This window comes from Streptomyces sp. NPDC056061, from assembly GCF_042266885.1.
Lineage (GTDB): Bacteria > Actinomycetota > Actinomycetes > Streptomycetales > Streptomycetaceae > Streptomyces.
Window position 1 is genome coordinate 1 of record NZ_JBHJWQ010000033.1, and the last position, 57333, is coordinate 57333.

Genomic DNA, 57333 nt, shown 5'->3' on the forward strand with positions numbered 1-57333 from the left:
ACTGTCCGCCAGTACATCGAACAGCAGAATCGTCCGCTGTGACCTGCGGGTCAGAGCAGTCTTGAGAATCGCTTCACCTCCCCCGTGAACGGGGGGAGCACTGCGATTAGCCCCGGTAGCAGATGAGAGTGCAGCCGATGGCGGCGAGGAAGCATCCGGAGGTTTCGCTCGATCAGATATCGCGCGCAGCCATGGGTGAACTGATATTGATCAGGCATGGCCAGACCGAATGGAGCCTGTCGGGCCAACACTCCGGCCGCACCGACATCCCGCTGACTGACGCGGGCGAGGCCGCGGCCGAGTCGCTCGCTCCGAGGCTTGCCCGACGCCATCTGGTCGCCGTGTTCAGCAGCCCGCTGAGCCGCGCCATGCGGACGGCCGAGTTGGCCGGCCTGACCGGCGTCCAGCCCGATCCCGACCTGATGGAGTGGGACTACGGAGGGTATGAGGGTCTGACCGCGGCGCAGATCCAGGAGACAACGCCAGGTTGGGACCTGTGGCGGGACGGCGTGATTCCCGGCGAGGAGCTCCAACAGGTGGCTGCGCGCACGGACGCGGTGCTGGACCGGATCCGGCCACTGTTGGCCGATGGCGACGTCGCCGTCGTCGCCCACGGTCATCTGGCGCGCGTGCTCACCGTGCGCTGGCTCGGCCTGGACGCGTCCGCCGGCCGACTGCTCGGCCACCCGCATCCAGGCACGCTCAGCTTCCTGGCCGCCGAGGACGAGCAGCCCTTCATCGCCGCCTGGAACGTTCCGTAGCGGCAGACCGCTGCCCCACCCCTGCCGCGAGAAGCGCCGGAGGCAGATGAGCGCCGCGGCGATCCCGGCGAAGGCCAGGAAGTGTTTCCGCCTTGCGCTCGTAGCGGCGGTGGAGGCGGTGGCAACCAGCCGGCCACCGTCCGCCCCGGCGTTCCGCGGACGACCCCCACAGGCCTGATGCCGTGCCGGGCAAGGAGTTCCGCCAGGTGCCCGCCGATGGCCGACGTGGCTGCCGTGACCACCACATTCCGCATGCCGGGCCGGCAGAACCGTTCGACCATCAACGTGGCCGTCAGCGGATTGATGTAGGCGAAGCAGGCGACCTCGTCGGGCAGTTCGTCCGGCACCGGAACGCACCAGGAGTGGCCGAGCCGCTTGTACTGCTGCCAGTTGCCCGCCGTCCCGAGCGGCAGCACCCGTCGGCCCACTGCTCCGGCAGGCACCCCCGGCCCGGCGGATGCGATCACACCGATGCCCTCGAACCCGGGGACCATGGGAAAGGAGATCCGTGACGCATACGCGCCCGAGACGGTGACCGCGTCGGAGGGATTGACCGTCGAGGCGAGCATGCGCACCAGGACCTCGCCCGCGCCGGGAACGGGGGGATCGCCCACGTCCCGGACGGTCAGGACATCGGCGATCCGGCCGGGAGAGCCGGCGACGGCGGCCGGCATCGGCAGTCTCCTTCCCAGGGCTGTCCCGCCAATCCGTGCCTGCGCGAGAACGTCTCATCCTACGAGCAGTGGAGGACACCCCCGCCTCCGGCGTGCGCCCGGACCCGGCCATCTGCCGGGCGGCGGCTGTCGGCAGTACTCGCACGACGGCGGGATCGTCGGCGATCTGCCGGCGGACGGCACCGGCCGGCCCTTCCCGCCGGTCGGTGCCGTCCCGGGTTGCCGGGAGTCCGGTCCGCTCAGGACGGCACGGCCGGGCACCTGGTGTCGCGTGGTGGCACGGTGAGGTCGGTCAGGTAGCCGTCGACGGTGTGCTCCATGCAGGGGCCTCTGGTGACGCTGCCGTGGCCCCGGCCCTCGTAGGTGAGGAGGACGCCGCTGCGGCCGAGTTGCCGGGCCACCGAGACCGCCCAGGGGTAGCCGGTGGCGGGGTCGTGGAGTGCGTTGGACACCAGGATCGGCGGGGCGCCGTGGGCCGTCAGGCGGTGCTGCGGGTTGGCGGTCGGCGCGCCCAGGCACGCCGTTGTCATCTGGATCGGCAGCAGGGAGGGCAGGTCGGGTGCGGTCCTGTTCATCACGCCGACGAGTGAGGCGTATTCCTGGTGGTCGCGCACCGGCAGGCGCCAGTCCGCGCAGAAGACGGGGGTCGTCGGCGGCAGCGGCGACACCGAGGTGGGTGAGGCGGGGATCGGGCTGCTCGACGCCATCGCGGCGATGGCCTCCGCCAGGCCCGCATGGTCGACCGTGTAGAACTTCTTGAAGGCGATCACGTTGACCAGATCCGCCGACGAGAGGGGAGTTCCCGGCTCTGCGGGGTTCTCCAGCTCGCCGAGCCGGGCCCGGGTCAGCAGCCCCTGCCAGACCGTGCGGACGTCGCGACCGTGCAGTGCGCAGGCCGGGTTGCCGTCGCACCATTTCACGAACTCGTCGAAGGAGTCCTGGGCGGCGGTCGCCTCGGACCGCAGGAACTCCCGGGTGGTGGACACGCTGTGGTCCATCACGCTCTCCAGCACCATCGCCCGGACCCGGCGCGGATGGGCCTCGGCGTACTGTGCCCCGAGCAGTGTGCCGTACGAGCTGCCGTGGAAGGTCAGTCGGGCCTCGCCGAGGGCGGCCCGCAGGGCGTCCAGGTCCTGGACCGTCTGGGCGGTGTCGAGATGGTCGAACACCGGGCCTGTGCGGGCCCGGCAGTCGGCGCGGAGCCGCTTGTTGTAGGCCAGGGTGGCGTCGAAGTCCGCCTGGCTTGCGAGCTCCGGTGACGGCCGCTGGGCGAGCAGGTCGCCGGAGCAGGTCACGGGGTTGCTGCGGCCCACGCCACGCGGGTCGAAGCTGACGATGTCGAATCTGCGGCGGACCTCGGGACTGAACCGGCCGATGTTGCTCACCACCTGCTTCACGCCGGAGTCGCCCGGGCCTCCGGGACCGAACACCATCGAGCCGACGCGTGCACCGGGTTCGGTGGCCTGGCGGCGGGCCACGGCCAGGCCGAACGTCGGCCCGTCCGGGTGGGCCCAGTCGACCGGCACCGTGAGGGTGGCGCAGTCGGCGCCCGGGCGGTCCGGGTGGTCGCACGGGGCCCATCGCAGGGCTCCGGTGGTCACCGGCGCCGCGTTCACGAGGGGTGCGGCGGCAAAACCGGCGACGGCGGCAATGGTGGCTCCCGCGACCATGGCCGTGCTGCGTACGGCGGCGCGCCGTAATGCGGACCTGCCTCTGAACGGCATGATTCGTCCTCCTGACGAGACTGGGCGTGCGAGCCGGGCTCACGAAGGACGCAGGCCCGGATGGGACTCCTTGGGACTCCCTTGGGACTCCTTGAGCACGCTAGGTGCGCCGTCGGCCGCCCGGTGCCGTTGTCAGGGGCAGTTCCGGGGCGGGTCAGGGATGAACCAGGGCCGCCGTGGAACCGCCGAACGGCGGAACCTGCGGAATGTGCGGGTGGTCCGGGGGCACTCGTCGTCGGCCCGTGGGCCGCCACGTCGCTGCTCCTCGGCAGTTCCTCGACACCCCGGTCCGAGGCCGACGGAGTTCATCGACGACCGGCGCCCCGGGCCGCTCCCCCGGCGGCCCGGCAGGCCCCTTCGCGGCGACGAGGACGGCGCGGCCGAGGCGTCTCCCGTCGGGGCTCGGCCGAGGTGTCTCCTGTCGGAAACCGGTTCCCGCGTCGGGTGAAGGCCGTAGAAGCATTGAGGGCCGGGCGGAAGGCCGCGATACTGACGACCGGCCCACGTGATCAAGGGAGGACACATGAGCCAGGTCGTCACGGGGACCATGGTGCGCGTCGAGAACGTCCACAAGTCGTATGGCCGGGGAGCCGCCACGGTCCACGCCCTGCGCGGTGTCTCCTTCGAGATCCCCCGGGGTGAGCTCGTTGCGCTCAAGGGGCGCTCGGGCTCCGGGAAAACCACGCTGTTGAACGTCGTCGGGGGGCTCGATGCACCGGACGGGGGCCGGGTCACCGTGGACGGCCTCGACCTGTCGGAGCTCGGCGAGGACGGCCTGCTGGCGCTGCGCCGGGACCGGGTCGGCTTCGTCTTCCAGTCCTTCGGCCTCATCCCGATCCTGACGGCCGCGGAGAACGTGGGCGTGCCGATGCGCATGCGCCGGGCGGACGTGCGGGAGCGCGAGGAGCGGGTCGAACTGCTGCTGTCCCTGGTGGGCCTCGCCGACCATGCGGCCCAGCGGCCCGGCGAACTCTCCGGCGGCCAGCAGCAGCGGGTCGCCATCGCCCGTGCCCTGGCGAACAACCCCTCGTTGCTCATCGCCGACGAGCCCACCGGGCAGTTGGACGCGGAGACCGGTCATGCCGTGATGGAACTGCTGCGGGCGGTCGTGCGCAGCGAACAGGTCACCGCCCTGGTGGCCACGCATGACGCGACGCTGCTCGGCCTTGCCGACCGGGTGCTGGAACTGCGCGACGGGGAGATACGGGACGCGACGGAGAGGTAGGCCGGGCCACCGCCCGGGTGGCGGCGCCGGGCGCGGGCGTCGGCAACCACGTCACCGAGCCGTTCGGCATGGACGAGTTGCCGGGCCGCCTCCGGGCGGCCGTGCGCGCCGACCGGCAGCGGAGAGGGAGGCGGTGCCGGTCGACAGCGACGGGTTCGCCGTCGGCCGGGCCCGCCCAGGCGCGTCGTCGGGGCGAGCGGCCCGCGCACCCGCACCTGTGGTCCGGTCGTGGCCGGTGGTCAGCTGTGCTCGCTCTCCGATCACGGCCGACGGTCAGCCGCGCTCGCTGTCGTCCGGCCATACGGTGATGTGGTCCTGCTCCAGATCCAGCGCCACCCGGTCGCGCATGCCGAGCGCGCTCGTGTACTCGGCGGGCAGTTGGAGGCGGCCGGCCCGGTCGAGCATCGCGTACTCGCGGGCCACCAGCGTCTCGTGGCCGGTGGTCTCGTCGACCTCGCTGCGGCGCAGGACCTCCGTGGAGGTGCGGCCGTCGCGGATGGCGACCGTGCGGCGGACCTCGGTGGCCACGGCGCGGTCATGGGTGACGATGACGATGGTGGTGCCCAGCTCCTCGTTCGCCGTGCGGAAGGCGGCGAAGATCTGCTCGGCGGTGTGGGAGTCGAGTTCGCCGGTGGGTTCGTCGGCGAACAGCACCGCCGGGTCGCAGGCGAGGGCCACGGCGATCGCGACCCGCTGCTGCTGGCCGCCGGACATCTCGTGCGGGCGGCGGCCCCGGCAGTCGGCGACCTGGAGCAACTCCAGCAGTTCCAGGGCACGTTCGGTGCGGGCCCGGGAGCGGCGCCACCCGCCCGCCAACTGGAGGGGCAGGGCGACGTTCTGGGCCGCGGTGAGATACGGCAGCAGGTTGCGGGAGGTCTGCTGCCAGATGAAACCGACCACCTTGCGCCGGTAGTTCAGGCGGTCCTTCGCGGTCATGGTCAGCAGGTTGTGGCCGGCCACCTGGGCCGCCCCGGCGGTGGGGGTGTCCAGGCCGGCCAGGATGTTCATCAGGGTGGACTTGCCGCTGCCCGACGCGCCCACCAGGGCCATGAGTTCGCCCTGGCGGACGAGCAGGTCGAGGCCCTGGAGGGCCTGCACCTCCACGCCGTCCGTCGAGAAGACACGGACGAGTCGGTCGCAGGTGATGAGGGCGTCGTGGCCGTAGGCGGGCCGGGTGCGGGTGGCGGTCGCCTTGTCGGCCAGGTCGGCGAGGGTGGGATTCGTCGTCATCGGTCTCCTTGGTCCATGGGGGGCCGCGGCCGGGCGAGGATGCGCCGGGACTGTCGCGTGCGGACGAGGCCGTCGGGGCGGAGGCCGGGACCGCCGGGTCCGCCGCGGTCCGGGGCCGGGGCCGCCGGTTCCGCCGGGGCCGGGGGCCGGAGTCGCCGAAACCCCCGGGGTCCGTCGCCGGAGCCGCCGGGGACGGGGTGTGCCGCCCTTCTCACCTCGTGTCACCCGCTCTCAACTCCCGCACCGCACCTCGCCTGACCGCCCACCACGCCTGTACGCCGGCGATTCCCACCGTCACCGCCACCACGGACAGCGCGGGCACCATCAGCGACCAGGCGTCGGCGTGCAACGGGGTCTGCTCCGGGGCGGCGACCGAGGCCGGCAGGGCCACCGCCGTCAGGTCCATGCCGGGGGACAGCAGGCGGATCGCGACCCAGCCGGTCAGGATGCCGCCCGCCGCTGCGAGCACGGCCTGCGGCAGGGACTCCAGGACGAGCATGCGGCGGCCCTGCCGACGGGTGAGGCCCATGGTGCGGAGGCGGGCGAGCAGGGCGATGCGCTCGGGCGCGGCGCGCAGGAGTGACAGGAGCAGCGCCAGCACGGCGTAACCGGCGCCCGCGGCCACCGCCGCCATGTAGAGGTGCTCCACGCCGGACTGGAGGGGCGAGTCGACGTACCGGGCTCTCTCGTCGGCGCGGAGGCGGACCGACACCGTGTCTCCGGCCGCCTCGCGCAGGGCGCGGCCGTCCGCTTCCGGGCCCGTCACCAGCAGCGTCGTCGGGTTGGCCGCCGCAGCACCGAGGCCGGCGCGGTCCACCACCAGGAAGTCGGCGCCCGTCACGGCCGGAGTGGTGTCCCGGACGAGGACTATGCGAACGGTGACACTGCTGCCGTCCTCCGTGGTGAGGGGGAACGGGGCCGAGCCGTGGGCGTCGGCCATGCCCGGTGAGGCCACGGCGGGCAGCACGGCGCCGTCCTCCCGGTCCTTCTTCAACACGTCCCCGAAGAAGGCACCGAGCCCCGTTCGCCTCGTCAGCTCCGCGTAGCCACCGGGATCCACGCCCACCACCGGCATCGCCTGACGCCCGTCGCCGGGCCTCTTCTCGTGTGCGACGCTCACCGCCGTCGCCTCCCGCACGCCGGAGACCCGGCGCACCCGGTCGGTCAGCCCCGCGGGCAGGGTGCCCACCGTCGAATCCAGTCGGGCGTCGGCCCCGACGGCGAGGAGCGCCGCGTGGTCCCGGCTCTCGCCGATGCCCGCCAGGACCGAGCCGCCGAACGAGGCAGTGGTGAGGGCGGTCAGCAGGGCGAGCAGCGGCAGCACCGCGGACGCCGAACTGCGGCCCGCCCGGGCCAGGGACAGATGGCCCACCACACCGCGCAGCCGCCCGGCCGGGCCGACCGAGGCACGCAGGGGAAGGGGGTAGAGGCGGACCAGCAGCAGCGCGGCGATCATCCCCACCAGCACGGGGGCCGCCGCGATCAGCTGATCGCCGGACCCGCCGGACGTGCCCTGTCGGCGCAGGGTCACCACCGCGCCCACGGCCACCGTCACGAGCGTCAACTCCGCGACCGTACGCCGCCGGGACGGCCGTACGGATGTCACGTCGTGGCGGAGCGCGGGGATGCGGATGTGCCGGTGGGCGGCCACCGCGCGCAGCGGGAGGGCGGCGCAGGCGACGACCGTGACGGCGAGGGCGGCCAGTGCCGCGGGCAGGGTCCGGGCGCCGGGCAGGGCCCACACCGCGACGGCCAGGCCGAGCGCCCCGGCCGGGACGGCGACCACCGTCGTCTCCGCGAGCAGGCGGGCGGCGAGACCCGGCAACGAGGCGCCGCGGGCGCGCAGCAGGGCCAGTTCGGTGCGGCGGCGGTCGGCGGCCAGGCCGCCCGCCATGGCCAGGACGACGACGGCGACCGCACCGCTGCCGAACGCCGCGATCGAGATCAGCGTGGAAAGGCCGGAGCGCAAACGGGAGTAGGAGGCGAGCACGTCGTCGAGGTCGGTGGAGGACTCCATGAGGAGGTCGGCGGCCTCGCGCACCTGCTGGAGACTGGGGCCCGACTCCAGGGAGGCGACCGCGGATTCGAGCTCGCCCAGGTCACGGAGGTGCAGGGTGTGCGGGGCGGGGGCCAGCCGCCAGTAGCGCTTGGGCAGCTCCTCGACGCGCAGGAGCACGGGGGCTGCCTCGGGTGCCAGCAGCAGGGCGCCGAGCCAGTACCGGGGCGAGTCCGGGTCGGCGGGCACCACCCGCGTCAGCGCGGGCGTGCGCAGCAGGGGTTCCGCCGTCCAGTAGGCGCCGTCCCGGTCGCGCGGGGCGACGATGCCGGTGACCCGGACGGTGAGCGTCCCCTGGCTCGCGTCGGGGACGTGCAGGACCGACCCGGCCCTGATGTGCAGGCTCTTGGCGGTGTCCGCGCTGACCGCCGCCTCCACCTCGGGCGTCGTCGCGGTGAGCGTGCCGGACGCGCGTGGCAGACGGCCCTCGCGCAGCCGGGCGTGGTCGGCCAGGCCCGCCTGCGCGACGAGGGCGAACCGGGCGGGCTGCCCGCTCGGCCGGGGCAGCCAGGGGTCGGACACCTCGTGGTTCACGGAAGTGGTCACGCCGTACGACGACTGGCCGAGGTCGGGGACGAAGGGGCGCCGGAGCGTGCCGAGGATGCTTTCGTAGTCGTGCTTCACGGTGGCGGGGCGCAGTAGTTCCTCGCGCTGGTCCTGCGGCATTTCCACCGTCAGGGGTGCCGGGGCGGACAGCTGGACGACGCTCTGGGAGGCGGGCGTCCGTTCGACGGAGCGGCGCAGGCCCGCGTCCTCGTACCGCTCCAGCGCGCGCGGGAACGCGGCGGCCAGGCAGGCGGTCACCGCCACCAGCAGCGCGAGGGCGAGAGCCGCACCGGGGGCCGACCGCAGACGGGTGCGGACCCATGGTGCGGTGGCACGTTCCCCACGCCTGAACGGGATCACCACGTCACTCACCCTCCCGCAGCACCTGCACCGGATCGGACTGTCGCACCGCCAGCAGCGCCACGACGACGGCCGGGACGGCGGCCACGGCCGCCAGCAGGGCGGCCACCCGCAGCGGCGGCAGTTCCACCAGCAGGTCCGGCACCGGTCGGGTGGCCTCGCCGGTCAGGACGATGAGCGGCAGCACCGCGCGGGTCAGGACGATGCCCAGGCCCGTGCCCACGGCCAGTGCCAGCGCGACCAGGACGCCGTGCTCGGCCGTGACGGCACGGGCCAGCCGGCGGCGTGGGGCACCCAGGGCACGCAGGATCGCGAACTCGGCGTTCCGTTCCCGCAGCGCCCCGGCCGCGCTCACCGCGAAACCGAGCGCGGCCAGTACCGCCGCCGCCCCGGCCGCCGCGGTGAACGCGGCCTCCGGGCCCGCCCCAAACGGGTCGTCGCGCAGCCCGGCGGCTATCTCGTCGCGCACCACGATCTGCCCGGGATCGAGGTCGGGTCGGGCACGCAACGCGGTGGCGATGCCCGCGCCGTCCGAGGGCGAGTCCGGCTGCAGCCACCACTCGGTGGGCGCGAGGACGGCCCCGTAGCGTGCCTGGAGGGCCCGGTTCACGGCGCGCAGATCGAGGAGCACGGCGCCGCCGTCGTCGTCCTGCTCCCCGCCCCGGGTCGTCGGCAGCTGCCGCAGGGCGCTCACGATCCGCACGGGCACGTTCTGCCCGTCGAAGGCGATGTCCATCGTCTGGCCGGGACGGGCGCCGGTGGAGGCGAGGAAGCGGTCGGTGACGAGGACGGCCACCGCGGTGGTTTCGGGCTGTGTCACCTGCATGCGCAGCGTCAGTGACGGTCTGAGCCAGAGCGCGTCGGACGGGACGTAGCCCGTGCCGTACACCGCGGTCGGGTGTGCGGCGGGGCGGACGCGCGGGCGGGCGGGCGAGGTCCTGGGGTTGGCGGAGCCCGGCCCGTTGGTGCCGGAGGTCGCCGTCCAGGACGCCGGCAGGGTCAGTCGCTGTGCTGTGCCGGCGGCGGTTGTCGCGGTCAGGGCGTCGAGGGTCAGGGTGTGCTGTTCGGCGTGGAAGGACGGCACGGGCAGCACGAGCTGCACCCCGGTGAGCGTCAACGGCCCGTGCTTGTCCGGAAGTTCGACGGACAGTGTGTGCGGGCGCCCGTCGGCCGGGAGGGCTCCGGACGGCAACGAGTAGGGGACGCCGTGGTCGTCCTCCAGCGTCTGGGTCACGGTCGCCGCGCTCTTGGTGCCGCTCAGCGAACTGATCAGGGTCGCCGTCAGCGTCAGCCGGGTCGCCCCGGCGGGCACGCGCGCGCCCGCCGACTCACCGGGACCCAGCTCCGCCAGCAGTCGCTTCATCGGGGCGGGCGCCAGGTCCGGGCGCAGCAGGACGGTGTCCGCCGCGCGCGCGGTGTCCAGCGCCAGCACCGTCGCCGTGCGATTCCCCGACAGCGACAGGGTCGTCCGCGCGGCGGGAACGGCCTCGCGGACGTGGGGCACAGCCGCGTAGTCCTGCGTGCGGCCGAGTTCGTCGCCGCCGGTGCCCAGGATCCGCACCGGCGCGCCCGCCGCGAAGTCGGCCCGGTCGCCCTGCAAGCGTTCCCAGGAGGAGCCCTGGCCGATCGCCAGTACGCCGAGCGCGACGGCGAGGACGAGCAGCAGGACGGGACCGGCGCCGCGCCCAGGACGGCGGCTGAGCTGCCAGCCGGCCAGCGCCGCGGCCAGCCCCCGCCCGCCCGTCGCCCGACGCTCGGCGAGCCGGGCGGCCAACGGCAGCAGGCGCAGCGTCAGGACCGCGCCGGCCAGCAGCGCGAGGGCGGGCGCGGCGACCAGCAGCGGGTCGATGCCCAGGGCGCCGGTCGTGTCCGCGCTCACCGCGCCCGACGTGCGGCGGTCCAGCTGCCAGTAGGCGACCCCGGCCACCGCCACCAGCCCGAGATCCGCCCCGGCCCGCAGCGGGGCGGGCAGGGCGCGGGCGCGGGACGAGCGGAACCCGGTCGGCGCGACCGCCGACAGGGTCACCGCCAGCGCGCACCCCAGCGCCACGCCGGCCGCCGTCAGCCACACGCCGAGCCGTCCGCCGGCCGGTACCTCCAGCTCCAGCCCGAGCCGGGCCAGTGCCCCCTGCCCGGCCAGCAGCCGGACCAGCGGACCGGCCAGCAGCGGGGCGATCAGCAGCGCGGGCCCGGCCAGCAGCAGCGCCTCCCGGGCGGCGAGGCCGGCGAGGGTGGCGCGGGAGGCGCCGCGGGCGCGCAGCAGCCGGGTCTCACCGGTACGTTCGGCGGCGAGCAGCCGGGCCACGAGCAGCAGCGCGCAGGCCGCGAGCAGGGCGAGTTGGAGGGCGACGATCAGGAGGGTGGAGCGGGAGACGAGCAGGGAACGCTCGACCCGGTCGAGGAGCTCGGGAAGGGCGGTGCTCGCGGTCGTCCCGCCGGCCGTGCCGCCCTTTCCGTCGTTCCCGGTGGGCAGTTTGAGCAGGGCGGCCGGCCCGGTGCGCGCGGAGGTGCGCAGGGCGCCGATGCGGTCGGCGGTGAGGCGGGTGAAATCGGCGGAGGCGAGCCACGCCGCCCCTCCGGCGCTCACCCGGCCACCGGTGACGACGGAGGGCGCCGTCAGCAGGGGGCCGTAGGTGGTGAAGGTGGACGCCCGTACGCCCCGACCGCCCAGTTCGTCCAGCAGCCAGTAGGGGGAGTCCGGTTCGGCGGGCCGGTACACGCCGGTGACGAGGATCCGCACCGGCGGCCCGTCGAGCCGGTCGGTGACGGTGAGGCGGGCGCCCGGCGCCAGTCGCAGCCGCCGCGCGGCGGTCTCGGGCACCGCCACCTCGACGTCCGGTACGCCCGCACGTGGCAGACGCCCCTCGCCGAGCCGCACCTGCGTGGGGTCTAGCGCCGCGAAGTGCGTGAGGTCGGGTTTGTCGCCGGGCCGGGGGGCTGCGCCCCGGGCGGTTGCGGGCAGGGCGTACGGGCCGGAGCGCACCAGCGTCCGCACGGTCACCGGCAGCCCGTCGAAGGTACGGCGCGCTTCGTCGCGTACGGCGGTGTCGACGGTCACGCGACGATCGGCCGCCACCTCGGCCTTGACGACCAGCGCGGCATCGGCGGCGTTGCGCGGCTCGGCCAGCGAGTGGCGCAGGGCCGCGTCGCCGATCGCGGTCGAGTAGGCGGCCAGGGCCGCCAGCATGGAGGTGGTGAGCAGGACGATGACAAGCGCAGCGGTGATCAGTGGGCGATGCGCCTGCGCCCTCGCCAGGACGAGCATGGCACGCCCCGAACGCCCCCTGTACGTCGCCACTCGGCTTCCCCCACGCCTCTGCCGTCACTGCCACTCAGACCTTCCGGTGATGTTGTCAGACCGGACGCGGTGGAGTAAGTGATGGTGAAGCGGGCTTGATCGGATTGTGACGGGAAATGACCTGCACACCTCAAGAGCTGGAGATGTGGGGTACCCGAAGAATTCGGGTGCTGCGCGAGGAGCGGCCCGTCACGATGAGGATCATGAGTGACCAGACGCGTGGAAGTCGGCAGGACGTGGGAGGGGCTGACGGTCTGGGGAGGAATGGGAAGTGGACCGGTGAGCGACGGCATGCGACTTCGGTCCCGGGCGGAGGAGGGGGCGGTGGCGAAGGCGGCCTCCCCTGTTCGAGCGAAGCCGAGAACGCGGAGAACCTCGCGACCGGCGAGAACGCGGGAGGCGGACTCGAAGGGCATCGGAGGCCCGCCCCCCATTGCTCCCCAGCTCGTGAACGCCCGCTCGCCCTGGTCACGGGGGCGACGGGCACCGGAGGCCGGAGGCCGCCGCGGAGCTGCCGGGGCTCCGGCTGTACGCGTTGCTCGTTGCGCGGCGGCCGAACTCGGCCCCGTGCCGGGTGACTTCGCTGCCGGGTCCGACGGCCAAAACCCCCTGGGGCCGAACCCGTGATGTCGTGACCGGCCCGATGGTCGGGCCAGTGGTCGAGCCGGGCCGGGTGGTCGGGCCGGGCGGCGACACGGCATCACGAGCGGGCGGCGAACGGATCTGTGGGCGCCGTGCCGCCCGGCGTGGGGGTCAAGGTCTCGTCGTCACTCGGTGAGGACGAGGCTGACGTTGTGTCCGCCGAACCCGAACGAGTTGGCGAGCGCGGCGGTCCACCGACCGGTGCGCAGCTCGCCGCGCACCACGTCCAGTTCCACGCGCGGGTCCAGTTCGTCGAGGTTGCGCGTGGCCGGCACCGTGCCGTCCTTGAGCGCGAACAGAGCGGCCATGGCGCCAACCGCCCCGGACGCGCCCATCATGTGGCCCGTCATCGACTTCCGGGGGTGCCGCCGGGAAACGAGTCGCCCCTCCTGCGACACGGACGGCTCCCCCACATCGCCTTCAGCTCCCCGGAACACCTCCTCCAGCACACCCGACGCGGCCTGCGGCACACATCCGGTCCCGCGACCGGCGGGCGCCGGGCGAGCCGGACCTGGCGATCGCGGCCCTGCGGCAGGCTTCGCCGTCGCCGGGTCCTCGGTCCCGGGTCCGGCGGACGCCCGCATCGCCTGCCACCGATCGTCGGTGGCAGGCGCGGGGTCGCCGGCATCGCATCGGACCGCGGGCCGTCCGGGAGGGGCACCCGGGCGGCCGGTCTCGTACGCGCCGGCGGGTCAGGTGTCCATGGCGGCCTCCAGGGGGCTGAGATTCGCGGCTCGACGAGCCGGGAGGGCGGCGGCGAGGACGCCGACCGCGAGCGCGAGCACACAGGTGAGCAGCAGCGTTCCCCAGGGGAGGGTGAAGGAGTACTGCTTGATGGAGCCGTTGGCCAGGGAGCTGACGGCCCAGGCACCGAAGACGCCGCTCGCGAGGCCGAGGACAGTGCCGAAGACGGCGACGGTCAGGGCCTCCAGACGGATCACGGAGCGGATGCCGGCACGGTGCATGCCGATGGCGCGCAGGACGCCGATCTCCCGGACGCGGTCGGCGACGGACATGGCCAGGGTGTTGGCGATGCCCAGGGCGGAGATGACGGCGCCGAGGAGGAGCAGACCGTACATCAGGTCGAGCACGGTGCCCATGGCACCGGCGGCCTCCCGGACGAAGTCGTCGCGGCTCTGGATCTTCAGCAGCGGGTTCTTGCCGGTGGCGTCGAGGAGCCCGGCCCGGGAGACGCCGCCGTCGTCGGCGGCGACGAGGACGCGCTGGACGTACTCGGTGTTGCCGTCGGCGCGCCGCATCTCGCCCCGGTCGCCGATGGCGTCCGAGGCCGTGGGGTTGTCCCGGTAGATGCCGATGACGGTGTAGGTCTTGACGTCATCGCTGCCGGGGCGGGGGCTGGTCCTGGCCCGGCTGCCGACCTTCAGACCGTCCTTGCGGGCGGTGGTCTCGGAGACGGCGATGCTGCCCGGTTCGAGGCCCTTGAGGGAGCCGGCGACGAAGTCGAGGGCCAGTACGGAGTTCACGGTGCCCGGATCGATGCCGGTGACGCTCAGCACGTCGCCGGCGACGATCAGGCTGTTGTCGACGACGGCGCTCGCCGCCCGCACGCCCGGGGTGTCGGCGATCTTCCGGACGGTGGCCGGGTCGATGCCGGTCATCTTGTCGGCGCTGATCAGGTAGTCGGCGGTGAGACCTGCGGCTGCCTGCCGATCGAGGGCCTGGGCGCCGGAGTGGCCGATGGTGGCGAGGCCGGTGGTCAGGGCGGTGCTGACGATCACGGCGGCGGCGGTGGCGGCGGTGCGGCGCGGGTCGCGCAGCGCGTTGTCGCGGGAGAGCCGACCGGTGATGCCGAACCGGGCGGTGAGCCGTCCGACGGCCCGGACCACGGGGCCCGCCAGGACCGGGGCGAGCAGGAGCAGGCCGATGACGAGGAGGAATGCGCCGGCCATCGCGTTGCGGAGGTTCTCGTCCGAGGCGTCCTCGGCGCCGGAGAGGGAGATCTGCAGCCCCGCGCCGCCGAGGACCAACAGCAGCCCCGCGATGGCCCGGTAGCGGGAGCGGGCGGCGGGCGGCGGCTGGTGGGCATCGCGCATCGCCTCGACCGGAGCGATCCTGGATGCCCTGCGGGACGGCAGCCAGGCGGCGAGCGTGGTGAGGCCCACACCCAGAACGAGGGCGGCGATGACGGGGGTCGGGCCGATCACGAGTGGTCCGGTGGGCAGGGTCTTCCCGTCGACGGTCATGAGGTGGGGCATGGCGGCGGCGATGCCGAGGCCGAGCGCGAGGCCGAGGGCCGAGGAGACCAGTCCGATCGCGGCGGCCTCGCACAGCAGCAAGCGGATCACCTGACGGCGGGTGGCGCCGATCGCCCGCAGGAGCGCGATCTCCCGGCTGCGGCGGGCGACGAGCATGGTGAAGGTGTTGACGATCAGGAACGACCCGATGAAGAGGGCGACGACGGCGTAGACCAGCGCGATCTTCTCGAAGCTCCGAATGCGGGCGCTGTTGTACCTGTTCTGCTGGTCGGCGAGGTCGCCGGCGGTCGCGACCTCGACCCGATCGGCGGGCAGCATCTCGGTGACGCGCTCGGCCAGTTCGAACTCGTCGACGCCGGGCTCGGCCGACAGGTCGATCGAGGAGTAGGCGCCTGGGGCGGAGAACAGCTCACGGGCGGTGGCCCTGTCGAACAGGGTCAGAGTGCCGCCGCCGGAAGTGACGCGGGTGTCCTTGGTGGTGACGATGCCGACGAGGCGCTTGGTCATGACCGGGCCGTCGGTGGCGAGGGTGACCTCGTCCCCGACGGCGAGCCTGCCGCGGGCGGCGGTGCCGCTGTCCACGGCGATCTCGTCGGCGTTGCGGGGCGCGTTGCCCTCGGCCAACGGGAAGCGCGGGTCCTTGCCGTCGCGTCCCGGAATCCAGGCGTCCGCCCTGTTGCCGCTCCTGTCGTCGCTGCGCAGCGAGTTGCCGTCGGCGGCGTTCAGCACGGCCGAACCGTCGATCGAGGGCCGGACGGAGGAGACACCGGCCACGTCGGCGAGTTTCGCTGCGACCGCGCCGTCGAGCACCGGCCGCCCGTCCTTCGGCGCGGGCTCCCCGGGCCGGGGTGGCCCGGGGGCGATCCGGACGGCGATGTCGGCGTAGTTCTCGGAGGCGGCGGCGCGGTGGGCTGCGACGGAGGACTCGCCGAAGACCAGGGCACCGCTGACGAAGGCGACGCCGAGGCAGACCGCGAGGACGCTCATCAGCAGGCGGGCCTTCTGCGCCAGGACGTTGCGCAGGGCTGTTTTCAGCATGGGTGGGCTTCCGGAGCGTGGGAGGGAGAGGGACGAGGGAGCCGGGTCAGTTGGTGTGGCCTCGGACGTCGAAGTTCTTCATGCGATCCAGCACCCGGTCGGCGGTGGGCTGGATCATCTCGTCGACGAGGCGGCCGTCGGTGAGGAAGACGACCCGGTCCGCGTACCCGGCGGCCACCGGGTCGTGCGTCACCATGACGACGGTCCGGCCCAGCTCGCGCACGGAGTCGCGGAGGAAGCCGAGGACCTCGGCGCCGGCCCGGGAGTCGAGGCTGCCGGTGGGCTCGTCGCCGAAGACGATGGCGGGCCGCGAAACCAGGGCGCGGGCTATCGCCACGCGCTGCTGCTGGCCACCGGAGAGCTGGGCCGGCCGGTGACCGAGGCGCTCGGAGAGGCCGACCATGGCCACCACGCGGTCCAGCCAGGCGCCATCCACCTTGCGGCCTGCGATGTCCATGGCAAGCGTGATGTTCTCCAGAGCGGTCAGGGTGGGCAGGAGGTTGAACGCCTGGAAGATGAAGCCGATCCGGTCCCGGCGCAGCTCGGTGAGCTGCCGGTCGTCGAGCCCGCTCAGTTCGGTGCTGCCGATCCGCACGGAGCCGGAGGAGGCCGAGTCCAGGCCGGCCACGCAGTGCATGAGGGTGGACTTGCCGGAGCCGGAAGGACCCATGATCGCGGTGAACTCGCCCTCCCCGAAGGAGATGCTGACGCGGTCCAGGGCGACCACGCCGGTGTCACCGGTGCCGTACACCTTCGACAGGTCCGCCGTGCACGCGGCGATGCCGGGAGTGCCGTACGGGCCGTCGGGGGTGTGCGGGAGGCGCTGGGGAGAGAACTTCGGGGCCATGAACACTCCGACAGGAAGCGAGCGGCGGCCGCGTATCGAAACGGGCCGGGAACACTCACCATCGTCAACCTGCCCGACCTGCACGGACATCGTTCGCGAGAGCTGACCTCCGCTCCGTCGTCGGACAGGTGGAGCAAGGGGCGCACGGCGATCGGGTCCTCCTCCGGGAGGGCCGCCGGCTCTGTCGTCCGACGGAGGAAGGGCTGCCGGGGCGCGGCCACCGGACCCGCGCCGCGCCGGAACGAAGGCACGCCCCGGGACCCGCGCCGCACCGGCGGCCGCGGCGTGACCCCGGACCCGGGCCGCGCCGAAGCGAAGGCCCGGGTGCCGGGTCAGGGAACGAGGCCGGTGCGGTGGGCGAGGAGGGCGGCCTGAACGCGGCCGGGGACGCCCGTCTTGCCGAGGACGGCCTCGACGTGGGTCTTGACGGTGCCGAGGGTGATGCCGAGCCGGTTGGCGATGTCCTGGTTGGACAGCCCCTCACCGATCAGTGCGAGCACCTGCCGTTCCCGGTCGGTCAACCGGCCGATCCGCTCGTCGAGTTCGGGCGAGGCGGGTTTGAAGCCGTGGATCATGCGGGCCACGACGGCTCCGGTGACCTGCGGGGACAGTACGGAATCCCCTGCGGCCGCCGCCCGCACCGCCCGGATGAGTTCCTCGGGGCCCTCGTCCTTGACGAGGAATCCGGCAGCCCCCTCGCGCAGTGCGGTCAGGACGTTGTCGTCGGTGCCGAAGGTGGTCAGCATCAGCACCCGGGGGGAGGGGGCCAGGGCGAGCAGGGGGGCGATCGTGGCGAGCCCGTCGCGGACGGGCATGTAGACGTCCAGCAGGACCACGTCGGGGTGGTGGGCGGCGGCTTCCCGGACCGCTTGCCGACCGTCGGCGGCCTCGGCGACCACCTCGATGCCGTCCGCGTGACCGAGAACCATGCGCACCGCGGCCCGGATCATCTCCTCGTCGTCGACGAGCAGGACACGGATCGGAGCGGCGGTGCCGGTCACGGGCTCTCCCAGTGGATGCTGTCGTGCACCGTCGGAACGGTGAAGGGGTCGATGGCGATCAGTCGCCGGGCGGTGTCGAAGCAGTAGCGCACCAAGGGCAGGACGTCGGCCGGCCGGTGATCGGGCATCGGGCCGAGGGTGTAGACACAGCCGGCCGCTGCGGCAGGGCGGTTGGGTTCCCGCCCGGCCGCGGCAGCCCTCGCGCCCGGGTAGTCGGTCCGCCCGACGCCGTGGAATTCGTCGAAGGTCATGCCGATGCGGGGCTCCGGCGGGGCCGGCGGCCGTCCGGGCGAGGTGGAGTACGCGAACCCGATGCCCACCAGGATCAGCGCCGTGAGGCCGACCAGCGCCCCACCGAGCACCAGAGCCCGCATCGCCCGGCGGCTCCGTCGCCCCGCCGGGGTCGTCGACGAGACCGCGGGGGCGGACAGTGGAACGGAATTCCCGGACGACGGACCGGTCGTGGCCGGGCCCGAGGTGTGCGTGGGGAGGTCGGCGGCGAGCCGGAAGCCACCATCGGGGAGAGGCCCGGCGGTGAAGACCCCGCCCAGGAACTCGACGCGCTCCCGCAGGGCGGGCAGACCCCGGCCCGTTCCCACTCCCTCGACGGCCGCGAGCCGCTGCGGGGCGGTGTTGTGGATGACGATCCGCACCATGTCCACGTCGTGGGTGACCGCGACGGTGACCGCGGCGTCCGTCGCATACCGGTGCACGTTGGTCAGCGCCTCGCGCGCCAGACGGTGAACCGCGCGCCGGATCGGTACGCCCGCCTCCGTCGTGTCCGGCCCCGTCCACTCCAGGCGGACGTCGATACCGCCGGCGGTCGACTTGGCGATCAGTTCCTCGACGTCGGCACGCGTGCCGATCCCCTCCGTCAGCGCCCCATCGGCCTGCGTGTTCACGCCCAGCGGGTCGAGGACCCCCAACGTCTGACGCAGCTCGCGCAGCGCGTCCCGAACGGTCGTGCGCACCACGGCGGCGTCCGGACGCAGCGCGGGGGCGGTCTTCGCCAGGGCGAGTTCCAGACCGCCCACATGGAGGGAGGCCAGGCTCAGACGGTGGCCGACCAGATCGTGCATCTCGGAGGCGATCCGGGACCGCTCCTGGGTGCGGGCCTCGCTGTCGGCCAGGGCGCGCGCCCGTTCGGCCGCGTCCGCCCTCTCCCGCAGGGCCTCCACCAGCCGGTCCTCCTGCCCGAAGACCGTGCCGACCAGACCGGGTACCACCACCGAGGTCACCGCCAGCACCAGCCCCAGGGCCAAGGCGTAGGGCAGGGACGCCGGGCCGGACCACGAGGCTGCAGTGGCCACGACCGCCGAGCCGACCGGAAGGGCGGCTGCCAGGACCCAGAGCCCCACCCGGCGCCGACCGGGGAGCTGCAGGCGGGAGACGGTGTGGGCGATCGCCCCGGTGACCGGACCCAGGAACGGAAACAGCCCCGCCAGGGCGGCGGAGAGCAGAAGGACTTGTACCGGATGGCGGCGGCGCAGAGGATAGAGGACGGCGGCCGCGGCAACTGCCGCAAGCTGGACGCCCGGTCGGGGCATCACCCAGAGGGTGAGCCCCGACGCGCACACCAGGGCGGTGAACGCTGCCGCGAAGCCTGCTTCCACGACCCCGCGCCGCCACCCGGTGCCAACGGCCGCGAGGCAGGCCACAAAGACACGGCTGACCAGGGACATGCCCTCAGTATCGGTACTCGCCCCGCCCCCGGGCGTACCCCCGTGGGACGATCCGCCTCCGTCGGAGGACGGAGATCCGCTCCGGCCGGACGACCGGGGCCGACGCCGCGCCACGCCGTTCCGGCGGCCGGAGCGCCTGCCGCTGGGCACTCCGGCCGCCGCACTACGAGCATCTGACAGCAAAGAACGGGAACGGCGAGCGCTTGGCCGAGGAGTTCGGCGGCCCGGTGCCGGAGCCGATGGCGGGTGGCGGGCGGCGGGCGGCTGACGTCAGGCCCGCTGCGCGAGCAGGTCGTCGAGTTCGGCGGCGAAGAGCTGGGCGGGGTCGATGCCCATGCCGGCGAAGTGACCCGCGAGCTCCAGGGACAGGACGCCGTGCAGCCGGACCCAGAAGGTCAGGGCCCGGTGAAGGGCCGCGGGCGGGGCGGGGTGGCCGTCGGCCCAGTCCCGGTGTTCTTCCAGGTGGGCGTCGAACGGTGTCATGGGACCGTCCGGAGTGAGGGCCGCACAGGCGTCGAGCAGGGTGGCCATGATCTGGGAGGAGATCCTGGTGGTGTCCTCGGGGGCGTGGTAACCGGGCACGGGGGTGCCGTAGATGAGGAAGTAGCGCTGGGGATCCGCCAGGGCCCAGTCGCGCAGGACATGCGCCAGCCCGGCCACATCGGCGCCCGCGGCGAAGGCCGTGCGGAAGGTGTCGGCGAGGCTTTGGTACGCGTCCCGGATGAGCTCGGTGATCAGTTCGTCGCGGCCGGCGAAGTAGCGGTAGAGCGCGGGACCGCTCACGCCCATCTGTTTGGCGACCGCGTTGAGGGAGAGTGCGGGTACTCCTGCCGCGGCGATCTGCTCCCGGGCGTGTTCCTTGATCTCCGCGCGGACCTGGGCGCGGTAGCGCTCCCGTGGGGTCTTCGGATCCGGCTCCCCCACGACCCGTCACCTCCCCACTCACGTCGCTACACCTTCAAGGTTTCGTTAGAGGTTATCACGCAATGCCTTGACCCCTCACCGTCATGCCAGTTATAACCTCTAACGAACATGCAAGCCTCTAGCTGCTTCGGCGGGTGCCGTACGGGCTTCCCGCACACCGCCCCGTCCGACGACAGACATCCGCCCGACAACCAGGGCGCACACCACAGACAGCTCCCGACCGGCAACCGACAAGGGGAACACCATGCCCGGCATGCGCACCGCCCTGTTCACCGTCCCGCTCGCCCTCGCCGTCCTCGGCACCGCCGCCGCGCCCGCCGGAGCCGCCCACCACCACCCCGGCACGTCGCTCACCTGCCGCGGGGAAGGTGTCGATCCCGACGCACGTGTTCGCCACAGGACCGAGACCTTGATCCACGCGCCGTTGCGCACCGTCTGGAGGCTTCAGACGGATGTGGCGCGCTGGCCGTCCTGGCAGGACTCCGTGAAGACCGCGGAACGCCTCGACCACGGCCCCTTCCGGAGCGGCTCGGCATTCCGGTGGACGACCCCGATACCGCCCAACCCCGCTACTCCGGCAACCGAGTTGGACATCACCTCGACCGTCGAGCAGCTCAGGCCCAACTCCTGCATCCGCTGGACCGGCCCCGCGATCGCCGAGGGGCTGCGCATCGACGGCGTCCACGTATGGAACTTCACGAAGGTCGAGGGCGGCGTCCGCGTGAGCACCGAGGAAACCCACACCGGTGCCCAGGTCGACGCGGATGTGCCCACCGCGACGGAAATCCTCAGCAAGGGCCTCGAAGCGTGGCTGCACGACCTGAAGACCGCCGCCGAGGCCCGCGCCGACGACCGGCGGAACTGAACGGGCGAACCGCTGCAGGCCTCCCCGGACCAGGCCCCGGTTGGCCTGCCGGGTTCCGCCTTCGCTCCGGGGAACCCTCGGCCTCCGCCTGAGCCCGATGCCCCGGCGACACGCGTACCGCCGTCGAGCCGTGTCGCCGGGGCCGCGACGTCACGGGCCATGGCGTTCCCGCCGACGAGACGAGAACGGCGGTCCGCCCGTTGGCCTCGACCCACCGCAGGTCCGACCGGGGCCAGAAACGTGGCGCGAAGGCCACCAGGTACTTGGAGACGTGCAGGCGTCCGATGACCGGGATCTCGGATGCGCCGCGTATCCCTCCGCCGTCGGAGCAGCTGACGACGGGCGGACCGGCTGACGGACCGGCACGACACGCGGAGCGCGGGCAGCGCAGTGGGTCCGTGGTGCGGGGCGCCCGCACCAAGGGGTGCGGGCGTCCCTTGAAGGGGTCAGTGCCGGCCGCTCCGGGCGGGCTCCTTCGGTTGTTCGCTCCCGTCGGCCGGTGCGGACCGGCGGTCGAGCTTCTCGCCCTCGATGTCGACGTGCGGGAGGATCTTGTCGACCCACTTCGGCAGGTGCCAGGCGCGGCGGCCGAACAGGGCGAGGACGGCGGGGACGATGGTCATGCGGACCACGAAGGCGTCGAATACCACCGCTACGGCGAGTCCGAAACCGAGAGCCTTGATCATGGCTTCGCCGGAACCGATGAACCCGGCGAAGACGGACACCATGATCAGGGCGGCGACGGTGACGACCCGGCCGCTGTGCTTGAACCCTTCGGTGATGGCCTTGCGGGGTTCGGCTCCGTGGACGTATGCCTCGCGGATGCGGGTGACCAGGAAGACCTGGTAGTCCATGGCGAGGCCGAAGACGATGCCGACGGTGAGGATCGGCATCAGGCTCATGATGGGACCGGTGGCTTCCAGCGCGAAGAGGTCCTTGAGCCAGCCCCACTGGAAGACGGCGACGACCGCGCCGAACGAGGCGAGCACCGACAGCAGGAATCCGAGAGCTGCCTTGAGCGGGACCAGGATCGACCGGAAAACAAAAATCAGGATGAGGAAGGCGAGGCCGACGACGAGCGCCATGTAGGGGAAGATCGCGCTGGTGAACTTCGCGGAGACGTCGATGTTCAGGGCGGTGGTGCCGGTCACCAGGGCTTCGGCTCCGCCGGTACGGGCCTGGTCGTGGGTGACCTCGCGGATGTCGTGCACGAGGGTCCTGGTGGCGTCGCTGGAGGGCGCGCTCTTGGGGACGACCGAGATGATCGCCGTGTCGCCGTCGGGGTTGAACGCGGCCGGAGTGATGGTGGCGACCGCCTTCATGTCCTTGATGCGGTCGCCGAGTCCAGTGGCCGCGGTCCTGGCCGCAGCCGGGTCGTCGTCGCTGACGACGAGGGTGAGCGGGCCGTTGAAGCCGGGGCCGAAGGATTCGGCCAGCATGTCGTAGGCCTTGCGCTGAGTGGTGGAGGTCGGCTGCGAGCCGTCGTCGGGCAGCCCGAGCTTCAGCTCGGTCACGGGCAGGGCCACGACCGCCAGGCCGAGAACGGCGACGACGAGGACCTTCAGCGGGCGGCGCAGGATGAAGTCCGCCCACCGCTCTCCCAGTGGCCGCTTGCCGTCCACCGCGTGCGTGGCAGGGGCGTTGTGCTGCTTGCGGGCGGCACGTCCGCGGGCACGCTCGGGGGCGAGGGCGAGCAGGGCCGGCACCAGCGTGACGGCGACGAGGACGGCGATGGTCACCGCGCCGGCCGCTGCCAGGCCCATGGCCGTGAGGATGGGCAGTTCGACGATGGTGAGACCGGCCAGGGCGACGATGACGGTAAGTCCGGCGAAGACGACGGCAGAGCCCGCGGTTCCGTTGGCACGGGCGGCTGCCTCCCGTGCGTCGTGGCCCTCGGAGCGTTCGGAGCGGTAGCGGGAAACGATGAACAGCGCGTAGTCGATGCCGACCGCGATGCCGAGCATGGAGGCCAGGGCCGCGGTGCTGCTGTTGAGATCGAGGGCTGCCGCCAGGGCGGTGATCGCGCTCGTGGTGATGCCGACGCCGATCACGGCGGTGAGCAGGGGCATGCCGGCTGCGGCCAGCGAGCCGAAGGTGATCACCAGGATCAGTGCGGCCAGGACGAAGCCGATGGCCTCGCTGGACATGCCGGGTTCGGCCGGGGCGAGCGCGCTTCCGGACGCTTCGACGGTCAGACCCCGGTCCCGGGCGTCGTCGAGGGCCTTGTCCAGGTGGTCCCGGTCGCCGTCGGTGAGGTCGGTGGCCTTGCCCTTGTAGGTGACCTGTGCGTAGCCGGTGGACCGGTCGGCGCTGATCGCCTGGGTCCGGAACGGATCGGTGACCTGGGCGATCCTCGGGGAGGACCCTTGCACGTCCTTCAGGAGTTGAGTGATCTCCGTCTGCCGGGCGCTGCTGGTGAGCTTCTCCCCGTTCGGTGCCCTGATGACGACACGGGCGGTGGCGCCCTCGGCGTCGGCCGCCGGAAACTTGTTGCCGAGCAGGTCGAATGCCTTCTGCGCTTCGGTGCCGGGCAGGGTGATGCTCGCATTGGTGCTGCCGCTGCTGTTGGCCGCCGCAGCGCCCACGGCGCCGAGCAGGACGACCCAGAGCAGCAGGACCAGCCAGCGGCGCTCGAAGGCACCGCGACCGATCCGGTGCAAGAACGTGGCCATGGGAAAACAGACTCCGAACGTGAGAAGAGGGGAACTGGACCGGGCTCGTCGCCCGGTGGCTCATCCCGCCCGCTGCGGGCGCAGCCGGCGGGAAAGGGCGCCGACACCGGCGGCGACGAGCGGGTGGGTGCCGGTGATGCGGGGCGTGGACGGTCCGAGCGGCACGTCGACCGCGGCGGCGATGTCCCCGGACGTACGGATGCGGCCGGCCCTCGACAGGTCGGTCTCGGGTGGTCCCAGGACGTCCGAGCTCATCGTCGTGACCGCGCTTTCGTTGTCGTGGTGATCTCATCGCCCACCGGCGATGGGGGGCGGGGACCGTCGCCGCTCGCCAGGTCCCCGCCCGTCGTGCCGGGCGCCGTCCCCACAGGCTCGGCACGCGTTCCCCGGCCCCGCTCGTGCGTCGGGGCCGAAGGCAAAACGGCGCCGGGCCTCGGGGGCGGGCCCGGCGCAGTGGTTTCATCCTCCACCGGCCCGGAGCACTGCCACGTCAGCCCTGCGTACGGTCTGTGACACGCGTTGTCGGCCGATCGGCCGACAGCTTTCGACCTGCCGGGGTTCCTAAGCTGAGAACGTGGACTGGAAACTTCCGTTTTCGCCGGGGGTACGGCACCTGATCGCGGGGGCCGCGCTGGTGGCGCTGGCCCTGACGTGGCTGGCCGATCTCGCGCTGCTCTTCCCGGAGCCGAGGAACGGGACGGCGTCCGCCATGCCGGCGACGAACTGGCTCAGCGTGTTCGTCACCGGACCGCTGGCCACACTTTCACTGGTCGGCAACCGCCGGCTGCCCTCCCTCGCCCGGCGGGGCGTGCTGGTCGCCGCCATGTCCATGGCGCTCAGCTGAGCGTGCTTCTCGGTACCGCAGCAGTGGCCCACCTGGGGCTTCCTGGAAGCGATGGCCCTGCTGTTCCTGGTCATCCTGGTCCTCGCCCAGGTCCAGCCCACCAGGACGGCGGCCCTGACCGTCGCCGCCCTGGTCCTGGCCCTGCTCATGTTGCCCCTGCGCGACCAATCCCCGCACACCTTCGTGAGAGGCACGTACGTCCTCACCATCGCGCTCGCCGTCTGCGTGCTCCTCGGCTGTGCCATCCGTGCGCAGGAGGCCCGCCGCCAACGTGCCGTGCACGACGTGCGCCAGGCGGAACGGCTCGCTCTCGCCCGCGACCTGCACGATCTGGTCGCCCATCACATGACCGGCATCATCGTGCAGGCCAACGCCGCCCGCACCATCCACGCCACCGCCCCCGACAAGGTCGAACCGATCCTGGACGCGATCGCCCGTGCCGGCACGGAAACCCTCGAATCCATGCGCCGCCTGGTCCGGGTCCTGCGCGAGGACAACCACGCCGCCCTGCGCCCCGGCGACCTGATCGCAGAACTCGGCAGCCTGGTCCTCGACTTCTCCCGCCGCAACCCCGAGAGCCCGCCCGCCCGTCTGGACGTCACCGCCGCGGCCCGCAACACCCGGTTCAGCCCGGAAATCGAAACCTCCGCCTACCGAGTCGTGCAGGAAGCCCTCACCAACGTCCACCGCCACGCGCCCGGGGGACGCGCCTCCATCCACGTGGACGCCGATTCCGACTGGCTGCACGTCACCATCACCAACACCACACCCCGGCACCGGCCCGTCGGCCCGGCCGGAGGACACAGCGGCCTGGGCCTCATCGGCCTACGAGAACGCGTTCAAGCTCTCGACGGAACCTTCCGGGCCGGGCCCGTCGACGGCAAGCGGTGGCGGGTTGCCGCCGGCCTTCCCCGCCACCCGGCCCACGAGACCCTCTGACCGGCTGTGCGGTCGTGCCCACGGCCCGATCACCGGCAGGACGTGACCACACCGTGCTCCCACGCCCACGCCGCCACCTCGACCCGGTTGCGGACACCCAGCTTGGTCTGGATCCGGCCCAGGTACGTCTTCACCGACGACAGGGACAGGAACAGCTCGTCGCAGACCTCCTGGTTGGTACGGCCGACCGCGACCAGCCGCACGATCTCCGCCTCCCGGGCGCTGAGCCCCGCCTCATCCGCCCCGGCCCGCCCGCCGCCCGTGGCGGGCCAGTCGCCCAACCGGCGCAGCAGACGCACAGTGACCACCGGCGACACCAGGGCGTCGCCGCGCGAGGCAGCCAGCACCGCCTCCACCAGAAGTCCCGGAGAGGCGTCCTTGAGCAGAAAGCCGCAGGCGCCGAACCGCAGGGCGTCGCGCACGTAGTCGTCCTGGTCGAACGTCGTGATCACCACCACGTTCATCTGCGGATCCGCATGCTCCCCGGCCAGGATGCGGGTGACCTCCAGACCGTCCAGACGTGGCATACGGATGTCGACCAGCACCACGTCGGGGCGCAGCCGCCTCGCCAGGTCGATGCATTCGACGCCGTCGCCCGCCACGCCCACCACCCGGATACCGGGCTGGGCGTCGAGAATCATCTCGAATCCGGTGCGCACCAGTTCCTGGTCGTCCGCGATCACCACATCGATCAAGCCGTCAGCCACAGCCGGTTCCTATCACAGTGCCCGGCTCGTACCGGTCGGCGGGAGCCGGGACGGGAGGCCCGGGTACGCGGTCCGGGCGCGTGTCCAGCCGGCCGGGCCGAGGAGGCGGCCGCTCAGATGACCGGAGGCCGACCGAGCCGAGTCATGCGCCACACCGTGCGCCACTTCATCGGCCTGCGCGGGCCGCATGGGGTCCGTACTCCCTCCAGGAACCCGCCGCACCACGCCTTCAGGCCGGTGAGCGAGCGGATGCGTGCCAGCGTGATCCCGATCCAGACACCCAGATAGACCGGGACCAGAAGGAACGGAAGTCGGCGCCTCGCGAGCCAGACCCGGTTGCGCGCGGTGAAGCGGTGGTACACGGCATGCCGTGCCGGAGAGGTCTTCGGATGCTGAAGGACGAGGTCCGGCTCGTAGAGGATCTTCCAGTCGGCATCCAGCGCCCGCCAGGCGAGATCCGACTCCTCGTGCCCGAATCTGAACTCTCCGGCCCAGATACCGACCTGTTCGAGCATCGGCACCGAAAGAGCGTGCCCGCCGCCGAGGAAGCTGGTCACCGGACCGCGCCGCATGGGGTCGGCCGCGCGGAGACGCGGCACGTGCCGACGCTGGGTCTCCCCGTGCTCGTCCGCGATACGGAACGACACGATCCCGAGTGCGGGGTCGGCCGCGTACAGCTGCTGGACCTTGCGGAACACGTCGTCGGCGATGAGGAGCCCGTCGTCGTCGAGCTCGATGACGACATCCACCTCGCCCGACTCGATGAGGGCCTTGAGGCCGACGTTCCGCGCGCCGGGGCAGCCCGGGTTCTCCTCCAGCGGGATCTTGGTCACGTCATGGGTGACGTCGGTGAGCGGTGTCGCGCTGCCGACCAGGACGACGCGCGCGGGTGCCACGTCCTGCTTGCCGACCGAGGCGATCAGGTCGTCCAGTTCCCGCGGGCGATTGCCCATCGTGACGATGACGACTCCCAAGCGCGGTAATGACATGACGGCAAACTCCAGTGGTTGATGCGATACCCGCGATGCTATCGGCATCGCGGGACCACCTTCCGCAGTGATGTCATGAGGGAGCTCGGCCCCGGCGTGGGGCGCAGCGGTGACGGCGCGAGGGCGCGAGAGGGGCGGATGGCCGGCGGCATCCCACGGGGTACCCGATGACGGCCGTTGTGTCGTCACGTGCGCGTGGAACGATTCGTCGTGCTCGGCGAAGCACCGCGCCTGCCGGGACGGCGAGCCCGCGACGGTGTCTCATCGCCCATGGTGAGCGCGCTGAACACGAGACGACGGCGAGGTCGTGCGGGCCGATGGTGCCCGGGATCAGTTCTGGTTCACCGGCCAGGCCGCCGCCGGATCGCAGTGGTCCGGGCAGGCGAGCAAGTAGACCTCGTTGCCGAGGAACAGCCAGTAGGTATCGGCACTGATGCTGTAGGGCTGCTCCGGCCGACCGGGCCGGATGGCGAACTGCATGCCCTCGGGCACCTGGCAGACGTACACCAGATCGGCACCGCACGAACACCGGTAGTGCTCGGGGTCCTGGGCCCAGGACGGGCTGCCGCCCACCTTGAACCTCTGGGCTCCCAGTCCTCGCTCATCGGGGGTGTCGGCGAAGGGGTGCAGGACCAGCGGCAGGGCGCACACGGACGGTTCGGGCTCCGCAGCCGGCCGTGCCGCGTCGCGCTGGAGCAGCACGCGCCAGAACGGACGGGGGTAGGGCGGCTGCGGAGCGTCCCAGTACCGCGGGACCAGTCGGCCGTCGGCGGTCTCGGGTTCGGGTGCGTCGTTGTGCATGCTGCAGTGGAAGACCGAAAGGTGGTCTCCGCCGAAGGGCTCCAGGTCCGACGGCAGGTCGAGCTGGAAGAACAAGGCCATGCGAATACCGCAGAAGCACTCCGGCCACTCCTGGCCGTCGTCGAAGAAGGGCCAGCCGCCCACCGAGTTCCGCGCCGGCCGCTCCAGCGGCTCGGTTCCGATCTCGATCGCATGGGCGGGCAGCACCGCTTGTATCTTCCTCACATCAGGTTCGAGCATCCCCTCACCCTAAGCGCTGTCCCGTAATCCCTGGCGGGCGCGCGACAACCAGGCCGTCGCCACCGCGGTGGAGACGGCACCACCCGCAGGCTCCGTCCTTCCGCGGCCCCCTCCGGCCGCGGCGTCCACTTGTACGTCTCCGGCGCGGAGTCCCGGTTCGCCCGCGAGGACCTCGTGGCCGGGTTCCGTATCGCGGCGCTCGTCCCGCGAGGTCTGCCGCATGACGCTCACGGTCCCGCACCGGCCCTCGCACCGGCCCCGGCATGCACCGCCCCTTGCCGAAGTCGTGTCCCTGACGGTCCGGGCGCGTCACCACAGCCGTCCTGTCGGCCTTCGACGCCGCCCCCGTGCCGTCCCGCCTCAGCTGCTGCGGCTGCGGCTGCGGCCCGCAGCGTTCTCCGTCCGGCGGATCGCCGCGCGTCCGCCGGGGGCAACCGGCGACAGCGGGGTGTCCGGGCAGGCCGGGTGATCCCCCATCGACACCGTGACTGGATTGGTTCGCCGCAGATGCGGGCAACCTGTCGTTCACCTCTCCGCAACAGTACGACGGACGAAAGGCGTTCACAGTGCGGCAGTCTCTGCGGTACCTGTTGTTCGCGACCGGCACCGGTGTCTCGGTCCTCGCGATGGCAGCCGTACACGGCGCGACCCATCTGCCGTTACCCATCGCGCTGTACGCCGATGGCGTCATCGGCGTGTGCTGGCTCTTCGTCACCGTCCCGCTTCTTCGCCGCCGTTCGCCGGACGCACCCGACGGCGAGGCGCACGGCTCCGGCCTCCATCGCGCTGTTCGATTCTCCGTCGATGGTGAGCCCCTCGCCCGTTCCCACTGGGGCGACCGCCACCGTCACTGATCCGGCCAAACTCCCGGCACACCACTCCCGGTCCGCCCGCGCTCTGCGAGCATGACCGGCGACCCCATGCCGAGGAGCGCATTGTGACCCAGATGACCAGGACCCGTGTGAGTTCGGCCGTCATGACCCATCCCGTTCGCCTCGTCCAGGCGCAAGATCTCGCGGGCCGGCTGGGGCTCGACCGACTTGCCGTCGATCCCGATCCGCAGGGTCCGCCCTCCGCCCTGCGTACGGCTCTGGTCGCCTGGTCGGCGGCGGGTCCTGCGGCGAGTCACCACCTCGTCGTCCAGGACGATGTCGACGCGCCTGCCGAACTGCTGGAGATCGTCGCCGAATCCGCTTCCCGGTTCCCCGACGAGGCGCTGGTCTTCTACACCAACTGGCACGCCCGCAACGGTGGTGCCGCGCGCCTTGCCGCACTCGCGGGTGCCTCCTGGGTACGGGCGGTTCCCGACGAGTTCACTCCGTCCCTGGCGGTGTGTCTGCCGGTCGCGACGGCCGCCGCCTTCCGGTCGTACGCGCAGGGCAGTGCCGAACGGCACGATGACGAACTGTTCTCCGTCTTCTTCCGGGAACACGGCAGGATGGGCCTGCTCGCCGTACCGAACATCGTCGAACACATCGGTACCAGCAGCATCAACGGTCACGCGGCCCAGGGCATCCGGCTCGCGGTCTGCCCCACCTCCGCCGCCGACGCCGGCCCCCTCCTCGCCCACGGGCGCGTTCTGGAAGAGCCCGGCTGGATTCCGTACATGCGGTACGGGGAGGGGTTCATCCGGCTGGAAGGTCAGGAGCGGGGCGCCGACGGCGGTCGCGGACATCACCACTGGCGCGAGGCCCTGCCCGCGACCGGGCTCACCGAGGAGAGCATCGACGCCGCACGGGCGGCGCACCTGCCGGAGGAGCTCGCGGCTCGGGTGGCGGACACTTTCGGCAGGTCCTTCGCCGAGGAGTTGTGGACGCACTGCCTGCTGCTCGGGCGGCAGGCCGCCCACGCCGCCCGCGGCCTCGGGCCCGCCCCGGGCGGTGTGCCCGGGGCCGCGGTCGGCAGGATGCGTCGCTCGGCCATCGCCACCGCCGGGCCCGCCGGGCTGCCGCCCGAGCGACGTCCCGAGGCGGGTCCGGACGAGGTCCGGGCGATGGCTGCCCTGGCGCAGAGCGCCGTCCGCGCCGGGGAGAACCTCCCGGGACAGCCCTCAGACATCTGAACAGAATTCCCGACTCAGAAGACCAGGCCGTGTCGCCGAACTGCCGTCCGCCGTACGCCGCCTGGCACACACTCGCCTCGTTGCCGGAATCGTTCTCGCACATCCAGTACGAGGAAGATCCCCCGCCGTGCGATGCACCGCATCTGACGCCGCGCGCCGAATCCACCGGAGACCACCGGACGGCCCCTGCGACAGGGCGCTTGTCGAAGGTGGCTGGTTGTGACTCCGTGACTTGTGTTTCCATGCGGAGGTGAACTTGGAAGGCTCCGGAGTACCTGACGAGAGGCCGAACCACTGGATCCGGCAGCGGGCCGATGGTGACGTCGAGGAGTGCGTGCGAGTCCTCGCGGAGGTCCATGCGCGCGACGGCTATCCGGTGAACTGGCCCGATCAGCCGGGTGAGTGGCTGTCACACGGTCCTCTGCTGGGCTCCTGGGTTGCCGAACTCGACGGCGGCCTGGTCGGGCATGTCTGTTTGTCGCAAGGCGGCCAAGGCGATCTGGCCCCGATGTTGTGGAGCGAACGCAACGGCTCGGCGCGGGATATGGCCGCCGTGGTCAGCAGGTTGTTCGTCGCGCCGCAGGCAAGGGGACGTCGGATCGGTGCACTGCTGATCGGTCGAGCAGTGGAGGAGGCGCGGCGTCGTGGCCTGCATCCGGTGCTCGACGTCGTCGCGTCCGACACCGCGGCGGCAGCCCTGTACGAGCGGCTGGGCTGGGAGCTGATGGCCACCGTCGAGCAGCGGTGGAGTCCGCACCGGACGGTGGCTGTCCGCTGCTACACGGCGCCGTCATGGCGGGGCCGGTCATAGCCGCTCGTTGATGGCCGCGACGGGGACGGTCGCCTCGTCGAACAGGCCGTCCGGTCGCGACGCGAGCACCGCTCCGGCCCGGGAACCTCACGCCCCTCGTCGCCCGAGGAGAGGGCCTCGCCCGCGTACGGGAGGTACGCGGGCGAGGCGACAACGCTGCGGGGGACGGGGCCTTCCCCGGTCGGGCGGAGCCGGTCACACCCCCTGGGCCCGGTGGGTGATCCACACCCCGGGCTCCCAGTACGTGCCCAGGTCCTGCTCGCGGTCGACGTGGAGCGGCGCGAGCCCTCCGGGGAAGGTGTATTCCCCGGCGTCCGGGAAGGCCATGCCCGTCCAGCTCTCCCACTCGGCCACCGTCCCGCTGATCCGCGAGGAGTACGCGGACGCCGCCGCGACCGTGCCTCCCGCGCGCACCTGCGTACGGATCCACGGGTCGAACGGTGTTCCGTCGTCGCGGGTCCACGCGGCGTACCGCTCGACCGGCGTGAGCGGGTACCGGTCCTTCCAGGTGGGCCGTACGGGCACCAGAACGGTATCGAGGCCGGCGCTCCGGGCCGTGTCCGTCATCGCGTCGAGCAGGACCTTGGACAGGCCCCTGCCCTGGTGGTCCTCGGCGACCTCGATGCCGAGCGCGCAGAGTGCGCCGGGGGCGCGCCCGGCGTCCCGGTCCGCGAAGGCTCGCCGGATCGAGTCGTCGAGGCCCGGGCCGAGGTCCGCCGCGGTGCCGTCCCAGCTGCGGGGCAGCGAGCGGCCCGCACCGACGATCACCTCGTGCTCGTCGTCGTACAGGAGGAACTGGAACTCGGGGAAGTCCTCGAACAGCCGGTTCCAGTAGCCGTCGTTGATGTCGCCGTGCAGGTTGTACTCGGGCACCACGCCGGCGAACCGCTCCGGGATGCGGTCCCACAGCTCGGGCCGTTGCGTGTGACGTACGAGCGTCAGGGCCATCAGGTCCGGCTCTCTTTCGGGGTGGGGACCTCCAGGTCCCAGACGATGACGATCGGCAGTCCGTCCCAGGCGGCGCGGGCCGCGTCCGCGATGAACTCCTCGTACCCGCCGGGCGCGAGCCGTCCGTTGAACAGCGGCTCGTGGCAGGCACGCACCCGCAGGCCGGCCCGCCCGAACGCCTCCAGGTAGCGGCCCGGCAGGTGGACGTGGTTGCGGACGAACGCCAGCTCATCGGCCCCGTGCACGAACAGGCACTGTCCCTGGAGGGCAATCACGAACGGATGCAGGTCGGTGACGACGATCCGTCCGCCCGGCCGCACCACCCGGGCGAGTTCCGCGGCGCCGGGGGCGAGGTCGGCCAGATGGGTCATGGCGAGCGAACAGACGGCGAGGTCGACGGAGTCGTCGTCGAGCGGCAGCCGGTCCAGGTGCCCGACCCGGAAGTCCCCCTCCGGTGTGTTCGCACGCGCCTTGGCCAGCATTTCCGGGGACTGGTCCACACCGATCACCCGGTGGCCCCGCCCGGCGAGCACCCGGGACTGCCGTCCGGTGCCGCAGGCCGCGTCCAGGGCCACGCCCGGTGCGACGTCGTCGAGGATCGAGGAGACGACCGGCTCCTCGACCTCGATGTAGGAACTGGGCAGCGAGTCGTACACCGCCGACCAGGCCGCGTACCCCGATGCCGCATCGAGTTCGCTGACGGCGGCCCCGCCGTCCGGAAATGGCTCCCGCCCCGGCTCCGCGGAAGCGAAGCGGCGGATATCCTCCACCCTTTGCCGCAGGAATGCGTCGTCGCCGTCCACCGCGTTACGCAGCAGCGCGAGCCCCTGGATTCCCAGTACCAGCTCCCGTACGCGGAATTCACCGCTCATCTGATCCCCTCACCCATCGGCGGACGGTTCCGTCCGCTGCCGGATTTCGCCGTACCCAGGAAGTCCGGAGCGGATTCAGGGAGCATCCATCGTGTCCGAAAAAGAAGCCCGAATGGCTGGTTGGGCACACCGTTGTCGTCGCGCCGGCAGCTGCCTAGCATGAGCCGCATGATCGAAGGATATGTCGGCCGTGAAAGCATCGCCGTCGGTGGAGAATTGTCCTTGCACGTCTCCACCGACTCCCCCGGATTCCGGCTCCGGTTCTATCGGCTCGGTCGGGAACTCATACCCGTCGGGGAATCCGGTGAGTACTCCGGCGCCCTGCACGCCGCGCCCGATCACCCCGACGGAATACCCGGCCCGGCGTCGCCCGCCGAGGACTGGGCGTGGCCGCCGCTCGGCTTCACCGTGCCCGAGGAGTGGCAGCCGGGAATCCATGTCGTCGAATTCGTCGAGTGCCGGCCCGGCCGGGCCGACGACCCGCCGCTGTTGGACATGGAGCACCTGGAGGGGCACGCGCGGGAGTTCTTCGTCGTGCGCCCGCGTGTCCCCGGCAGCCGCTCCCGCATCCTCTACAAGAAGTCCAGCTTCACCCGGCACGCCTACAACCGCGCCGACCTGCCCGGCACGGACCGAGGGGCGAGCCTGTACGACCATCCGGTCCACCGGGCGGGTGGGGGCGACGAACGTCCTGGTCACAAGGTCAGTTTCCACCGGCCGGGCGGTGTCATCGACCTCGCCTACTGGGACGCGCCCTTCGTCGCCTGGCTGGAGCGCCACGGCTATCCGGTCGAGTACTGCACCGACCTCGACCTGCACGAGGATCCCGGCCTGCTCTCCTCGTACGACCTGCTGCTGAGCGTCGGTCACGACGAGTACTGGAGCGAGGCGATGCGCACCCACGCGGAGGAATTCGTCCGCGACGGCGGGAACATCGCCTTTCTCAGCGCCAACACGTGCTGGTGGCGGATACATCCGTCGGACGGCGGTACCGCGTTCGTATCCGACACCGATCACCACGTCGGCGAGGAATATCCGCACCTTCCCGCAACGGACCAGTGGTGGGCACCCGAGCCCGACGGTGTCGGAAGGCCGGAGAACTCGCTCACCGGAGTGAGTTTCCGCAACGGGGGAATGTGGCCCGCCACCGAATGGCCCGGGGACCGGCCCCTCGTCGGATACACGGTGCAGCATGCCGACCACTGGATCTATGAAGGGACGGGGCTGAGCGACGGATCAGGAGGGGGAACCCCCGACCGGCTGGGAGTGGGAACGCCCCTCATCGGATACGAATGCGACGGCGCGGCCTTCGCATACGATGCCGAAAATATCGCCCGCGCCACCGGGGAGGACGGGACTCCGGAATCGTTCCTCATTCTCGGAATCCACGTCCTCGAACCGGTGCACGAGGATTTCCACCACTTCAAGTGGGGTCACTGGAACGGGCCCGTGCGCGAGGCGACGATCAGCAGCCCCCGCGCCGCCACCATGGGCCTCTACACCGCCGGCGGCACGGTCTTCACGGCCGGCACCACCGACTGGCCCGTGGTCTGCGGGCACGAGCAGGACCCGGCCGTCGTCCGAGTCACCCGCAACCTCCTTGACCGCCTCCGCCACCGGGCTCCGTCGCCCCGGTGAGCAGGCTCCCCAGACCGTTGATCCGTGCCGCCCCGGCGGGCAGCGGAGGGGTCTCCCCCTCCACCGCCCGGTCGGGGCGGTGCACGTGTACCGCCCGCATCCCCGCGTCGAGCGGGCCGAGCACGTCGGGCACCCACATGTCCCCGACGAACAGCACCCGTCGGGGCGGCAGTGCGCACCGGTCCAGCAGTTCGCGGTAGATCAGCGGATGCGGCTTGCGTGCCCCCGCCCGGGCCGAGCCCACCACCACGTCCACGGCGCCGGCGAGTCCCGTCTCCTCGACGCACTGCTCCAGGTTCCAGAACCAGTTGGAGCACACCCCGACGAGAAGTCCGCGGCTCCGCAGCGCCGCGAGGACGTCGAGCACGTCCGGAAAGAGCTCCAGCCGGATCGCCTTCATGGCCCGGTCCAGTTCGTCGACAAGGCCGTCGAGTGCGTCCTCGGGCACTCCGCAGACCCGTGCCCGGCGCCGGAGCCGGGCACGCTCCCACGCCGTGTACGTGGCCTCGTCGGTGGAGTGCGCGGTGTGCTCCTCGCCCTCGCCGGGGCCCACCGACCACTGGTCGCCCCAGAGTTCGCCCTGGTCGGCGAGGCCCCGGCGGGCGAAGATGCCGTGATGGTCGGGGGGCAGCGGCTCCACCATCCGCACCAGTGTGCCGTAGAAGTCGAAGACGACCGCGCCGATCCCGTCCACCAGCATCGGCCCGCTCCTAGAATCGCCCGTACCTGCGGGGGAAGTAGTCCTGCAGTTCGCCGTCCCGCTCGATGTCGACGGTCGCGCAGTGCAACCCGCCGCCGAACGGCCCGACCGCCCGGAACGGCACCGGCACGATCTCGAACCCGTACGCCGACAGCTGCTCCGCGAGCCGTACCTCGTTCTCCTCGATGCACAGGGTGTTCTCGTCGAGGTTGAGCATGTTCCCGGCGAGCCACGGGCTGCAGAAGGACAGTTTCGGCGGATGGTCCCAGCTGGCCGGCTGCACGGCCTCGACGATCTCCCAGTCGTTGAGCTTGAAGAACTCCATCAGCTCGGCGTCGGCGAGCCGTTCCCCGCAGTGCAGCACGAGCCCCGGCCGCAGCGGCACCCAGGTCGCGTCGATGTGCAGCGGGTGGGTGTTGGTCGAGGTCACCGCGTGCACCCGGTGGTCGGGGAAGTGGCGCCGCAGCCAGTCGTACCCGCTCCGGTTGGTGACGAACGACAGCTGGACGAACAGGTCCTTGCCGAAGCGGGCCACGTCGGCGGCGTCGAAGAGGGGCTCGGCCTCGGTGAGCACCAGGTCGTAGTCGCGGACCCGGGCCAGCTGCACATCGGTCGGCAGGTCGTTGTAGGTGTCCCAGAACCCGGTCTTGTACGAGGCGTCGGTGAGACGTGGCTTGGGCGCGGCCTCCCAGCGCATCCGGTCGTCGGCGTCGAAGAGGTTCTGGAGCACCGGCCGGTAGCAGAGGTACTCGTGCCAGCGGCTGCGGTACGACATGGTCGCTTCCAGGACCTCGTTGCCGACCGTGAGGAGCAGGTCCCGGGGCGGCATGCAGCCGAACATCGAGTCGTGTGTCCACTCGGGTGTGGACACCTGCTGGGTGAAGTCGATGGGGGTGGGCCGGTCCACGCGGATGCCCCGTCGGCGCAGCATGGCGGCGAAGTCGTCGAGCTGCTGCTCGGCCTCGGCGACCATGTCGGCCGGCATCGGGCCGTGCGTTCCCAGGGGGAAGCCGTCGTCGGGGTAGTCCCTGCGCACCGCGTGTTCGGGGGCCTGTACCACGGTGCCCTCCGCGCGGCCGACGATCACATGGCGCAGCGGGTCCCAGCCGTTCCAGGCATTGACCCGCACCGGGCGGGCGGGGGTGTCGGGTCCGGTCGTCCTCTGCTCGGTCACCGTGCAAACCCTTCGGTCGGAGGTGGCGGGAGTGCCGCCGGGGGCAAACCTGCGGCACCGGTCGGTCACCGTCAAGAGTCACCGGGTCACTCGCCGTCGCGATCGCGTCAGTGTGGCTTGAGTGCGTCGTGCGCGTTTCTGTGCCGGATGGTGTTCCCGCAGCCCAGTGGTACATACCAAGTTCCGTGAGGGAGTTCCCACCGCTGTCTTCCGGCCGAAATCCCCTCGCGTCGCGCGGGGCCACGATCAGCTGGGTAGGGAGAGATCCGGTCGCTGACCCCACACGCCCCAACGAACCCGCACGGAGGAATCCGATGGCACTGCGCATGCCCGGCCGGTCCCTGGTCCTGGGAGCCCTCCTCCTTCTCACGGTGGCGGGGTGCGGCTCCGGCGGCACCGACGCCTCCGGCGAAGGAGGCGAGCTGACGGTGTGGCTGGCGGTCGACGCCAAGGAGAGCTGGCCGAAGCTGGTCGCCTCCGCCAACAGCCGCTTCGCGGAGGAGCACCCGGGGGTGAAGGTCGACGTCCAGTACCAGCAGTGGACGACGAAGAACCAGAAGCTCGACGCGGTCCTCGCCGGACGGAACGTGCCCGATGTGGTGGAGATGGGCAACAGCGAGACCACCAACTACATCGTCAACGACACCTTCGCCCCGCTGGACCCGAAGAACTTCGATCATTCCGGGCAGTGGCTGCCGGCACTCACCGACGCCTGTCGCCACGACGGCCGGACCTACTGTGTGCCGTATTACGCGGGCGCGCGGGTCGGCATCTACCGCACCGACTACTTCCAGCAGGCCGGCATCACCGCCGCTCCGCGCACCTTTCCCGAACTGGTCGCCGATCTCGACCGGTTGAAGGAGAAGTTCGGTGCCAAGGACCCCGGATTCTCGGCGTCCTACATGCCCGGCCGCTACTGGTCCGCCGCCATGGCCTTCGTCAAGGACGCCGGCGGCGAGATGGCGGTCGAGGAGAACGGCCGCTGGCACGGCGCCCTCTCCTCACCGAAGTCGGTCGCCGGGCTCACCACCTGGAAGAAGCTCCTGGACGACTACTACGTCGGGGACCGGGCCAAGGACAACGGCGACCAGCCGGCCGTCGTCGGGCAGGGCAAGGTCGGCGTCTTCTACGGCAACACCTGGGAGGCCCAGGCCGCCACCGACCCCACGTCCGGCGGGGACCCCCGGCTGAAGGGGAAGTTCGCCACCTTCGCCTTCCCCGGCCCGTCCGGGAAGCTGCTTCCCCCGTTCCTCGGCGGCTCCACCCTGGCCGTGCCCGCCAAGTCGGTGAACAAGGACCTCGCCACCGACTGGATCCGCATCTTCACCGACGAGAAGTCCCAACGGCAGCTGATCGCCGCCAACACCCTGCCCAACAACACCACCCAGCTCGCCGAGGTCGCCGCCGACGGCGTCAACGGTCCGGCGGCCCAGGCGGCCACCCGTGGCTGGGTCACTCCCCTCGCCCCCGGCTGGACCGCGGTGGAGAAGTCCAATGTCCTGCCCGAGATGCTGGAGCGCATCGCCACCGACAAGGCGTCCGTCCAGGACGCCGCACGGGAGGCGGACCGCCGGATAGACGCCGTGATCAATGAGCGCTGACCCGGTCAGGCGCCGCATACGCCCCCTGCTGCCCTACCTGCTGATCTCGCCGACGCTGCTGGCACTTCTGGTGGTCCTCGGCTATCCGCTGGTCGACATGGCGACCCTGGCCTTCCAGGACATGACCCGCAAGGAGCTGTTCAACGGAACGACTCCGCCCTGGGCCGGATTGCGGCAGTTCCGGACGATCCTCGGCGACGGGTTCTTCTGGACGGTGACGGCCCGCACCGTGCTCTTCGCCGTCGTCTGCGTGACCCTGACCATGCTGCTCGGTCTGTTCACCGCCCTGCTGATGCGGCGGGCGTCGCCGTGGGTGCGGGCGGTGCTGGCCGGAATGCTCATCGCCGTATGGGCGATGCCGGTGATGGTGGCGGCGGCGGTCTTCCGCTGGCTCTTCGACGCGGACTACGGCGTGGTCAACTGGCTGCTGTCACAACTGCCCGGGGTCGCCCTCACCCGGCACAACTGGTTCACCGACCCGTGGCAGGGCTTCGCCGTGATCACCGCGGTCGTCGTCTGGGGCGCGCTGCCGTTCGCCGCCATCACACTGCAGGCGGCGCTCGCCCAGATCCCCCCGGAACTGGAGGAGGCGGCCCTGATCGACGGCGCACGCCCGTCCCAGGTCTTCCGCTACGTCACCTTCCCCGTCGTCAAGCCGGTGTTCGTGGTGGTCACCACCCTGATGACCATCTGGGACCTCGGTGTCTTCAACCAGGTCTGGCTGATGCGCGGAGGCCAGCCCGAGCGCGAGTACTACCTGCTCGGCGTGTACTCCTTCATCGAGTCGTTCGCCGTCAACCGTTACAGCACCGGAGCCGCCATCGCCGTGGTCACCGTCGTCCTGCTGCTCGCCGGGGCCGTGTTCTACCTGCGGCAGATGCTGAAGCTGGGAGAGACCGAATGAGACCAGGACACCGACAAGGAGTCCGGGCGGGACGGACCGGACGCCGCTACGACGTCCTCGGCCTCGTCGTGGCCGCTGCCATCGGGTTCCCCGTCTACTGGATGGTCCTCACGGCGTTCCGGCCCGCGACCGAAATCCTCAGTCTGCCGCCCGAGTTCTGGCCCCGGCACCCCACCCTCGCCAACTTCGCGCGGGCGATGGGGACGGACACCTTCTGGCCCAACGTCCGCTCCAGTGTCGTCATCGGCGTCGGCACCGTCGTCGCCTCGCTGCTGGTCGGCACCCTCGCCGCATTCGCCCTCGCCCGCTTCCGCTTCACCGGCCGCAAGGCGTTCGTCGTGGTGATCCTCACGGTCCAGATGATCCCGCTCGCGGCCCTCATCATCCCCGTCTACCTGCTGCTGAACGAAGCGGGCCTCACCGACAGCCTCGCCGGTGTCGTCCTCACCTACCTGGTCTTCACCCTGCCGTTCACGGTGTGGATGCTGCGCGGCTTCGTCGCCGCCATCCCGGTGGAGCTGGAGGAGGCGGCGATGGTCGACGGCTGCGGAAGGCTCGGCGCGTTCGTCCGCGTCGTCCTGCCGCTGCTCGCCCCCGGTCTGGTCGCCACCTCGGTCTTCGCGATGGTGCAGGCGTGGAACGAGTACGTCCTCGTCTACGTCCTGCTGTCCACTCCGGAGAAACAGACCCTCAGCATCTGGCTGGTCTCCTTCCAGACCAGCTTCGGCACCGACTACGGCGGGCTGATGGCCGGAGCGACGCTCACCGCCCTGCCCGTCGTCGTCTTCTTCCTGGTGCTCCAGCGCAAGATCGCCGCGGGGCTGGCCACCGGGGCGGTCAAGGGCTGAGCCCCTACCCGCCCCCGGACCGCCCGCCCCGCCCGCAACACCATGTCCACCTCGTGGAGGAGAACGCCATGACGCACGACCGCCTCGACCTCGTCTCCAAGCTGTACCAGCCCTCGGGCTGGCCCCGGGTCCTGGAGGCCGCTTCCGGTACGCCCTCGCGTGCCCCACTCGTCGTGGACCTCGATCCGACCACCTTCTGCGACCTCGCCTGCCCCGAGTGCATCAGCGGAAAGCTCCTCAACCAGGGCCGGTTCACCCCGGAACGGCTCGCCGCACTCGCCGAAGAGCTCGTAGCCATGTCCGTGCGGGCAGTGGTCCTCATCGGCGGCGGGGAGCCCCTCGCCCACCGGGGCACCCGCCGGGTCTTACGCATCCTCGGCGAGGCCGGCCTGGCCGTCGGAGTCGTCACCAACGGCACGATGATCAGGCAGAGCCTCGACGAACTCGCCCAGTACGCCACCTGGGTCCGCGTCTCCGTCGACGCGGGCACCGCCGAGACGTACGGCCTGTTCCGCCCCGACCGCAAGGGCCGCAGCGTCTTCGACAAGGTGATCGGGAACATGCGGCTGCTCGCCGCGGAGAAGAAGGGCGCCCTCGGCTACTCCTTCCTCGTGATGTCACGCCGGGAACCCGACGGCCGGACCGTCACCAACCACCACGAGGTGCTGCGCGCCGCCGAACTCGCCCACGACATCGGCTGCGACTACTTCGAGACCAAGGCCATGTTCGACGACGACCACCACATCGTGCAGGTCCCCGACGGCATGCTGGAATCCGTCGACCGTCAGCTCGCCGAGGCCGCCGGCCTGGAGAGCGACCGGTTCCAACTCGTCAACTCCTCCACCCTCACCTCCCTGCGAAGCCACACAGGCCCCATCCAGCCCAAGGATTACCACCGCTGCCGTATCGCCGAGCTCCGCACGCTCATCACCCCGTCCGGGGTGTACGTGTGCTCCTACCACCGGGGCAACCCGCTCGCCCGGATCGGCGACGCCGTCACCGACGATCTCACCGACATCTGGCAGGACTCGGACCGGGGCATCATCGACCCGAGCCGGGACTGCCGGTTCCACTGCGCGCGTCACCGCTCCAACCTGGAGCTGGAGCGCATCGACCGGACGACCGTCGAGCTGCCGCTCGCGCCGGACTACGACCCCTTCATCTGACGCCCCGGCAGGCGCATCCGCCCGCAGACAGCCGACGGCGTCCGGCGCATCCCCGTTCCGAGAACCGGGATGCGCCGGACGCCTCTGTGCTGCGGACACCCGCCGTCGCGGGCCGCCCGACTCGCTACGGCAGGGCCGGCTGCTGCTCCCCTCCCCGTACGAGGCCGACTGCCCCTGCCGACGACGCCGGACCGACGGTGCGCTCCGCCGGTGCCGTTCGGTCCCCGCCGGCCGGCACCGCGGCCCGGCGCGCGCCCGGGGCCACCCGGGTGGGCAGCACCCTGGCCTGCGGGTGGGAGGCGTTCAGCGCCCGCGTCAGCCGGTCCGCCGTCTCCTCCACCGCGTCGGCCCGGCACACGCCGACCAGCGCACCGCCGCCGCCGGCCCCACTGAGCTTCAGCGGCAGACCGGCGGCACGCAGCGCGAGGGCCCTCAGTTCCTCCAGGAACGGTGTCGACATCCGCTGATGGTCCCGCATGGCCTCATGGGCACGCGCCATCGCGGTTCCGAGCCCCGCCAGGTCACGGCCGTGCAGAGCCTCCCACACCTGCCCCGACGCCTCGTCGGCCACCGCCCGGTAGGCGGCGAGCGCGGGGTCACCGGCCGCGAGCTGCGCACGCACGTCGCGGATGTGATGCCCGGTGTCCTTGCGGGTGCCGGAGTCCACGACGACGACCCGCCACTCGTCCGGGAACTCCAGCCGCTCCCGCACGGCCGGGAGACCGCGCTCGCGCCCCTCGATGAGCAGCGCACCGCCCTCCACGACCGCGAGGTGGTCCATCCCCCCACCGTGGAAGACGGCGAACTCGAACTCGTACGCCCACCGGGCGATCGTGTCGTCCCCGACGCGTCGGCCCGTGAACGACGGGTCCGTGAACGCCCGGAACAGAGCGACGATCCGCGCCGTGGACGACGACAGACCGCTGGCCGCGGGCGCCTCGCTGCTCACGGTGACAACGGGCGGTCGCGGAGCGAGGCCCGGCAGCCGCTCGCGCAGGAACGCCCACACCTCCCACGACCAGCCGTCCGGCACCTGTGTGTCCGGAGCCGGACCGGGACCGGCCTCCACGGTCGTCGTCAGGGCGAGGGCGACGCCGACCGAGCGACCGCCGCCACCGAGCCAGTCCAGGTCCTCGCCGGACAGGCAGGCCCGGCAGGGCACCACCGCGCGTATCGGGTGTGTGGGGATCACCGGGCCTGAAACCTTCCCTCGATGCGGAACCTCTCGTACATGGACAGCACCACCGCCGTCGGCGGGTGCAGCGGCTGCGGCGGGGTGTCGAGCGGCCCGAACACGGCTTGGCGCACCTCGTCGGCGCCCGGGGCCAGTTCCCCCGACCAGCGGTGGGCGACGAAACAGAGCGCGAAGCAGTGCGTGACGTCCCCGTTCGGGTAGGTCAGGGTGTGCACCTGCGGATCGGACAGTGAACCGAACGCCACGAGGTCCTCCCGCGTCACCCGCAGACCGGTCTCCTCGGCGACCTCCCGCACGGCGGCGTCCATGAAGTCACCGCCCTCCTCGCAGGAGCCGGCCGGAAGCTCCCAGACCCCGGTGTCCGCACGCTGCTGGAACAGCCCGTGGCCCGCGGCGTCGAGCAGCAGCACCTGCGCGCCGGGCACCAGCAAGGTGCTGGAGCCGACTTTCCGGCGCAACGACCAGATGTACGAACCGGTGTAACTCATGCCGTGCGTCTCTCCTCCGTCGCCGAACCCGTGTGCCACGGGCCTGTCCGGTGCGTGGCCTCACTCCTGGTCCGTCATGTCGGACAGCCAGCGCGGCATGGCGTCCGGTGTCGCGAGCAGCCATTTCACGTACCGGTCCACACCCTCTCGGACACTGATGCCCGCCTGCCAGCGCAGCAGTTCCCGGGCGCGTTCGGTGGAGGCGTAGCCGCCGAGCGGGTCTCCCTCGGGGCGCGGGGTGACGATGCGCCGGGCTCCGGGGAAGTACGGGGCGATCAGGTCGGCGACCTCGCGGACCGATGTGGGGATGCCCGTACCGATGTTGACGGTCTGTGCGGCCATCTGCTCCTCGGTCAGCGCGAGCGCGGTGGCCTCGGCGATGTCGTCGACGTGGACGAGGTCACGGACCTGGACGCCGCCGCCGTTGAGTCGCATCGGCCGGCCGAGGCGGGCCTGGAGGGAGAGCCAGGGCACCATCCAGGAGTGGCTGCCCGGCTTGGGAATCTGCGGCTCGCCGTACACGGAGAAGTAGCGCACCACCGCGTACTCGGTGCCGCTGGCGGCGTTCAGCATCAGACGAGTCTGGTGCTCCGCCCAGAGCTTGGAATTGGCGTACACGGACACCGGGAAGAGCGGCTGGTCCTCGTGGAAGACCTGCGGCCCCCCGGTACCGGGCACGCCGTCGCCGTACACGGAGGCGGAGGAGACGAGCACCAGCCGCCGGACGGGGTACTTGGCAGCCTGCTCCAGGACGACCTGGGTGCCCTCGACATTGGCGCGGAAGGCGATATCGGGCCGCCGGGTGCAGGCCGCGACATCCGCATAGGCGGCGGCATGGACCACGAAGTCGGCCTCCCGCAACAGGGCACCGACGGTATCGGCGTCGCGTACGTCGCCGATGACCATCCGGGCATCACCGCGTGCCACGCCGAAGATCTCATGGCCGCGCTCGGGGTAGGCGTCCATGCGGTCGAGGACGGTGACGGCGGCCCCGGATCTCCGCAGCACGGCGACCAGCCTGCTGCCGACGAGACCGCCGCCGCCGGTCACGACGACACGGGCATCACGGAGCTTGTCGAGCCGGGAGCGAACGGTCTCCTCGGTGGTGGCTGCCTTGTCGGACATGCTGGGTAACACGGGCATGAAAAGTCCCTTTCCGGTATCGGGGAAGGAGGCACGCGGTCCACGGACCCGGCGTGCCGGGCCCCAGCATTCATGCGCCCGTCACCCGGCTGCCAGAGTGCCATTTCGGCACTCTTGCGGCGTGCCCACGCCGCCCGTACTGTCCGGGACCGACTGGCGGACACGATCTTCGGACCGGCGCCCGGCACGGTCCCGAACCGCCCGGCACGGTCCGGAACAGGGAGGACATATGGCACGTCAACGACTCAGCGCGGTGGTCATGACCCACCCGAGACGCCGCGCGGCGGCCGAGAAACTGGCGCTGAGCGCGCCGCCCGGCCTCGTACGGGTCGTCATGGACCCCGACCCCACCGGCACGCCCTCGGTTCTGCGCACCGCGCTCGCCGCGTGGTCGGCGATCGAGGACGGGGCCACACATCAACTGGTGATTCAGGACGACATGACATTGTCCGGATCCTTCTTCGACCGCGTCCGGTCGGCGATCGAGGAACTGCCCGACGCGGCACTCGCCCTGTTCGCGCTCTGGGACTCCCGCAACGGGGCTGCCGTGCGCTGGGGAGCGATGGCCGGCGCGCGCTGGGTCGGCGCCGTCAACGAGTACTTCCCGTGCGTGGCCATCGTGCTCCCGCGCCCGATCGCCGAGGGATTCGTCACGTACGGCCGGTCCCGGCTCGGCGGCTGGCCCGACGACATCCTGATGCACCAATACTTACGTGCCACCGGCGTGCCCCGCTACGTCGCCGTCCCCAACCTCGCCGAGCACCAGGACCACGGCTCGCTCTCCGGGAACGCCTTCCGCGGCCCGCGCCGTTCGGTCTGCTTCCTGCCCGACGACCGGCCGGGCGCCGAGGGCCGGACCCTCGCGGCCCCGGCCGTGCTGCCGTTCTTCAAGCACGGTGTCGCGCAGTGCGCGGTGCGCATCCCGGGCCCCGGACCGGAACGCCGCCTGCACCTGGACACCGAGCAGTACCTCCGCGGCGCCGGACTGCCCGCCTCGCTCCTGCGTCCACCTGGCACCGGAGGAACCGAGGCCGATCTGCGCGGGACCTGGCTGACCGCTCTGGCCATGGGCTTCGAGGCGGCCCGCACGGGACTCGCCCTGCCGTCCGACGCATCGGAGGCATACGCGGAATCGGTGGCCACGATCGGTCCCGGCGGCATCAGCAACTCCAGCACGGAGGAACGCCTCGCCCGACGCCGCGAGCCCCTGGCCCGGACGGCCCATCGGGCACTCGACGCCGGACGGGAAGCCGCCGCACACCGCCCGGGTCCACGCCCACAACGGCAGAACGGCCTCGTCTGGCGAGCAGCGTCGAACCCCCTCGGCGAGCACCTCGCCCGCAGACTGGCCGACCTCCGGGAGCGTTCCGACGCCGTGGTCGACCTGACACGGCTCCACACCGCCGAACCGACGATCACCATCCGCCCGCACGACGACCCCGTCCCCTACACGCTGGCAGCGGGAGAGGTCTACGGCCCCGGATGCTCCCGCCACACACCGATCGGCCGCATGGTGTGGGACGCGTTGCGCAGCCGCCCCGTCACGGTCGCGGGCTCCCCGGATGCCCGGGTCCATCCTCTCCACGTCAACGACCTCGCGGATGCGATCGCGGCGGTTCTGTCCAACCGGCCGGCGAACCACGACCTCACGGCCGCACCCGAGAAGCCGTGCACGGCTGCCGAGTTGGCGCAGGCCGTACACGACACCGTACGGCCCGTCCCGGTACAGGCGGCTCCGGAGGAAGACCCCGGGTGGCGCACTCCGGCCGACGGCATCGAGCAGCCACCCGGCTGGACACCCGCCACGGGCCTTCCCCGAGGGCTGCACACCTTCGCCCAGTGGCTCGCCTACGAAGGAGTACTCCTCGAACGGGACTGACCGCTCCGGAACGAGCGGCCGGACGGCGAGGGCGGGATACCGGCCGGGAAACGCGGGGCCGTCGCCGGCCGTCGTGGGAGCAGCGAAACGCCCGTAGTACCACGGAAGTTGTACGACCCCTGTCGCTGCCTACCGTTGTGGTTCACCCACTGACGCGTCGGGTGGAGCAAAAGGTCATACCCCCGCAAGACGCGAGAGGAGTGGCTCTGTCGGTAGCTTCCTGCCCTGACCGCACCACCCGTGACGAGACAGGGGAAAATCTTGCGAAAGCACAAGATCGTATCGTTGGCGGCATCCGCCCTGCTGCTCGGAAGCGGCATCACCATCGCGACAACGGGACCGGCCTCGGCCTCGGACACATCCGCCGACGCGGCACGGCTCTGCACGGTGAACGCGCCGCGGTTCACCGGTTCGCCGGGGACCGGCAGCAACGACCCCGCGTTCTGGCCGGCCAGGGGCACGTACGCAACCACCACTTCCAGGTGCGCCGACATCAACCTGAAGCTGGACAGCACCCGAAGCGTGCGCACCTGCTTCAAGAAGGGGACGGGCTGGACCTGCAACGCCTGGCGGCAGCTGAGCGGCGGCAAGTGGGGACTGGCCGCGTCCGACGTGCTCGACAACACCGACTTCTTCCTGCAGTTCAACGGGACGACCCGCGCCACGGGCCTGATCGACTACTGAAGGACCGGATCGCCGCAAGGGGCCGGGTCGTCCGTTCGCCGACCATGACACCGTGAGTGTCCGGGAGTTGGCGGTGCCGAGAAACGGCTGACCCACCCCGCCCGACAACGGGGCCCGGAGCCAAGGGCATTGGCTCCGGGCCCCGCGCGCGTGTCCGTGGTCGTCGAAGCCGACGGGGTTCGCCCTCGTTTGGCCCCGGCACCGCCATATGGGCGACCGTATGCCGTTACAGCAGGTCAGAAGCGAGTAAAGCAGGTCGAGTTGGCCGATTCGGTGACACGGTTCCGGCGCTGTCGGCCGACTTCCGGAGCCTCGTGGTGTTGCGTGCGCCCACCGATGAGGAGACGGATACGAGCGACTCCCGAGGGCCTGTTATCTTTGCGTGACTTCACCGGGGAACTCTCGGTCACGCTTTGGCCTCTACTTCGGTGGGGCCGACGGAGTGGAGCACACGACTGCCCCCCGGACTCTTCGGCCCGATCCGCACAGCCGAACGAGCTGACCTGAAGCTGAGGATGCGCATGGCACACACCGGCCGGAACGACTGATCCCGCTGTCCGCCCGACGCGGGCGGACGTCCGCAGGTCCCGAGGAGGACCGGCGCGTTCCTGCGGACGGGGCAATGACCACTGCACGTGTACGGACACGGCCGGAGTTCGAGGCCGGCCCGGACTGTCATGGCTGGACGGAATGACGCAGCACACCATATTCGGCAGGACGAAGCGGGCCACGCGAGGGATGCTGGCCTCAGGGACGGGGCGCCGCAAGCAGGCGAGGCGTTCACGCGGCCGTCTGCCGCGCAGACCGGACTATCCGCGCACGGGCCGGAGCGGCTGGCGAAGGTGGGTGCCGTCGTGGCAGCTGGCCCTGGGCTCGTGCCTGACGTTCGTCGCGACACTGCTGACGGTGGTGGGTATCGCCTACGCGCGCACGGACATCCCCAAGGACCTCAACTCGTTCGCCACCCAGCAGGACACCATCTACTACTGGGCCGACGGCACCCCCATGGCCCGCACCGGCTGGGTGCGCCGCCAGGAGATGCCCCTGTCGAAGATCCCGGACCACGTGCGGTGGGCCGTGCTCGCGGCGGAGAACGCCGATTTCTACTCCGACCACGGCATATCGACGCAAGGGATCACCCGAGCGCTGTGGCGTACCGTCGGTGACGGTGACACCCAGGGCGGGTCCACCATCACCCAGCAGTACGTCAAGAACGTCTACCTGTCGCAGGACCAGTCCTTCTCGCGGAAGTTCACCGAGATGCTGCTGGCGGTCAAGCTGGACCGCAGCATGAGCAAGGACAAGATCCTCCAGGACTACCTGAACACCAGCTGGTTCGGCCGCGGCACCTACGGTCTCCAGCGGGCCTCGCAGGCGTACTACGGCAAGGAAGTCACCCAACTCAACGCCAGTGAGGGCGCGTTCCTCGCGTCGCTGCTCAAGGGGGCCTCGCTCTACGATCCGGCCGTCAACCCCCGCAACCGCGCACGGGCCGTCGAACGGTGGGCGTGGACCCTGGACCGCATGGTGAAGATCGGCAGGCTGAGCCGGGCCGAACGCGCCACGTACACCACCTTCCCCGAGCCGAAGCCGCCGCACGCGCCCAGCAGCATGAGTGGGCAGAACGGCTATCTCGTCCAGCTCGCCGAGTCGTACGTCAAGCGGGCCGGGCACATCTCCGACGCGCGCTTCGACCTCGGCGGCTACCAGATCTACACGACGTTCGAGAAACCGCGGATGGCCGCGCTGACCCGGTCCGTGCGCGAGGCACGCGATGCGCTCGATCCCAAGCAGCGCAAGGCTGACCGGAACGTCCGGTTCGGGGCCGCGTCCGTCGCCCCGGACGGCCGCATCCTCGCCGTCTACGGCGGACCGGACTTCGAGCGCCAGGCCTTCAACGAGTCGAACACGAGCACGGTCCCCGCCGGATCGGCGTTCACACCGTTCGTCTACGCCGCCGGTCTGCAACACGGCATCACGCGCGAGCGCAACGGTCCGAGGTCCGACATCACCCCGTCGACCGAGTACGACGGCGACGACGACATCCCCGTCATGACCCCCGAGGGCCCCTACTGGGACCGCAGCGGGAAAATGGTCAAGGGCAAGAACGACGGCGACCACTCCTACGGCCGCATCAGCCTGCACGACGCCATGGCCAAGTCCGTGAACTCCCCCTTCCTCCAGCTCGGCATGGACACGGGCCTGAAGCAGATCCGCAGCACCGCGGAGGCGGCGGGATTCCTGCCGTCGAGCTTCGGCCCGCCCGTTCCGGCGTTCGCGATGGGCAACTCGATGCCCAGCGCCATTCGCATGGCCGACGCGTACGGAACGTTCGCGGCCCACGGCATGCACACGGACCCGTACTCGGTCAGCAGGGCCACGCGCAACGGCGCGCCGGTCCGCCTCGACCTGCCGCGGCCGACGCGCGCCGTCCGGGCCACCGTCGCCGACGAGGTGACCTCCGCACTCACCCGGCCCCGCGGGAGCGGCAAAGCCCCTTCCGCTCCGGTCGCGGCCAAGGCCGGGACCACCGAGGACGACACCGCGCGCTGGTACGTCGGCTACGACCCGACCGTCGCCACCGCCGTCGTCGTGTACCGCATGGACCTGAACCGGAGCCTCGCACCGCTGCCGCTCAAGGGGTTGGGCGGTACTTCCGCGGGCAACCGGGATTTCCCGGCCCAGATCTGGAACACATACACGGAAGCCATGACGAAGTGACAAGAGCCAGAGCGAAATCCGCGTCCCGCCGCAATCGGAACCGTCTCACCCCCCGTCTCGCCCTGGGACTCGCGGCATGCGTCGTGGTGGCGGGTTCCGCGGCGCTCGTCCCGCTGCTGTCCGACGACTCCGCGGACAGCCGGGAGCCGGAACGGGACACACACACCGTCGCCGCACCGAAACCGACCAGCCGGGAGGTCCAGGACGCGAAGGACGAGAAGGACGAGGAATGGGACGGCAGGATCAAAATCCTGGGTGACGGCTCCACGTCCTACACCGGACCGCAGCCGGGCCGGCTGAAGCCGAAGCGGCTGAAGCCGGAAGAACGGCCGCCCCAGTTCGTGGTGTTCTCGTGGGACGGTGCGCTCGAAGGCGACGACCGCATGTTCTCGCGCTTCCGCCGGGTGGCGAAGGAGAGCAACGCGCACATGACGTTCTTCCTCACCGGCATCTATCTCCTCCCGAAGGAGAAGCGGAACCTCTATCGACCGCCCCAGCACGAGGCCGGGGCCGCCGCGATCTCGTATCCGACGCGCGAGCACATCCGCACGACGCTGGAGCAGCTCGGCGGTGCCTGGAAGGAGGGCCACGAGATCGGGTCCCACTTCAACGGCCACTTCTGCGAGAAGAAGGGCGGCGGGGACTGGAACGGGGACGAATGGACCAGCGAGATCAGCCAGTTCTACTCCTTCGTCCAGAACTGGAAGACGAACACCGGCTTCAAGGATCTCGACCCCTTGCCGTTCGACCCCACCCGTGAGGTCGTCGGAGGGCGGGCCCCCTGCCTGGAGGGTCAGAAGACCCTGCTGCCCGCCCTCAAGACCTTCGGCTGGCGCTACGACGCGAGTTCCCCCGGGGACTTCCAGATCTGGCCGTCGAAGAAGAACGGCATCTGGGACCTGCCGCTGCAGATGCTGCCGTTCCCCGGCAAGGAATTCCAGGTGCTGTCCATGGACTTCAACTTCCTCTACAACCAGTCGAAGGGCAGCACCGAGGGCGATCCCACGAAGTACGAGGCATGGCGCAAGGAGGCCCGGGACTCGTACATCGCGGGCTTCGAGCGGGTGTTCCACGGAAGCCGTGCGCCGATGTTCATCGGGAACCACTTCGAGGACTGGAACGGCGGGATCTACATGGATGCCGTCGAGGACACGATGCGCGAGGTCTGTCCCCGCAAGGAGGTCCGCTGCGTGTCCTTCAGCGAGCTGACCGACTGGCTGGACGCCCAGGACCCCAAGGTCCTCGCCCAGTGGCGGACGCTCGACCCCGGCCAGCCCGCGAACTGGAAGCAGTAGGCGGCACCCGTGGCACCGGAATCACGTCCGAGCGATCCGGCGGCGAACCCGCGGTGGAGCCGGTCGGGGCCGCCGAAGCGATCACGGTCTGGTGCCGGGGGCCTGCCGTGGGCCAGGATGGCCGGGTGAACGATGACATCGGGCAGCCCGCCCTGCGTCCGGTCCGGGGAGTGGCGCATTGCGCGGTCGCCGGCTTCGTCCTCGCCGGTGCCGCCTGGGCCGCGCGGGCCGTGTGGCAGATCCGGCTTGCCGCGGCGGGACTGCCGTCCTCCGGCCCGCCGGACCAGGGCGAGGGCCGGCACCGCCCACTGACCGGGCTGGAGGACGCGTACCACGTCGTCAGCACCCTGGGGGATGTGGCCACGCTGCTGTGCGCCGTCACCTTCCTCATGTGGCTGTCGTGCGTGCGGGACAACGCACGTGTCCTTTCGGGCCAGGCGCCGCGCTACGCCTGGCCATGGGTCTACGCGGGCTGGATCGTCCCCGTCATGAACCTGTGGGTGCCCCGCGGGATCGTCGCGGACGTCCACCACAAGAGCGCGCCGGGCAAGCCGCTGCCGCGGGCCGTGAACGTGTGGTGGGGGCTGTGGCTGGCCGGGATGCTGAGCGGGCTGGGGCTGATGTACTCCGGATCCACGGACGACGTGATCCGGCGTGCCTACACGGCCGTGCAGTTCCCGCTGCTGGTCGACGCGGCCGTCGTGGGCGCGGCCGCGGCAGGCGCCGTCGTCGTCCGTGCGCTCACCGCGGTGCAGCAGGAACGCGCGGATGCGGCGAGGCAGCACGGAGAAGACGTCACGGCACGACGCTGACCCGGCGCCCCCGGCCGATCCGTGAAGCCTGGCCGAGCACCTGGGGTCCGGCGGCACCGCGACGGCACCCCGGACGCACCGGACCGCCTCGCCATGACAGGCCGCCTGGCAAAGCCCGTCCCCGACGGGCACACTGCCACGGTGCCGATGCCCCGCACACTGCCGTGCGCGAAGGCGACCCGGCTCGCTTCCACGCCGAACCGACGCCGTTCCAGGAGACCGTATGAGCAGCGCCCTTCTCGTGATGGACGTCCAGCGAGCCATCGTGGACATCGCCGACGACGGCTCCGGATACCTGCCGCGGCTGCGCAGAGCGATCGACGGTGCCCGGGCTGCGGACATTCCTGTCATCTACGTGGTCATCGCGTTGCGCCCGGGCTTTCCGGAAGTCGCCCCGCGCAACAGGGCACTCACCGCCGTCGCACGAGCCGGGCTCCATGTCGAGGGCGACCCCGGTACCGAAATCCACCCCGATGTCGCGCCCCGGCCGGGCGAGTTGGTGGTCACCAAGAGACGAGCGAGCGCGTTCTCCGGCAGCGACCTCGACGTGGTGCTCAGGGCGCACGGCATCGACAGCCTCGTCCTCACCGGCATCGCCACCAGCGCCGTGGTGTTGCACACCTTGTGCCAGGCCAACGACCTGGACTTCGGTCTCACCGTCCTCGCCGACGCCTGCCTGGACACGGATGCCGAGGTCCACCGGTTCCTCACCGAGAAGCTGTTCCCGCAGTGGGCGGACGTCGTCACCGTCGACGACTGGCTCCGTGCCGCCACATCCCGGTAGCGACAGGCTCCGGGTCCCGACGCCGTCGGGAAACCACCGGTGGATCGCCCCTCTCCTCCTCCCCTCCTCTCCTTCTCTCCGTCTCTCCCCTCCTCCTCCGCTGCTCGGTGTGGTGCTCTCGGCAGGAACCGCCGGGGGCACCACGTCCACGACCCACCGGTCGGCAGGGCCGCTCCCGTGGTGGCGCCACCCTCCATGGTGTTGTCACCGACACCCCGTACTCACTGTCTGGAGCCAGTGACCGAGGCTCCGGCCCGGACCAGAGTGGTGCCATGCCCACTCGACGCGAAACCCTCGCCGCCTCGTCCGCCCTCGTCGGCGGCGCCCTCCTGCCCGCCGCACCCTCCGCGGCAGCGGCCACCCGCGTGGCTCCGAACCGTGCGACGGCCGCATCCGTTCGGCGCCCGGGCACCGCCATCGCCCTCACCCACGCCACCGTTCTCGGTGCGGGCGCCGACCACACCGTCCTCGTGCGCGACGGCCGCATCACCCGTGTGGGCCGATCGGCCGAGGTCCCGATCCCCCACGGGACGACGACGTACGACCTGACCGGCAAGTACATCGTCCCGGGCGGCCTTGTCGAGTCCCACGTCCACAACCAAGGGCCCGAGACCGTGCTGCCGCCCCTCTTCCCGCTCAACGGCGTGACCACGGTCCGTGAGATGTGGGGCGGGCCCCTCCACCACGAGTGGCGCGACAAGGTCCGCGCGGGCAAACTCCTCGGCCCCCGCTGGGTGATCGCCGGCTCGATCATCGACGGGAAGCCCTCTCTGTGGGCCAATGACACCGGCGACCGCGTCGTCGAGGTGACCGACGCCCGGTCCGCACGCCTCGCGGTGCGCGAGGCGAAAGCGAGCGGCGCCGACTTCGTCAAGGTGTACTCACGGCTCACGCCCGAGACGTACGAGGCGATTGCCGACGAATCCCGCCGACAGGGGCTGCGCCATGCGGGCCACTGCCCCGACACTCTGCCCATGGCCCGCGCGAGCGACGCCGGGCAGCAGTCCATCGAGCACCTCCACGCCCTCCTCCTCGCCACCTCGTCCCGGGAGCCCGAGATCAGGCGGGCCATGGCGAAGATCCGTATCGACCCCGCCCTCGGCACCAGCTTCGAGCGCTACGCGAGCTGGTTGGGGTGCCGTTAACGAGCGGCGAACCAGGTGACAAGTAACCCGCCAGTAGCTTTCGGATCGAAGGGGCGCATGAGCTGGTCCGCCCGCGGCATCCGGGCACTTCACCTGTCCGGCTGATCCGCCGGGTTCCGGACCCGTACGCTCCAGAGCCATGACCACGACCGTCACCGCCCTGCCCACTGCCGAGCAGGTGAGCGCCCTCGCTGAGTTCGGCACCGACCAGGTGCAGCAGACCACCGACAAGCTCAAGCGGCGCTTGCCCGAGCTGGCGGAAGAACCTCTCTCCGCCGAAGCGGAGCTGATCCTGAGCGTTCCGGAGACCCTGGGCAAGGCCATCAACCACTACGCCCGCCTGCTCCTGGACGCCCTCGACGGCCCGTTCGCCGATCCGGAGGCGGCCCGCTCGATCTGGCGGAGCATGCTGAACACGTGCGTCGTCTGGCGCGACCACCCCGCGCTTCCCGTCGATCTCCGCGACGCGCTGGCCACCGCGGAACCGCTGTAGCCCCGTCGGGTGGAACAGCAGAGGACCCCGGTGATGACCGTCGGGGTCCTCTGCGTCGTGTCGCTCCTCGGTGGTCAGGCTGTGATGCCGGCGGCTTCGTGGAGGGCCTGGCGGAGCTGGTCGAGGCCGGGCGCCCCGGCCGGACCCTGCGGGGTGCGGTAGATCCGGCAGGAGAGCGAGGGCGTGGCGCCGGGCTCGGCGAACGGGTCGTGGCCGTCGATCAGGATGGTCGGGGACCCGGTGAAGGCGGACCACTCGGCGTCGGCCTGGTTGGCGACCACCCGGGTGGCGAAGCCGGTGGTGTCCAGCCCGGCGTCGTCCAGGGCCTGCCGCAGCCGTTCCTCGGCGAGCTGCTGGTGAGGGCAGTCCGGCACGACCAGGACCTCGATCTCCATGTCTCCAGGATCGCGCATGTCGGCGCCGTACGGGCCGAAGGGCCCGACCTGTCCGGGCAGCGCTCCCAGAAGAGGGGCGCCGCCCTTCATCCGGTGCGGGGCCGGGATCACTGGACGGCTCCCGGCATCTGCGGCACCTCGTTCGTACCGCGAGGCCCGGGAACTTCCCCGGCCTTCAGGGCGGCGAAGTCTGCTTGCGCGGCCTCGACGGCTTCGGGGTACGCCTCGTGCTTGGCGTGCTCGGCGAGCGCCCGGTAGATGCTTGCGACGGAGGGGTTCTGTCCCTTGCGCTTGCCGGTGGGGATGATCAGGTCGGGCTGGATCTGCTCGACGGACTCGCCGCCCGCGCGGCGCCGGAGGACGGTGTGGAGCATGTCGTCGGTGATGACCGGGGGCCGGCCGCCGTGCTTGCCCTTGCGGGCTGCGGTGTCGAGCCCTTCGAGCGTGGATTCGCGGATGTTCTCCCGCTCTGTCTCCGCCATCGCGGCGAAGAACGCGAACAGCAGCTTGCCCGGGCCGGTGGGGTCGTAGATGCCGGGCAGGGGCCCGACGAGCATCTCCAGGATGAGGCCGTGGGCGGTGAGGTGGTCGGCGAGCGCGGTGAGTTCGGCGGCGTCGCGGCCGAGGCGTTTCATCTCGTACACGGTGAAGATGACCCGGCAGTGCGGGGCGTGCGCCTTGACCTCCCGCGCCGTACGGAGGGCTTCCTCGAACCGGGGGCGGACCCGCACCCGGGTGCTGATCTTCTCGCTGAAGATCTTGTCCCTGGGGATGCCGTGCTTGCTGAGCGCGTCGAGCTGGGAGTCGAGTTCCTGCCCGAGCGTCGAGCACCTCGCGTAGCCGATGCGGATGTCCGCGCCCGGCAGGTCCGGGTCGATCGGCGCCGGCGGAGGGGTGCCGGGCCGCCACGGGCGGCCCGGGCCGCGGTCGGCCGGGGTCGGCACCCGCAGCGCCTTCTTCAGCCGGGGCACCATGGTGAAGCGGCGGGTGTGGTAGGCGGAGGCGACCGCGCCGCCGCGTGAGCGGCAGGGTGAGCCGGGCTGGGCGTCACACTTCGGACAGGCGTGCTGTTCGATGTCGTCCGCGTCCGACCGGTCGGTCTGGGAAGGTTGCTGAGGGTCCGTCATGGGCCCGGATTTTCGCACAATGCAAGTCTCAGAAGGGGGTGCATCCCGTTTTTGAGTGAGAACGAGTTCTGCGAGCGAATCCGGGTGCGGCGGGGGTCCGACGGCTCGTAATTGATCTTGCTCGCGCAAAGGAACGTTTGTGAGAGTAACTGTGCGCGAACCTCCAGCCCTTGCTTCCTTCGGTGAAGATCGCCAGTGTGCGGCGGGTGCCCAGGCGGCCCGTCTGTTCGAGCTTCGTAAGCAAGGGCGACCAATGGCAGGGCTTCAGCCGACGGCTCGGAGTCGTTCGAGGAGTTCGCCGACACCGGCCGTGTGTGCGTATCGCGACAGTTCCGGTTCGAGGTCGCGCACCATCGTCACGCACCTGGGCGCGTCGATCCGGCTGGCCAGGTCGAGGGAACGGGTGGCGGTCGCCGCGGCGATCTCCGGTTCGCCGTCCCGGAGGTAGGTCTCGGCCTGGTAGGTCAGGAACACGGATTTGGTCTTGGAGCGGGTGGCGGTCAGCAGAGTGATGCCCTCGTCCATCAGCTGGTGGGCCTGGCGCCGTTGGCCGAGATCTGCGAGACAACGGCCGCCGTCGGCTGCGAGGTCGGCGTTGGACATCCACGAGCACCAGGCGGGGGCTGGATCGTACGACGGGGTGTCGAGCGCCTTCTCGGCGGCGGTGAGGGCCCGGCGGCACAGGCCGCCCTCGTCGAGGGCGGCGAGGGCGCGGGCCTGTCGCAGGTGGAGGAGGGACCGCGCGGTGGGGTGCTGGGTGCGGGGGATGGCGTGTTCGAGGATGTCGGCCGCAGCGCGGGCGTCCCCCAGCCACAGCAGTTGGTACGCGAGGTCGGAGAGGACGCCCGCGCCGAGGTCACGCTGGTGACCGACGTGGGCGTTGTGGAGGGCGGCATGCCAGAAGCGGCCGGCGGAGGCGTGGCGGCGTTCGTCGAAGTGCTGCCAGGCGATGGCCTGGGAGAGCGAGGCGGCCAGGGTATGCAGCCGCTGTCCGGCGGCGGGGGTGTAGCGGGACTCGCCGATGAACTCGGTGACGGTGGTGAGGTGCGCGCCCAGCAGATGGCGGGTGCGGCGTCTGCGCTCGGTGGCGAGGCGGATCAGCTCCGTCCCAGTGGCCTCCAGCCAGTCGAGCATCTCGGCGTCGACTTCGCCGGGTGCGGCGATCCGTGCGAACCGGCCGGGCTCGGTGACGGCCCACTGGTGGGCGAGAACGGCCAGCGAGCCGCTGGTGTAAGCGATGAACGACCGGCGGTCCAGGGAGGACATCAGGGCCTCTCGGAGTGAGGGGATGGCGTTGTACAGGCCCAGCGGCAGCGGGCTGTCCTGGCCCGGGAGCCAGCGGGGCCAGCCGAGATGGGCGACGGCCGCGTAGTCGATGCCGAGGACCTCGGCGATGAGCGGCTGGGACTCGTCTTCGTCGGGGTCGGCGCGGCCGGTCTCCCACTTGGAGACCCGTGATCCCCTGGTGCCCGAGCGCAGTCCACGGCGCGCCGCGGCCTGCCGGATACGGCGGGCCAGTTCCTCCTGCGACCACCCGCGCTCGTTCCTGGCGTGCGCGAGGGGGTGGCGGATTTCGTCGTCCACCCGCTCATTGCACCACTCACTCCCCGGCCGGGGGAGCTGTTCGAGGAGACCGGGGATAGGGCGGGGATAGGGATTTCCTCTGTGCACCGCGGCCGGTGGCCGCTGTACTCGTCGTATTCCGCCCGGCACGCCGTGTGACCGGGCGGAGTGCGGCGACGACTGTTCCCTCTGGCCTTGTCCCGCCCGCCGGGCTGTGTCTGTCCCGTCCATCGGGCGAGGGCCGGCCCGGGGGCCTTCGCCGTCGTCGTACGCCCGCCGTCACCGACGCACAGGGAGGGGCTGCCATGTCGTACGACCACTGAGCCCGAGAAGTCCGGGGCGGGCCCGCCCGATGAGGCGGGCCCGCTCTTCCAACTCCGGAAGGACCCGTGATGCCGTCTGTGACCGACCGCTACGACCCCTTGGACGCGGAGATCCTGCACGACCCCTACCCGGTACTGGCCGAACTGCGTGAGTACGCACCGGTGTTCTGGCACCCGGGCATGGATTCGTGGGTGCTGACCAGGTACGCGGACAGCGTGCGGGTGCTGCGCGACCACGAGACGTTCGCCCGTGACCCGCGGCGTACCGGGGGCGAGGTGCC

General features: G+C 71.5%; 47 protein-coding genes and 2 pseudogenes (1 of these 49 only partly in view). 22 read left to right on the top strand and 27 right to left on the bottom strand.

What is annotated here, in order from left to right; genetic code table 11:
• Positions 1–191: 191 nt before the first annotated feature.
• A complete protein-coding gene (locus ACFC79_RS32250; protein WP_376247728.1) occupies positions 192–761 on the top strand; it encodes a histidine phosphatase family protein in 570 nt (189 codons plus the stop codon).
• Positions 762–1111: 350 nt separating this feature from the next.
• On the opposite strand, the pseudogene ACFC79_RS32255 reads toward ACFC79_RS32250, so the two are convergent.
• Together ACFC79_RS32255 and ACFC79_RS32260 are read right to left on the bottom strand one after the other, a co-directional pair.
• Positions 1112–1435, bottom strand: a pseudogene (locus tag ACFC79_RS32255) (alcohol dehydrogenase catalytic domain-containing protein); the annotation flags it as partial.
• A 239-nt stretch (positions 1436–1674) separates the two neighbouring features.
• Positions 1675–3105 (bottom strand): alpha/beta hydrolase, encoded by a 1431-nt coding sequence (locus tag ACFC79_RS32260; protein ID WP_376247603.1) that lies wholly within the window; start codon positions 3103–3105, stop codon positions 1675–1677.
• A 577-nt stretch (positions 3106–3682) separates the two neighbouring features.
• Here ACFC79_RS32260 and ACFC79_RS32265 point away from each other — a divergent pair.
• On the top strand, positions 3683–4384 hold the full coding sequence (locus tag ACFC79_RS32265; protein WP_376247606.1) for an ABC transporter ATP-binding protein: 702 nt from the start codon (positions 3683–3685) through the stop codon (positions 4382–4384).
• A 273-nt stretch (positions 4385–4657) separates the two neighbouring features.
• On the opposite strand, the gene ACFC79_RS32270 is transcribed toward ACFC79_RS32265, so the two are convergent.
• The 9 genes from ACFC79_RS32270 to ACFC79_RS32310 all read right to left on the bottom strand — a co-directional run bounded on the left by ACFC79_RS32270 (position 4658) and on the right by ACFC79_RS32310 (position 20224).
• Positions 4658–5614, bottom strand: coding sequence for an ABC transporter ATP-binding protein (locus ACFC79_RS32270; RefSeq protein WP_376247608.1), 957 nt, complete (start codon positions 5612–5614; stop codon positions 4658–4660).
• 211 nt (positions 5615–5825) lie between these two features.
• On the bottom strand, positions 5826–8588 hold the full coding sequence (locus ACFC79_RS32275) for an FtsX-like permease family protein (protein WP_376247611.1): 2763 nt from the start codon (positions 8586–8588) through the stop codon (positions 5826–5828).
• Positions 8581–11841 carry an FtsX-like permease family protein gene (locus tag ACFC79_RS32280; protein ID WP_376247731.1) on the bottom strand — a complete coding sequence of 1087 codons (3261 nt, stop codon included), beginning with the start codon at positions 11839–11841 and terminating at the stop codon, positions 8581–8583. The genes ACFC79_RS32275 and ACFC79_RS32280 overlap by 8 nt, the downstream gene beginning before the upstream one ends.
• Positions 11842–12641: 800 nt before the next feature.
• Positions 12642–13100: a hypothetical protein gene (locus ACFC79_RS32285; RefSeq protein WP_376247614.1), complete on the bottom strand. Its 459-nt coding sequence runs from the start codon at positions 13098–13100 to the stop codon at positions 12642–12644.
• Positions 13101–13208: 108 nt separating this feature from the next.
• Positions 13209–15770: an ABC transporter permease gene (locus ACFC79_RS32290; protein WP_376247616.1), complete on the bottom strand. Its 2562-nt coding sequence runs from the start codon at positions 15768–15770 to the stop codon at positions 13209–13211.
• Positions 15771–15816: 46 nt separating this feature from the next.
• Positions 15817–16617 carry an ABC transporter ATP-binding protein gene (locus ACFC79_RS32295; RefSeq protein WP_376247619.1) on the bottom strand — a complete coding sequence of 267 codons (801 nt, stop codon included), beginning with the start codon at positions 16615–16617 and terminating at the stop codon, positions 15817–15819.
• 332 nt (positions 16618–16949) lie between these two features.
• The gene (locus ACFC79_RS32300; protein WP_376247733.1) at positions 16950–17567 is read right to left on the bottom strand and encodes a response regulator; all 618 of its coding nucleotides are present in this window, start codon (positions 17565–17567) and stop codon (positions 16950–16952) included.
• Positions 17568–17614: 47 nt separating this feature from the next.
• Complete coding sequence (locus ACFC79_RS32305) at positions 17615–19300, bottom strand: sensor histidine kinase (RefSeq protein WP_376247622.1); 1686 nt, start codon at positions 19298–19300, stop codon at positions 17615–17617.
• Between the two features lie 270 nt (positions 19301–19570).
• Positions 19571–20224 (bottom strand): TetR/AcrR family transcriptional regulator, encoded by a 654-nt coding sequence (locus tag ACFC79_RS32310; protein WP_376247624.1) that lies wholly within the window; start codon positions 20222–20224, stop codon positions 19571–19573.
• A 244-nt stretch (positions 20225–20468) separates the two neighbouring features.
• Here ACFC79_RS32310 and ACFC79_RS32315 point away from each other — a divergent pair, with 244 nt between their 5' ends.
• The gene (locus ACFC79_RS32315; RefSeq protein ID WP_376247627.1) at positions 20469–21089 is read left to right on the top strand and encodes an SRPBCC family protein; all 621 of its coding nucleotides are present in this window, start codon (positions 20469–20471) and stop codon (positions 21087–21089) included.
• 166 nt (positions 21090–21255) lie between these two features.
• On the opposite strand, the pseudogene ACFC79_RS32320 reads toward ACFC79_RS32315, so the two are convergent.
• From ACFC79_RS32320 to ACFC79_RS32330, 3 genes and pseudogenes are all read right to left on the bottom strand, one after another.
• Positions 21256–21429, bottom strand: a pseudogene (locus ACFC79_RS32320) (RNA polymerase subunit sigma-24); the annotation flags it as partial.
• A 106-nt stretch (positions 21430–21535) separates the two neighbouring features.
• A complete protein-coding gene (locus ACFC79_RS32325; protein WP_376247630.1) occupies positions 21536–23761 on the bottom strand; it encodes an MMPL family transporter in 2226 nt (741 codons plus the stop codon).
• 60 nt (positions 23762–23821) lie between these two features.
• Entirely contained in the window at positions 23822–24016 is a 195-nt protein-coding gene (locus ACFC79_RS32330) for a hypothetical protein (protein ID WP_376247633.1), read from the bottom strand.
• 319 nt (positions 24017–24335) lie between these two features.
• On the opposite strand from ACFC79_RS32330, the gene ACFC79_RS32335 reads away from it, so the two are divergent.
• Positions 24336–24605 carry a hypothetical protein gene (locus tag ACFC79_RS32335; protein WP_376247635.1) on the top strand — a complete coding sequence of 90 codons (270 nt, stop codon included), beginning with the start codon at positions 24336–24338 and terminating at the stop codon, positions 24603–24605.
• A gap of 51 nt (positions 24606–24656) precedes the next feature.
• Positions 24657–25544 carry a sensor histidine kinase gene (locus tag ACFC79_RS32340; protein WP_376247638.1) on the top strand — a complete coding sequence of 296 codons (888 nt, stop codon included), beginning with the start codon at positions 24657–24659 and terminating at the stop codon, positions 25542–25544.
• 29 nt (positions 25545–25573) lie between these two features.
• On the opposite strand, the gene ACFC79_RS32345 is transcribed toward ACFC79_RS32340, so the two are convergent.
• The 3 genes from ACFC79_RS32345 to ACFC79_RS32355 all read right to left on the bottom strand — a co-directional run bounded on the left by ACFC79_RS32345 (position 25574) and on the right by ACFC79_RS32355 (position 28281).
• Positions 25574–26185: a response regulator gene (locus tag ACFC79_RS32345; RefSeq protein ID WP_376247736.1), complete on the bottom strand. Its 612-nt coding sequence runs from the start codon at positions 26183–26185 to the stop codon at positions 25574–25576.
• A 179-nt stretch (positions 26186–26364) separates the two neighbouring features.
• On the bottom strand, positions 26365–27240 hold the full coding sequence (locus tag ACFC79_RS32350) for a glycosyltransferase family 2 protein (RefSeq protein ID WP_376247641.1): 876 nt from the start codon (positions 27238–27240) through the stop codon (positions 26365–26367).
• 330 nt (positions 27241–27570) lie between these two features.
• Positions 27571–28281, bottom strand: a complete 711-nt coding sequence (locus ACFC79_RS32355) for a hypothetical protein (protein ID WP_376247644.1) — start codon at positions 28279–28281, stop codon at positions 27571–27573.
• A gap of 566 nt (positions 28282–28847) precedes the next feature.
• Between ACFC79_RS32355 and ACFC79_RS32360 the strand changes: the two genes are divergently transcribed.
• The 3 genes from ACFC79_RS32360 to ACFC79_RS32370 all read left to right on the top strand — a co-directional run bounded on the left by ACFC79_RS32360 (position 28848) and on the right by ACFC79_RS32370 (position 31154).
• Positions 28848–29135: a hypothetical protein gene (locus ACFC79_RS32360; RefSeq protein WP_376247646.1), complete on the top strand. Its 288-nt coding sequence runs from the start codon at positions 28848–28850 to the stop codon at positions 29133–29135.
• A gap of 92 nt (positions 29136–29227) precedes the next feature.
• Positions 29228–30343, top strand: coding sequence for a hypothetical protein (locus ACFC79_RS32365; RefSeq protein ID WP_376247738.1), 1116 nt, complete (start codon positions 29228–29230; stop codon positions 30341–30343).
• Positions 30344–30677: 334 nt separating this feature from the next.
• Positions 30678–31154: a GNAT family N-acetyltransferase gene (locus tag ACFC79_RS32370; protein ID WP_376247649.1), complete on the top strand. Its 477-nt coding sequence runs from the start codon at positions 30678–30680 to the stop codon at positions 31152–31154.
• A 195-nt stretch (positions 31155–31349) separates the two neighbouring features.
• On the opposite strand, the gene ACFC79_RS32375 is transcribed toward ACFC79_RS32370, so the two are convergent.
• The gene (locus tag ACFC79_RS32375) at positions 31350–32102 is read right to left on the bottom strand and encodes a GNAT family N-acetyltransferase (RefSeq protein ID WP_376247652.1); all 753 of its coding nucleotides are present in this window, start codon (positions 32100–32102) and stop codon (positions 31350–31352) included.
• Entirely contained in the window at positions 32102–32974 is an 873-nt protein-coding gene (locus ACFC79_RS32380; RefSeq protein ID WP_376247654.1) for a class I SAM-dependent methyltransferase, read from the bottom strand. Before ACFC79_RS32380 ends, ACFC79_RS32375 begins: the two co-directional genes overlap by 1 nt.
• 168 nt (positions 32975–33142) lie before the next feature.
• On the opposite strand from ACFC79_RS32380, the gene ACFC79_RS32385 reads away from it, so the two are divergent.
• Complete coding sequence (locus ACFC79_RS32385) at positions 33143–34612, top strand: N,N-dimethylformamidase beta subunit family domain-containing protein (RefSeq protein WP_376247657.1); 1470 nt, start codon at positions 33143–33145, stop codon at positions 34610–34612.
• Here the strand turns inward: ACFC79_RS32385 and ACFC79_RS32390 are convergent.
• Together ACFC79_RS32390 and ACFC79_RS32395 are read right to left on the bottom strand one after the other, a co-directional pair.
• Positions 34560–35312: an HAD family hydrolase gene (locus tag ACFC79_RS32390; protein ID WP_376247660.1), complete on the bottom strand. Its 753-nt coding sequence runs from the start codon at positions 35310–35312 to the stop codon at positions 34560–34562. The genes ACFC79_RS32385 and ACFC79_RS32390 overlap by 53 nt on opposite strands.
• A 10-nt stretch (positions 35313–35322) precedes the next feature.
• Positions 35323–36486: a serine/threonine protein kinase gene (locus ACFC79_RS32395; protein ID WP_376247663.1), complete on the bottom strand. Its 1164-nt coding sequence runs from the start codon at positions 36484–36486 to the stop codon at positions 35323–35325.
• Positions 36487–36800: 314 nt separating this feature from the next.
• Between ACFC79_RS32395 and ACFC79_RS32400 the strand changes: the two genes are divergently transcribed.
• The 4 genes from ACFC79_RS32400 to ACFC79_RS32415 all read left to right on the top strand — a co-directional run bounded on the left by ACFC79_RS32400 (position 36801) and on the right by ACFC79_RS32415 (position 41005).
• Positions 36801–38087, top strand: coding sequence for an extracellular solute-binding protein (locus ACFC79_RS32400; protein WP_376247665.1), 1287 nt, complete (start codon positions 36801–36803; stop codon positions 38085–38087).
• Positions 38077–38991 (top strand): carbohydrate ABC transporter permease, encoded by a 915-nt coding sequence (locus ACFC79_RS32405; protein WP_376247668.1) that lies wholly within the window; start codon positions 38077–38079, stop codon positions 38989–38991. The genes ACFC79_RS32400 and ACFC79_RS32405 overlap by 11 nt, the downstream gene beginning before the upstream one ends.
• Positions 38988–39839, top strand: a complete 852-nt coding sequence (locus ACFC79_RS32410) for a carbohydrate ABC transporter permease (RefSeq protein WP_376247670.1) — start codon at positions 38988–38990, stop codon at positions 39837–39839. The genes ACFC79_RS32405 and ACFC79_RS32410 overlap by 4 nt, the downstream gene beginning before the upstream one ends.
• Before the next feature lie 68 nt (positions 39840–39907).
• Positions 39908–41005 (top strand): radical SAM protein, encoded by a 1098-nt coding sequence (locus ACFC79_RS32415; protein WP_376247673.1) that lies wholly within the window; start codon positions 39908–39910, stop codon positions 41003–41005.
• A 124-nt stretch (positions 41006–41129) separates the two neighbouring features.
• Here the strand turns inward: ACFC79_RS32415 and ACFC79_RS32420 are convergent, their stop codons facing one another.
• From ACFC79_RS32420 to ACFC79_RS32430, 3 genes are read right to left on the bottom strand one after another with little or no spacing between them, the layout of a single operon-like run.
• The gene (locus tag ACFC79_RS32420; protein ID WP_376247676.1) at positions 41130–42197 is read right to left on the bottom strand and encodes a mevalonate kinase; all 1068 of its coding nucleotides are present in this window, start codon (positions 42195–42197) and stop codon (positions 41130–41132) included.
• The gene (locus ACFC79_RS32425; RefSeq protein WP_376247678.1) at positions 42194–42688 is read right to left on the bottom strand and encodes an NUDIX domain-containing protein; all 495 of its coding nucleotides are present in this window, start codon (positions 42686–42688) and stop codon (positions 42194–42196) included. The genes ACFC79_RS32420 and ACFC79_RS32425 overlap by 4 nt, the downstream gene beginning before the upstream one ends.
• Before the next feature lie 60 nt (positions 42689–42748).
• The gene (locus tag ACFC79_RS32430; RefSeq protein ID WP_376247681.1) at positions 42749–43831 is read right to left on the bottom strand and encodes an NAD-dependent epimerase/dehydratase family protein; all 1083 of its coding nucleotides are present in this window, start codon (positions 43829–43831) and stop codon (positions 42749–42751) included.
• 229 nt (positions 43832–44060) lie between these two features.
• On the opposite strand from ACFC79_RS32430, the gene ACFC79_RS32435 reads away from it, so the two are divergent.
• The 8 genes from ACFC79_RS32435 (at position 44061) to ACFC79_RS32470 (ending at position 53644) form a co-directional block, all read left to right on the top strand.
• Positions 44061–45710: a hypothetical protein gene (locus tag ACFC79_RS32435; RefSeq protein ID WP_376247683.1), complete on the top strand. Its 1650-nt coding sequence runs from the start codon at positions 44061–44063 to the stop codon at positions 45708–45710.
• 285 nt (positions 45711–45995) lie between these two features.
• Positions 45996–46394, top strand: a complete 399-nt coding sequence (locus tag ACFC79_RS32440; RefSeq protein ID WP_376247686.1) for a hypothetical protein — start codon at positions 45996–45998, stop codon at positions 46392–46394.
• A gap of 690 nt (positions 46395–47084) precedes the next feature.
• Entirely contained in the window at positions 47085–49115 is a 2031-nt protein-coding gene (locus ACFC79_RS32445; protein ID WP_376247688.1) for a transglycosylase domain-containing protein, read from the top strand.
• Complete coding sequence (locus ACFC79_RS32450; RefSeq protein WP_376247691.1) at positions 49112–50410, top strand: hypothetical protein; 1299 nt, start codon at positions 49112–49114, stop codon at positions 50408–50410. The genes ACFC79_RS32445 and ACFC79_RS32450 overlap by 4 nt, the downstream gene beginning before the upstream one ends.
• Positions 50411–50535: 125 nt before the next feature.
• Entirely contained in the window at positions 50536–51222 is a 687-nt protein-coding gene (locus tag ACFC79_RS32455; protein ID WP_376247694.1) for a DUF4328 domain-containing protein, read from the top strand.
• Between the two features lie 223 nt (positions 51223–51445).
• The gene (locus ACFC79_RS32460; protein ID WP_376247695.1) at positions 51446–52006 is read left to right on the top strand and encodes a cysteine hydrolase family protein; all 561 of its coding nucleotides are present in this window, start codon (positions 51446–51448) and stop codon (positions 52004–52006) included.
• A gap of 272 nt (positions 52007–52278) precedes the next feature.
• Positions 52279–53151, top strand: a complete 873-nt coding sequence (locus ACFC79_RS32465; protein ID WP_376247698.1) for a hypothetical protein — start codon at positions 52279–52281, stop codon at positions 53149–53151.
• A 139-nt stretch (positions 53152–53290) separates the two neighbouring features.
• The gene (locus ACFC79_RS32470; RefSeq protein WP_376247701.1) at positions 53291–53644 is read left to right on the top strand and encodes a hypothetical protein; all 354 of its coding nucleotides are present in this window, start codon (positions 53291–53293) and stop codon (positions 53642–53644) included.
• Between the two features lie 74 nt (positions 53645–53718).
• Here the strand turns inward: ACFC79_RS32470 and ACFC79_RS32475 are convergent, their stop codons facing one another.
• The 3 genes from ACFC79_RS32475 to ACFC79_RS32485 form a co-directional block, all read right to left on the bottom strand.
• Positions 53719–54150 (bottom strand): DsbA family protein, encoded by a 432-nt coding sequence (locus tag ACFC79_RS32475; protein ID WP_376247704.1) that lies wholly within the window; start codon positions 54148–54150, stop codon positions 53719–53721.
• Positions 54147–55166 carry a recombinase family protein gene (locus ACFC79_RS32480; RefSeq protein WP_376247705.1) on the bottom strand — a complete coding sequence of 340 codons (1020 nt, stop codon included), beginning with the start codon at positions 55164–55166 and terminating at the stop codon, positions 54147–54149. The genes ACFC79_RS32475 and ACFC79_RS32480 overlap by 4 nt, the downstream gene beginning before the upstream one ends.
• A 264-nt stretch (positions 55167–55430) precedes the next feature.
• The gene (locus ACFC79_RS32485; RefSeq protein ID WP_376247708.1) at positions 55431–56750 is read right to left on the bottom strand and encodes a helix-turn-helix transcriptional regulator; all 1320 of its coding nucleotides are present in this window, start codon (positions 56748–56750) and stop codon (positions 55431–55433) included.
• A 371-nt stretch (positions 56751–57121) separates the two neighbouring features.
• Between ACFC79_RS32485 and ACFC79_RS32490 the strand changes: the two genes are divergently transcribed.
• On the top strand, positions 57122–57333 hold the 5' end (the start) of the coding sequence (locus ACFC79_RS32490) for a cytochrome P450 (protein ID WP_376247710.1). Its footprint extends 958 nt past the window's final position; 212 of the gene's 1170 nt are visible here — the first part of the coding sequence; its start codon is at positions 57122–57124; its stop codon lies beyond the right edge, outside the window.

Coding starts and splice junctions, on each gene's coding strand:
- ACFC79_RS32260 (WP_376247603.1), bottom strand. CDS start 3,105: ATGGTCGCGGGAGCCACCATTGCCGCCGTCGCCGGTTTTGCCGCCGCA.
- ACFC79_RS32250 (WP_376247728.1), top strand. CDS start 192: ATGGGTGAACTGATATTGATCAGGCATGGCCAGACCGAATGGAGCCTG.
- ACFC79_RS32280 (WP_376247731.1), bottom strand. CDS start 11,841: ATGCTCGTCCTGGCGAGGGCGCAGGCGCATCGCCCACTGATCACCGCT.
- ACFC79_RS32400 (WP_376247665.1), top strand. CDS start 36,801: ATGGCACTGCGCATGCCCGGCCGGTCCCTGGTCCTGGGAGCCCTCCTC.
- ACFC79_RS32415 (WP_376247673.1), top strand. CDS start 39,908: ATGACGCACGACCGCCTCGACCTCGTCTCCAAGCTGTACCAGCCCTCG.
- ACFC79_RS32290 (WP_376247616.1), bottom strand. CDS start 15,770: ATGCTGAAAACAGCCCTGCGCAACGTCCTGGCGCAGAAGGCCCGCCTG.
- ACFC79_RS32365 (WP_376247738.1), top strand. CDS start 29,228: ATGACCAGGACCCGTGTGAGTTCGGCCGTCATGACCCATCCCGTTCGC.
- ACFC79_RS32405 (WP_376247668.1), top strand. CDS start 38,077: ATGAGCGCTGACCCGGTCAGGCGCCGCATACGCCCCCTGCTGCCCTAC.
- ACFC79_RS32430 (WP_376247681.1), bottom strand. CDS start 43,831: ATGCCCGTGTTACCCAGCATGTCCGACAAGGCAGCCACCACCGAGGAG.
- ACFC79_RS32350 (WP_376247641.1), bottom strand. CDS start 27,240: ATGTCATTACCGCGCTTGGGAGTCGTCATCGTCACGATGGGCAATCGC.
- ACFC79_RS32410 (WP_376247670.1), top strand. CDS start 38,988: ATGAGACCAGGACACCGACAAGGAGTCCGGGCGGGACGGACCGGACGC.
- ACFC79_RS32375 (WP_376247652.1), bottom strand. CDS start 32,102: ATGGCCCTGACGCTCGTACGTCACACGCAACGGCCCGAGCTGTGGGAC.
- ACFC79_RS32325 (WP_376247630.1), bottom strand. CDS start 23,761: ATGGCCACGTTCTTGCACCGGATCGGTCGCGGTGCCTTCGAGCGCCGC.
- ACFC79_RS32465 (WP_376247698.1), top strand. CDS start 52,279: ATGCCCACTCGACGCGAAACCCTCGCCGCCTCGTCCGCCCTCGTCGGC.
- ACFC79_RS32340 (WP_376247638.1), top strand. CDS start 24,657: ATGGCCCTGCTGTTCCTGGTCATCCTGGTCCTCGCCCAGGTCCAGCCC.
- ACFC79_RS32345 (WP_376247736.1), bottom strand. CDS start 26,185: ATGATTCTCGACGCCCAGCCCGGTATCCGGGTGGTGGGCGTGGCGGGC.
- ACFC79_RS32330 (WP_376247633.1), bottom strand. CDS start 24,016: ATGAGCTCGGACGTCCTGGGACCACCCGAGACCGACCTGTCGAGGGCC.
- ACFC79_RS32460 (WP_376247695.1), top strand. CDS start 51,446: ATGAGCAGCGCCCTTCTCGTGATGGACGTCCAGCGAGCCATCGTGGAC.
- ACFC79_RS32355 (WP_376247644.1), bottom strand. CDS start 28,281: ATGCTCGAACCTGATGTGAGGAAGATACAAGCGGTGCTGCCCGCCCAT.
- ACFC79_RS32425 (WP_376247678.1), bottom strand. CDS start 42,688: ATGAGTTACACCGGTTCGTACATCTGGTCGTTGCGCCGGAAAGTCGGC.
- ACFC79_RS32380 (WP_376247654.1), bottom strand. CDS start 32,974: ATGAGCGGTGAATTCCGCGTACGGGAGCTGGTACTGGGAATCCAGGGG.
- ACFC79_RS32445 (WP_376247688.1), top strand. CDS start 47,085: ATGACGCAGCACACCATATTCGGCAGGACGAAGCGGGCCACGCGAGGG.
- ACFC79_RS32315 (WP_376247627.1), top strand. CDS start 20,469: ATGCCCGGCATGCGCACCGCCCTGTTCACCGTCCCGCTCGCCCTCGCC.
- ACFC79_RS32265 (WP_376247606.1), top strand. CDS start 3,683: ATGAGCCAGGTCGTCACGGGGACCATGGTGCGCGTCGAGAACGTCCAC.
- ACFC79_RS32285 (WP_376247614.1), bottom strand. CDS start 13,100: ATGCGGGCGTCCGCCGGACCCGGGACCGAGGACCCGGCGACGGCGAAG.
- ACFC79_RS32300 (WP_376247733.1), bottom strand. CDS start 17,567: ATGATCCGGGCCGCGGTGCGCATGGTTCTCGGTCACGCGGACGGCATC.
- ACFC79_RS32270 (WP_376247608.1), bottom strand. CDS start 5,614: ATGACGACGAATCCCACCCTCGCCGACCTGGCCGACAAGGCGACCGCC.
- ACFC79_RS32435 (WP_376247683.1), top strand. CDS start 44,061: ATGGCACGTCAACGACTCAGCGCGGTGGTCATGACCCACCCGAGACGC.
- ACFC79_RS32295 (WP_376247619.1), bottom strand. CDS start 16,617: ATGGCCCCGAAGTTCTCTCCCCAGCGCCTCCCGCACACCCCCGACGGC.
- ACFC79_RS32470 (WP_376247701.1), top strand. CDS start 53,291: ATGACCACGACCGTCACCGCCCTGCCCACTGCCGAGCAGGTGAGCGCC.
- ACFC79_RS32390 (WP_376247660.1), bottom strand. CDS start 35,312: ATGCTGGTGGACGGGATCGGCGCGGTCGTCTTCGACTTCTACGGCACA.
- ACFC79_RS32385 (WP_376247657.1), top strand. CDS start 33,143: ATGATCGAAGGATATGTCGGCCGTGAAAGCATCGCCGTCGGTGGAGAA.
- ACFC79_RS32305 (WP_376247622.1), bottom strand. CDS start 19,300: ATGTCCCTGGTCAGCCGTGTCTTTGTGGCCTGCCTCGCGGCCGTTGGC.
- ACFC79_RS32480 (WP_376247705.1), bottom strand. CDS start 55,166: ATGACGGACCCTCAGCAACCTTCCCAGACCGACCGGTCGGACGCGGAC.